The organism is Legionella worsleiensis (assembly GCF_001467535.1).
GTDB lineage: Bacteria > Pseudomonadota > Gammaproteobacteria > Legionellales > Legionellaceae > Legionella > Legionella worsleiensis.
Map to the genome: position 1 here is coordinate 157,422 of NZ_LNZC01000027.1, position 52,900 is coordinate 210,321.

Below are 52,900 nucleotides of genomic sequence, written 5' to 3' on the forward strand. Positions count from 1 at the left end.
ATTTTGGACGCCGCAACGGACACGATTAATCCACGCGCCCAATTAATACAAACGATTACAGATGCTTTTCAATCAATCAATGGTCTTTCTCCCGCAGAAAAAGCAAAAAAAATCATCATACCTGTTGCTGAAGAGCAAAAAATATTGGGCTTATTTCCCCGCAATCATTGGATTACCTTGTATTATGATCCGCAAACAAATAAAGCAACCGTATTGGATTCAAGACCCTGGATGGTTTCTTTTTTATATCCAACCTCATCCATGCGCACTCAATTGCTTGATGGCATAAAACAGGTTTATGGTGAAACTAAGGCTCAGGGAACTCAATTTGAAATCAGATATCAAGGCGTGCAACACAATGATATTCATTGCGGTGCATGGACTGCTCGAAATATTATGGATCTGGCTGGAGCAAGAGCAAACGAAACATGTAATTCAATTGAGCAACAAGTAGTCGCCTACACTAAAGAAAATGAAGCTAGTGTTGTCCAAGGCAATACCGATCTTGCGGCACCAAGAACATCTTGCAGGAATGTTCATGAACGGGCAGTAACACCCGGTTTATGGGCACGTTTTTTAAGTTTTATAGGTATTCATATATCCCAAGACCGCCCTATTCCTCCAAATTCTGCTGATCCTGAGTTAACCAGCCCAGCCAGAGCAATCAAGGGATTAAATGCTCACCCGGTTGACGGGCTTAAATCTCGAAACAAAGCAGAGGATGGGCAATTGCAGGATGCTGCTGCCCAAATACCTCAAAATCCTCCAGTGCCGGGTAGATCGACACAACCTGGTGACTATCCAATACCAACTTCAGTACCTTCTAGTCGACTAACCCCTTTTTAAAACAAGTACTTATTTTAAAAAGAGCATAGAAAAAAATCGGTTACAAGGATGTTCGGAGTAATGAGGGTCTTGCAAGAGCAATTGGCAACAGATGATGCAAATATTTGGCATATTTCATTAACTGGTCATATACTGATATTATGAGAATAAGAGCTGATTGAAATTTAAATGAACTATCTGCGTCACCCAGAATCGTGAGGGAGGCTTAATCAGCACTGTATCATTTCGGCAAGCCCCACACGAAGTTAGGATTAATGGTGATTTAAATATCAATCGACTGCATTAAGCGAGGTAAAGTACTCGAATTACTTTTTTAGATTCTTAAGTCAACTCAGATCAAGAAACGATACTCTCTAAAGAGATTTATATGACTAATAAGAGGACTAAATCAGACGATAAAATAAGGCAAAAAATCCAAGCCGATAAATTGGTGTTACTTAGTGATAATTTACTGATTAGCATTCCGCCAAATTTTGTTTGTTCCCTCATCGTTTTTATAGAACTTTATACCCAGCTCAATCCAGCCTATTCTTTGATCTGGTTTTTCTGTGCATTAGTAGCATTTGCTGTTCAGGTTTGTGCCTATATTATTAATCGCTTTAATAAGTTACCTTCAAAAGGCTATTTGATATTACTGATTGCGTTAGCTGTCGTTTACGGTGCCCTTTGGGGAATAGCCGGTTCCATTCTCATGCCTGACAACAATATGCAGGCGCAAATGTTAATCATGATTATTACCCTTGGTGTTACTGCAGGTGGCTTACTTACTTTTCAGCCTAATTTAACTGCTGGTCTGTTATTTTTATCTTTGATTATTCTTCCTATAAATTACTGGCTGTTCATCCAAAGCTCATCAACCTATTTTTTGCTTGGAATAGCGTTAGCGATTTATTTATGTTTTATCATCATGGTAACGTGGCGGGGGAATAAGCTCCTGAATGTGAATCTTAAATTACGCTTCGAAAATCTCGATTTAATCGATAGACTCGTCAGCAACAATACCATTTTAGAAGAAAGTGAATCTCGATTTCGTTCCGCATTTGATTTTGCAGCAATTGGTATGGCCATAGTCTCCTTAGAAGGGAAATGGTTAAAAGTAAATCAATCAATGTGCCAGATTGTGGGTTATAGCGAAGACGAATTATTAAAAATTGACTTTCAGACCATCACCCATCCTGACGATTTAAAACTGGATTTAAGCTATGTTAATCAATTACTGGCAGGGGAGATTAATTCCTACCACCTGGAAAAACGCTACATCAAAAAAGATGGTTCCATTATCTGGATACTACTCAGTGGCTCCTTAATACGAAATAAGGAGAACAAACCGCTTTATTTTATCGCTCAAGTTCAAAATATTGATGCCCAAAAAAATGCAGAACAAGAACTAAAATACATTGCATTTCATGATGTATTAACAGGATTAGGCAATAGAAAACAATTGGAACTGTCTTTTAAACACGCATTATCCTATGCCAAAAGACATCAAAATCAAATAGCGATTTTATTCATGGATTTGGATAGTTTTAAACCAATTAATGATACCCTGGGGCATGATATAGGAGATCTCCTGCTTATAGAAATAGGCTCTAGGTTAAAAAAAACCATACGTGCAACAGATATTCTTATCCGCCAAGGGGGGGATGAATTCATCATTGCGCTGACTGAAGTGTCTGATAATGCGCAAATTGACACCGCTGCTAAAAAAATTCTAACAACGATCAGAAAACCCATAAAAATAAAAGGGAATCAATTTTCAATTACCATGAGCATAGGCATCAGCGTTTATCCCAAAGATGGCCAAGACTTGAATACGCTTATTAAACAGGCTGATAAAGCACTGTATTTAGTAAAATCAGGAGGAAGAAATAACTACAGCTACTTTGAGTAAAAAAACTCGTTCTACAGGGTAACCAAGAGCCTATTCACAGAGATATCCACAGAAACTGTGGATAAGTAAATCCCCAGAAAAAAAGTAACAATGCGGCATAATCCTTATACAACAAGACGTTATCAAAGAAAAAGATTTTTTGTTTTGAATTAAATTTACGGTGAGCTAAAAAAATATCCACAGGAAAGTGCAGAGTAAAAGATTTCTGCGAAAACATAGTAACAATAAAAAAATTAAAAAAACAGTCTTGACTGAAATTATTTTTCATTTTTTCTAACTCCCCTGGCAAGTCATTCTGAGTGCGTCTTTTTGATAGACATGTAAATCAAAAAAAATGTAACGTGGGGAGTTACAAAAAAATTATACCAGCTCTATCACCTGATCTTTCGTGCTTTTATTATTTAAAAAGGAAAAAAGTATTTTATAGGCATCATAGGTGGAACGTAATTGCGTCTCTGAACTAAAACAGGTTCGCCATTGGCTTAAAGAGTCTTCATGCGTAACAGTTCCCAAATGTCGCCATAAATGAAATACGTTAAATTGCGTTATTTTATTTACAGGGCAATGCTCTTTTATCGCAATAGCTCCTTGATAAGGCCAAACTGCCGCTTGATATTCCTTTAATGACTCCAACAGACGCTTGTTATAATCCTCAGCGGGTTCAGCCTCTATACACGCCCCATAACAGCGCTTAAGCTGATATGAAAAACAAGGGCTGCCCTGCTCCAGGCCACATAATTTAGGACACAAATCATACCTTTTGATTAATTGCAGCAAAATACCCTTGGCAGCAGCTGCACTACGAAATGCCCCGTAAATACCATGCTGTTGTAACTCATCCTCTTCTATCTGCTCACGTACTATAGAAAGAGTATAATAGCCCCTGTATTCACTTAATTTAAAACCAACAAGAGTTTTTTTTCTTCTCAACATGCGATTATAAACCGGCATATGCTTTTTTATCAGCTCGGACTCCAACAATAAGGCGCTCAGCTCACCAGCGGTAGGAATAACGTCTATGCGTACTGTCTGTTGGCACAGAGCGAATTCTTTTGCATGAGTATAATCTCCCGAAAAATGAGATAATATGCGCTGTTTCAGGTTTACGCTTTTGCCTATGTATAAAGGAAGTGCATTTTTTTCCCCATAAAACACATAAACACCTGGACTCTCTGGTAACTGCGAGATATCTGTTGTTAATTTGGATGGGGTACTGGATTTTTGCTGGATTTTTTTAGCAACAGCAAGCACTGTTGACCAGGAGTGCTGCTCGGCTATCTGGTGAATCACCTCGTGCAAAAGAGCAACATCCGCTTCGGCTCTATGCTGCTGCTCCAGCGAGATATGCAGCGACTGGGCGATACAGGCCAGATTATAAGACTGCTGATGCGGATAAAGCTGTTTTAACAGCTTTATTGAACACAATACAGGTGCCTGATAAGCAATTCCTGCTCGCTTGAATGCATTTTTAATAAAACCATAGTCAAAACGGGCGTTATGCGCCACAAAAACACTTCCCTCTAATACTTCGAACAGCTCAGTCGCAATATCTTGAAATGAAGGGGCATCACAGACCATCTGATTAGTGATACCGGTTAAGCGAGTAATAGCTTCTGAAATAGTACGTGAAGGTTTAATACAACGATGCCAAGTCCTGACAACACCTTGTTCTGTTACGATTCGCACCGCTATTTCTATGATCTCATCACGAGTGACGTGCAATCCCGTAGTTTCTATGTCGACAAGTGCCCATTGATAAGAATACTTCATAAAATCTCATCTTGATTAATAAAGAGTAACGCATGGCAGTTCAGCCCAGCGGGTAGTGTAACAAGGCGAGCGCATTTGCGCACGCATTGCCCAGGGTTTAGCATACCCTTCCGCCGCCAGCTTAATGGTATGGCTCCCAAAGCGGGTATTAATGGTATCAAAAACAGACATTAACATGTCTTTTTTTATCAGCGCCTCATCGCTGGGTTGATGAAATAAATCCAGTTGGATGGTTGATTTATCGACCAAATCCCCAAGCATGACGCCTACTTTCTTATAATGAATCCCCGGTTTAAACAACTTTTTCAAACACAGTTTGGCCATTTTGGTAATTATTCGGGTATCGTCCGTGGGGTTCACCAGACGACATTCAATACTGTTCGCATATTGCGCCAAATCCTGACGAAAAGGATTACCACGAATAAATACATACAACCGCTGCGCTACCAGGTTTTGACGACGTGCTTTTTCACAGGCTCGGGCACAGTGACTGCTGATGGCCTGCGCCAAGGAAGAATATTGAGTTTGCATCTCGCCAAAACTTTTGGACGACATAATGCTTTGCTTGGGTTCGCAGACCTCCAGCCCCCCACATGGTATTCCTTGTAATTCCATAACGGTACGCATCAGCACGACATTATAATGTTTCTTAATCATGTGGGCATTAAGTTGCGCTAAATCCAGAGCAGTATGAATTCCCTTGTTCATTAATTTCTTTTGCCACTGCCTACCTACCCCCCAAACATCGCCCACACTGATTTTTCCGAGCCAGTGTCGTTGCTCAGTCACATTAAAAACCGGTATTTTCAATTCTTTTTTGCACACATGATTGGCTATTTTTGCCAGAGTTTTTGTAGGGCCTATGCCTATAGATGTAGGAATTCCGGTCGATTTTAAAATATTTTTTTGCAATTGAGCACAAAAAGAATCCTGCATGGAACGTGGCATGGTACTTAAATCAAGAAATGCTTCATCAATGGAATAAGTCTCAACTTCCGGCCATGCGGCTTCAATCACCGACATCACTCGCTGGGATAAATCGCCATACAAGGTGTAATTAGATGAAAAAACCTGAATGCCGTGCTGTTTGGTCAATGCTTTAATTTTAAAAAAAGGGGCTCCCATCGCAATACCAAGGGCTTTGGCTTCATTGGAACGAGCAATAACACAGCCGTCATTATTAGATAAAACAACAATAGGTTTGTTGCGCAAATCAGGACGAAACAATCGCTCACAGGAAGCATAAAAATTATTGCAATCAATCAAAGCAAACATCATCAACTCGCTGGATGGATTACGTGAGTCACAACACCCCAAATGACCAAATCTTCATCTCCGGTAATTTCTATGGGTTGATATTGATTGTTTTCCGGTAAAAGCTGAACCTTTCCGGCTGTACGTGATAAACGCTTGACGGTCAATTCCCCATTGACAGCAGCGATCACTATTTTTCCATGCGTTGCTTCAAGGCTTCGGTCAACCACCAGCATGTCTCCCGAGGCAATGCCTGCATCTTTCATCGAATCACCTGAGGCCGTAACAAAAAAAGTAGCCGCTGGATGCTTGATTACGTATTCGTTTAAATCCAGATGCGTCTCTATGTAATCATCAGCTGGAGACGGGAATCCCGCACGGACGGTACTGGCATACAGGGGAATTTTATAAGAGAAACTGCCTTCCAAAAACGCTTTAATCTCCCCTATTCGCGATACAGGAACACGCAATGCCTTGGTTGACTCCCCATATTTCCCCTGCCCTTTGGGGCGCCCAGCATTGTCTCTTTTGCCGCCATGACTCATGGTCACACCTCAACTTGAATTAGGTAACACTATTCAAATATAGGCTTAAAAGGAAGTAATGTAAACTACAACATAATCCAATAATTGTAACTCCAAAATAACTCGCTGATTTTATTTAGGTTAAGCTACAATTAAATATGAACAAGAAACATTGAAACATATAGCTTTTGCTTGGCAGCACGCAACGAGACCAAAACACGAATGAAAACATTCAAGCATGATAGGGGAAGATTAATGAACGAAATGGACGTATTAGATTTATTCTATGACGAACTAAGGGCAGAGGGAAAAACCCGACTAACTCTGTTTATTAGCCTCGATGAATTAGCTGCTGCAAAACTATCTGAGAAACTGGGGGTTGAAGTGACTTTAAAAACGCTTCATAAACTGGCAGACATTTGCATCGCTAATGAATGGTTAGAGAGGACTACAGCAGATCTGGAGTACCGATATCTCTCCCTCACTGAAGCCGGTTTGAATATGGCGGTTAATTACCAGTATATAGCTCGTAAAAAGACCAGCGAATGAATACTGAACCGCACTCATCTTTCTTGTCTTTAACGCAACATGACCATGCACAATGTGAGCAGAACAACACTTAAGGTGTTCAAATGAGGCGAAGTCTTATATAATTCGGGCAATCTCATTATTGCAAGGAATTCAATGTCGCTTTGTCCTTGTGGTTCACAAACACTCTACTGCGCATGTTGTGGGATCTATATAGATGGCAATCACGTTCCACAAACTCCGGAACAGCTCATGCGCTCACGATACACCGCTTACAGTTTAGCGAACATTGACTACATTAAACACACTATGAAAGGTAAGCCCCTAACCCATTTTGATGCTGATGCAGCTAAAACATGGGCGCAACAGGTTACCTTTGTAAGATTAAACGTCTTGCACTCCAGTCTCGAAACACCGCACAAAGGTTTCGTTGAGTTTCAAGCGGTATTGATTGAGCGCAATAAATTAAAAACCATACATGAATTAAGTGAATTTAACCAAGAAGACAAGATTTGGTTTTATGTTGATGGAATCAGCAAAAACTCAGACAATTTCAGGAGCAATAAAACCATTCCCATGAACAGCCCCTGCCCTTGCGGCAGTGGTAAAAAATTTAAAAATTGTCACGGAAAATAACCTTACCCTTAGGCATACAGAATGAACCAAAACCCGATTTTAAACATTTTTATATTTCTTGCAGCAGCCAGCGTCATGGTACCCATTGCCAATCGCTTTAAACTGGGTTCTGTAATCGGTTATCTCATGGTAGGGATACTGATAGGTCCTTTTGGATTAAAGCTCATCGGTAATTCCGAACAAATCATGAGTTTTGGCGAGTTCGGCGTGATCATGATGTTGTTCCTGATTGGATTGGAACTAGAGCCCATCATGCTGTGGAAACTCAGGAAACTGATTGTCGGATTAGGAGGACTACAAGTTCTCATTACCACAGCAGCCATAACAGGCATTGGTATATTCATGCAATACAGCTGGCAAGCCAGCCTGGCGGTAGGCATGTCGCTGGCTCTGTCCTCAACCGCCCTTGTTCTACAAATGCTTCAGGAAAAAAATCTTCTCAAAACAACAGAAGGAGAAGCCTCTTTTGCTGTGTTGTTATTTCAGGATATTGCCGTCATCCCCATTTTGATCATTATGCCCTTATTGGCACAAAATGGCGGTGCAGCCCCCATTAATCTCCATGAAAACGCCTTCATTGCCCATCTGCCCAAGTGGCAGCATGCACTTTTGGTATCAGGAATAATAGGTGCTGTTATTTTAACAGGACATTATTTATCACGGCATTTATTTCTCATCATTGCCCGCACCAACATACGTGAAGTCTTTACCACCTTTTCTCTTGCTTTAGTTGTCGGCATCACGGTATTAATGGAAACCATAGGTGTTTCACCCGCCTTAGGCGCATTTATCGCAGGCGTTGTATTAGCAAACTCTCAATACAAACACACCGTAGAAGCAGACATACAGCCGTTTAAAGGACTGCTATTGGGATTGTTTTTTATCTCTGTAGGAATGGGGATTAATTTCACTTTGTTTTCGGATGAAATGCTGTTGATCAGTTCAGCTGTTTTGGGTTTGGTTGCACTTAAACTATCCATCCTGCTCCTGCTTGGCCGATTATTTAAACTGACCAAAATTCAGACTATAGGCTTTGCAATTGCCCTGGCACAAGGTGGGGAATTTGCTTTTGTACTTTTTCAATATGCCGGTTCTTTAAAGGTAATCAGTGCCGATAACAGAGCCATATGTACACTGACTGTGGCTTTATCCATGCTGACCACGCCTATTCTGATGTTACTGTACCATCGTTATATTGTTCCTAAATTTATGAGCGTATTACCGGAGCGAGAATACGATACCATCAACGAAAAAAATGACATCATTCTTGCGGGATATGGACGCTTCGGGCAAATCATTGGCCGCTTTCTAAACGGTGAAAACATCAAGATAACAGTCTTGGAAAAAAATGCGGAACAAATTGAATTACTGAGAAAATTTGGTTACAAAGGGTATTTTGGAGATGCAAATCGCCTGGATTTACTCAAAAGCGCCGGGGCAGAACATGCGAAATTACTCATAGTAACTGTTGGTAATGCTGATGCAAATCTAAAAATAGTGCACATGGCGAAACAGCATTTCCCCAATCTCAAGATTTATGCCCGAGCTCGTAATCGTCGTCACGCATATGAATTACACAAAGCAGGCGTGGAATACTTTAAACGCGAACTGTTTGATTCCTCATTAACCATGACCAAGGAAGTCTTGAAATTTGTTGGTTACAAACAGGAAGACATTGAGAAAAAAGCCAACGCTTTTCAAAAACACGATGAAGCAGCACTACTGAAGTCCTTCGAATTCTTTGAGGAAGAAGCCGATCTGATTAATTTTTCCCGACAAGCCTCAGGAGAACTGGAGCAAATTCTGCAAAACAGTTAATAATTATTGATGAATGCAAGTCTCTGGCTCAGCTGCTATCCGAACAACACTTCGTCATCCCAAATGCAATGCGGGATGACCAACTTAACTTGCTTTTATTGATACGGAGCCTTTCACTTCCGATTAGACAATCATACTTTTTGCGGTATTTAAGTAAGCCTCATGGCCTGCAAGTTGTTTTGCCAAAATTGCTTTTTGCGCTGTGTCGCTTAATCGTGCCGATTTCGCCTGCGCCGTTGGCGTTCGGAAAAACAAAGCGCTTAATGCCCGGATAATAATAATGTCTTTGGGTTGATGCAAAGAAGCCAGAGGCTGTTGATTGATAATTGTGACTCTTTCTTCTGGACTGAGTTTTTTACTCTGACATTTATTTTTATAGTAAGCAGCGTAATTAAAATGATTAGGGAGATTTTTTTTCTTTTTCCTAAAGAGACCTTCCAATACAAGATGCAGCGATTTGAACTCTGCCTCAATCTGTTTTTTTGTTGTGGAATATTCATTTCTCTTTTGCAGAATTGTGTCTTTGGCTGCTTTTTTCAAAACCTTAACGCTGGCTTCATGATCTGAATCAGGGGGTGTATAACGATCCAGATTCTTATTGGCTCTCAGAGTAATAAAAGTCGAGAACAAAACAAAAACCGATTGCGGAACCTGTGTTTTAAACCACTCAAGTATACACGAATGAGCACAAGTCCCATTAGTCTGCGGTCTCAGAAATTGCTCATCATCATGCAATTTACCCACATTGTATAAATCCAAAAGTGGCGCATTCATTAGTTCATTATCAGCACAATTAGCAATTACTCCAGGCATTAACAGTCGCTCGATAAAATCATCATAAACCAAAGACGCAACGGAGATAGGACTGCTTACCTTCATTGGGAAAGTACCGCCATCACACCAAAAGAATATTTTTAACAGTGTCTTATAACTACTGGTTTCAATAAGCCCATCTCCTGTGTTAATAAATCTGAAAACTACCTCGTCCTGATTGATCCTCCTGCACTCAATCAGAGTACTATGTCCACCTGCTTCACCAGCGTAGCCGTGAGGAATAAGCATAAAATCGTAGACTTTAAGTTGATTGATACCTGCTTTAATAGCAGAAGTCAGCTGAGACAAGCCGTTCCAGCGAGAAAGCTCGTCCATAGTATGAAAAAAGCTGATAAGTTGAGCTATTTTAGCGGCATCTTTAATCTTGTTGCGTAACATCAAAAGGCTTGAAGTTGTTTTTGCATCAAGACAATTATGTTTGTTGGTTATAAATAAATCCAAATCGCAAAAAAAATCAACATAAGACGTTGTAAGGTTTTTACCTTGCAATAACTCATGCCCAGTAAGATCATGCTCACCCATCAAGTGATGAGAAAGATAATTAAGTTGATTACATTTTATTTCCTGAAGAGGAGGATCTTTCTTGAACAGCAGACTGCAATATATCCCCAAAGAGCGCAGAACTGCAAAGAAAAAACCCGGGTAAATCAAAATATCTCGCTCTTTTTGAGCATGTTTCAAGGAGTCATAAACAGTGTCAACGGTTTGCTGCAAAGAGCGCTCTTGCGGTGAAAGAAAACCCAGCACTTCGAGCAATCGTCCCCACCAGGATTTGGCATTACGATGCTGTTTTTGATACAATTCAAGAACAAGGTAGAACTGACTCAAAAAATCATACCAATCCACGATTTTTTTTTCAGGAGTAGAGAGATACTGATCATGCAAACTTGATGCTTGCTGCACAATCCGTTCAATCTCATCATTTGTTTTATCACCAGCTATTCTTCCAAGCCACTCTGCGAAATCAGCCAAACTTTTAGTAAGCGCTATTTTACGACTCATTATCACCTCATTTTTTCTCTAGCAGGGGAAGTACCCTCATGATATCCATTGTTCTAATCGATATTAAAATCGGGAATAGCATCAGAAGTTCAGGTCATTCATACTACCCCCTGATTCTAACATTCAAAAGTTAATAAATAATTAAGTAAGTCTATAAAAAAATGAACAAGGCGACTTCTTAAGAAGCTTAAAACACAATCACCTTCAAAAAACATTGAGCATAATGAGTAAACCTTAATCTTTTTATAGTAATCCCATAGGTGTTTATTTTTTTCATCAGTGAAGAGTTTGAGCCTTTATTAAGAATTCGTTCTGAATACAGGCTTGTCCTACCGCACGCCGGCAGAGTCATAATCATAAAAAACAATTTCCACTCAAGCTACTCCCTTCTCCACTTGGGGAGAAGGGTTGGGGATGAGGGGGAAGCGTGCGGTACAATCTCAAGTTCATGCAACACACTGTCCATCACGCCCTGAATATTTTTAAACACATCGTGGTTCCATATGCGCACCACTCTATAACCTCGGCGTTCCAAATAGTGAGAACGTCGTAAATCGTAATCAACAGCATCCATGTGCTGACTGCCATCAATTTCAACGATCAATTTTTTTCACGACACACAAAATCAACAATGTAATTGCCAATAACGTGCTGTCGAATAAATTTATACCCACTTAATCACCTGTTGCGTAAATAGTACCACATGCGGTTTTCCGCATCCGTCATGGTTTGCCTTAATGCTTTTGCTCGCTTGTTCATGCCCTAGCTTAAAATAGTGGATACAATTTTGATAGCGCTACACACAGAGTACTAAGGCTCCAATAAATAAGTGACATCCGGTGTTCCATTCTTCTGCATCCATTCAATTCAATTCAAAACATGCAGGTAATCTTATTGTTTATCTTTTGTCAATTTCGTGGGGCACGTGCATACCACACCCTCATCCCCAACCCTTCTCCCTCAAGGGAGAAGGGAGTATTTGGTAGGAAAACTGATGGTTGGATGAGAGTGTTCTTAAAACAAAGCCATTAAGCAGTACAGAAAAGATCATGCATTACAACTTCATCAATACAGGCCATCTATAGTTTCTATATCTTATAAAAAATTTGCCTCCATCCAATTGTAGGTGTATAAATCAGCACCACGAAGTCAAAAAAAAGATGTGTGCTATATGGTTAATTTCCAAGAACTCAGTCTAAATACTTTTCTCAAAGAATACTGGCAAAAAAAGCCCCTGGTCATTCGTTCCGCTTTACCGGGTTTTATCAATCCGCTCTCTCCTGATGAGCTAGCAGGCCTCGCTCTGGAAGAGGATATGGAAAGCAGGATAGTCTTTGAAACGACCGATAAAGCCAATCAATGGCACTTAAAAAGAGGGCCATTTGCAGAATCGGCATTTTCCTCGCTTCCCAAAGATCACTGGACTTTATTAGTTCAAGGTGTTGATAAGGTAGTTCCAGAGGTGTATGCCTTACTGAATCATTTTGATTTTATACCGCAATGGCGGCTTGATGACGTGATGATAAGCTATGCAACACAGCATGGTAGCGTAGGCCCTCACTACGATAATTATGATGTTTTTTTGTATCAGGCTCAGGGGCGGCGCAAATGGTCGCTTACCGCAAAAAACTGTACTCCTGAAAATTACATCCCGAATCTGGAGTTACGGATTATGAGGGAGTTTGATACTGAAGAGGAAGTCATCCTTGAAGAGGGCGATATGCTTTATCTGCCTCCCCATATTGGCCATTATGGCATTTCCTTGTCAGATGACTGCATGACCTACTCTTTCGGATACAGAAGCTATCAAGGCCAAGAGCTTCTGGATAGCCTTGGCGAATTTCTATCCGAAAACGGGCAGTTTAAAACCTTGTATCACGATCCGGACTGGTCTTGTCAAAAGGATACTTCCGAGCTTACACCACCGGCATGGCAACAGGCTCAAAAATTATTACACCAGTTGATTGATGATGAAAACGTCATAAAATCGTGGTTTGGATGTTTTGCAACCCAGCTTGATCATCAAGCAGAACAGCAATTAGCCACTCCCCTCGAAGAGGATGAATGGGGTAATTTAGATGAGTTTATCAGCGAATTAAAACAAAACGATTTGATGAGAGACCCATCATGCCGTTTTGCCTACCTCAGCAACGATGATACCAATCAACCTCGTTTGTACATTAATGGCTGCATCTGGGAGACTCAAGGCGTATCAGCGGAACTACTGCGTTTAATCGCCAATAACCGCTTCATAACCCAAGACGCACTAGTGCCTTTTTTAAATTATGAACCCAACCAGTTATTCTTGCATGATTTATGGAAGCTGCAATGGTTAGATTTTGCCGAGCCTGGGTAAGGTGTACCGCCCGCATCGTTAGACTTTAAGCATTTAAAAAGTCCAAGATGATTTTGTGTTTATTCGCTATGGACAAAACCCGATTTTCTCTATAGCTTTTAAGAGTACCCATAAAAAAAATCAAGGACGATTATGATAAAACACACTTCCAAATTTTGGGGCTGTCTGGGGATGAGTTTGTTTGCGGCTCAAGTATTTGCAGCCGATACCATCAAAGTAACAGTTAAAACCACGGAAAAAAATGCAATTGCGATTGGTTTTACTGTAGATCATAAAGAGTACGGCACGTTAGGAAAATCCTATACTGGACGAGGACCTAAGGATAAAGTATATTACTTCGGGTTCAGAAAGGACTCTATTCTTGGTGAAAACGTCAGTTGCGGTTCTTTAACTCTGACACAACCCAGTACTGTTGTTTTAATGATGCAAGAAAATAAATGCTACTGTGCCTTAGGCTGATGTTGTTTCTTTTTGCATAATAGAGCGCACTGATTGCCCCGATTTTACTTTACACGGAGAGTTTATAATGTATCGTTTATTTTGTTCTCTTACCGCAGCCAGTGTATTGGCAAGTAACGCTTTTGCCGGAGCTATGGGTTCTATTATGCCTTCCAGAGACTGGACCTGGGTTGGTTCTGTAAGTGCAGGTGCCGCTTGGGCTGGAGCTGGCGAAACACAAACTTTTTACTTGACCCCGGACATTGAAAAGACTTATGTAGCCACAAAAACCACTAATGCCCTTGCTTCAGGCGAGGTTTTTTGGGGAGTGCAAAAAGCATTATCATCCTCATGGTTAGGTCAATTAGGGCTTGCTGCTGCAGCCTACGATAATACTCAACTTCAGGGAGTTATATGGGACGATGCTGATCCTGAATTTGATAATTACAGTTACCAATACAAAATCAGTTCTGCTCGCATCGCCATTAAAAGTAAATTATTGCTCAACAAAGGGTACTGGGTTATGCCCTGGGTCAGTGCAAGTATTGGAGCGGGATTTAATCATGCCAATGATTACACCAACACCCCTCTAATTTTTGAAGCCATAACCAATCCCAATTTTACTAACCAGATTAAAACAACCTTTACCTATACGCTTGGTGCAGGAATACAAAAAACACTGAATAACCACTGGCAAATAGGAGTGGGCTATGAATTTGCTGACTGGGGTAAAAGTGAACTGGGACGCGCTTTTGATCAAAGCTTAAATACAGGATTAACCTTGAACCACCTCTATACTAACGGCGTTTTATTGAATCTTACCTATGTAGTGTAACCACTTAAAAGTACAAAAAAAACACTCAAATACCGTTTATAAGCCAGTATAATTGTGCACATCGCCTGCTTTATTGGAAAAATTTAAATTCATGTCGTATATTTAAAATACACAATAAAGCAAGGATAGGCAATGAAAAAAATTATATTGGCTCTGATCATCATTTCTGTATCCGTATTATGTGCCAGCTGTTCCAGCACCTGCTGTGGAACAAATTATAACGGATGTTGTGGTTCTAACAGCTATTACGGCAATTGGTACTAAAAGTATACCTAACGAACCGTGGAAACCATCCTATGAAAAAAAAATTCTGTTCTGGAATATCCAACGAAGGGTTTCATAATATCGCTTACTCCGAATGGGGAGACTATGATTCTGAACTTCCAGCCGTTATTTGTGTGCACGGATATACCCGCAACTCCCATGATTTTGATGCACTGGCCTATTATCTGAGTTTGCACGGACGTCATATTTTTTGTCCTGATATAGTGGGTCGTGGGGACAGCTCATGGCTTAAAAACTCACAGAATTACAACTTTACTCAGTACCTCTCTGATATGAACGCTCTTGTTGCCCGAACAAAAGCACATCATTTTGACTGGATAGGTACTTCCATGGGTGGACTCATAGGAATGATGATGGCGGCTCTACCCAACTCGCCCATTCAACGTCTGATTCTAAACGATGTAGGTCCACAGATTCCAGTTTTTGGATTACGCAGACTGGCTAAATATGCTGGTAAAGAACCTGAGTACAAAAGCGTTGAAGAAGCCAAGCAATTCTATAAAACTCATTTCTCTGGATTTGGAGCATTAACGGAGCAACAATGGGATGAGTTTACCCGACACAGCATAGAACAAGTCGCCCCTGGACGCTTTATAGCCAAGGTCGATCCTGGAATAAAAAATCCAAAATCAACATTTCAGATTATATCCGAGTTTTTTCACCACCCTCACAAGGCAATGGAAGGAATATTATTTGACATCGATCTCTGGTCAATTTGGCAAAAAATACAATGCCCTGTTCTTGTCATCCACGGTGTTCATTCCGATTTACTGACCCCGGAAATCATCAAAAGAATGCAGCGTACTCATCACAAAACGGATGTTTTTGAAATAGAAGACGCAGGCCATGCTCCTGCTCTGTTAAATCCCGCAGAACATGAAATCATAATTAACTGGTTGGATTCAGCCTCCTAAGGCATGAAATGAGCGCAATCAAATTCAAATGACCACCTCTCATTCAAGCACGAGTTATCCTAAGTAACCACTGCTTGAATTGCCCTAAATTAATCCTGTGACTGTATAAAGTAATTAAAGCCCCGGATAAAACCAAAATTATCCCCAGCGCATGCCATGGTCTTATCTCCTCTCCCAAAAAAAGCACCCCAAAAATGACCACAAATACCGGCTCAAGTACAGACAACAAAGAAGCCTTCTCAGAACTGATGTATTGCAAGCTCAACAACATCAATAAAACAGGAATAACGGTAGCAATAACCCCAATCCCCAATAAATTACCCCAAACTGTCGCCGATGCAGGAAAAGCAAAAGTATGATTCCATAAAGCCATCAGAAGACAAGTCATCATACAACCCAAACAGACCATTAAAGTGGAAAAAACAGGCGGAAGTATATTGCGTTTACTGCTAATCAGATAACACGCATAGAAAAAAGCAGAAACAACCCCAAGACCTATACCAGCTATATCAAAAGCAACGTCTCCCAAATCAATCATTAACAACATCCCCATCAGAATAATAAAGGCAGCCAAATAATAGATTCGGGGCATGGTATGTCCATAAAGAATAAAGTTTAAGAACATGATCATCACAGGGTAGGTAAAGAAAATAACCATTGCCAAACCAGAGCCAATATATAAAGAAGAATAAAAATACAAAAGAGTGGAAAAACCATAATACAAAGCACCACCTATAAAAGCAGTGAACAAAGACAGAAATGAATTCTTAACCTGTTTTATTTGCGGGATAATAATAATCAGTATTAACCCACTTGCAATAAAGAAGCGCCAGAACAACATGGTTTCAGCAGATAGTTTCCCGTTCATCGCACTAAGACCAAAATAACCGATAAAGCCATATAAAAAACCTGATAATATAGCGTACAGGGATCCCTTTTTTTCTTGCGATTTCATAATAACTGCCTAAGCGTTAGGTGGTTTAATAAATTTGCTGAATTAATGTACTATTTTTAGACTAAAAAGTAAATAAGTAACTCCCCACCTACTTAATTGAACATACCAAGTATTCCCCTCTCCGCTATGCGTAGCGTAGGCGAGAGAGCAAGGGTGAGGAGGATTAAACAGTGTTGCGAAGCGACCTCATTGCGCTGCATCAAGGCTCTGGCTAGAGCGAGGTTTCTGTTGGCTGAATACACGCTTGTTATTGACACTAAAATAGACATAATGTATCATGAACCATCTTTGAACAGTGGTTTAAATCATGTTCCGATTAATAGTCATTTTGGCTTGTCTGGTCATTGTCCCCTTTCATGTTGATGCTGCCGATAATGCGTGTTCCAGCCATCAATGTATAGCCGTTATTGATGCTGGCAGCACAGGCTCCCGACTTCATATATACTCTTACGACCTGGATCATACACGCTCACCTATTCATATTAATGAAATCTGGAATAAAAAAATCAGACCGGGTTTTGCGACCATAGAACCCAATCAATACACCATAGACGCCTACCTGACCACCTTGCTATCAGGTGCACCCTATGATCACATTCCAGTTTACTTTTATGCTACTGCCGGCATGAGGCTGTTGCCGACTACAAAACAAAAAAAATACTACGATGAATTGCAATCCTGGTTTGCCCAACAAACACAATGGTCGCTTGTTAATGCCAAAACCATTACCGGAACTGATGAAGCCTTGTACGATTGGCTCTCAGTCAATTATCATCTGGATACCCTCAATAATTCCCAAAACCAACCTGTAGGCGTAATGGATATGGGTGGTGCTTCAGTTCAGATTGTTTTCCCAATCCAAAAAAATCCAGAGACAAGTTCCAGATCGCCAGCAGAAATAGATATTTATGGCCAACATTATACCCTTTATGTCCAAAGTTTTCTGGGATTAGGACAGACTGAGGTAGCTCATCAGTTTCTCAATTCAGCGTCCTGTTTTGCCAATAATTATCCTTTACCAGATGGCGAAACTGGACAAGGTGATGCTTCCACATGCGAACAGCAAGTCGCTCAGTTAATGACCAAAGTACATCAAGTAAACAATGTTATTCAGCCCTTACTGGCCACAAACCCGGTAACCAACTGGTATTCTATTGGTGGAATCGCCAATCTGGCAGACAGCAGTTTATTTCATTTCGAAAACAATACCCTGACCAGCCAAAATCTCTTGCAACAGGCCGACAGCGAGATATGTCACCAGCAATGGGAAACGCTCAACGCTCAGTTTCCTGATGATGAATACGTGTATCAATATTGCCTTTTTTCCGCTTATTATTATGCCCTTATGGTTGATGGTTATGGCTTGGTCGCCAATCAAGCCATCAATTACATTCCACCAGACCAAAATCTGGACTGGACTTTAGGTGTGGTGTTACATCATTAATTGCCTTGCGCTAACAGGTAAGGTACCTCGCCCAACTTTGAGCCAGATATTAAAGCGCACTGAGCACAAAATCATCCGCTTTTAACTCTAGTGGGCGTTGATAAAAGTCGCATAACGCCTGGCGAAAAATCAAGGCACGTTGCGGCAGTCCTATGGCACAATAATCGAGTACCTGATCATAAACAGCCTTTTTGAATGAATCCGTATCCGATTGTGCACCATTGAGATTATCAACACTAACACGAAAGGGATGACCGGCAGCTACTGAAAGGATCCACTCTAAAGCTTGAGGTTTGACTTCTACCTTTTGAAACAACGCTTGTTGTTCTGCATTACGCCCATCAGGCATATACCAATAGCCAAAATCAATCAATTTACGCCGCGCTTCGCCTGCGATGAACCAATGAGAACATTCATGCAGTGCACTGCTGTAAAATCCATGAGCAAAATGAATCTCGTTAGAAGAACGCCCCTCATCAGCTGGAAGATAAATAGGTTCGTCGTCCCCTTTGACCAAACGAGTATTATACGTTAGAGCAAAACACTTATTAAAAATTTCAATCAAATCCTGGTAACAGTGCACGATTTAACTCGAATTAACTTGAAAATAAATTGACCTTATTTTATTAAAAAAATAATCAAATTGCGAATTAATAGAGAACAAAAAAATGAATGCCCCTGCATTAGCGAGCATTAAAGCATTCAAAGAGAGCATTACCTTGATCAATAAGCGTGTTTTGTACTATTTAAAGAAATGGTCTCCACAATAACTGTATCACCAGACAGTATTAAAATCCTTCCTGTTTTAAGGAAAGTGTCACAGCTGCTCTGTTTTGAATTAACTCCATGTATTTGAGTAAATTAGGATATAAAGTAAAATCGAGGGTAAAACTCCTTGCCCAACGTAGGACAACATACAAATAGGCATCTGGAAGACTGTAATAATCACCCATAAGATAGGTATTATGCGATAAATGCTTTTCTACATAACCCAGTTTATACATAGCCAAGGGGATAAGTAATTTTTCCTTAATCTCTTCTGTAACCATAGGCACAAAAAACATACCCAAAGTTTTATGAAGTTCAGTAGAGACATAGTTCAACCACTCAAGAGTATGGTAGCGTTTCAAATTGCCAACAGGAGCTAACAACTCGTGTCCTGACGTAATATCAGTCAAATACTGTAAAATAACCTGACTTTCCGTCATTACATCACCATTATCAAGAACCAAAGCAGGTACAGCTCCCTTGGGATTTATGTCCAGAAAATTCGTTCCGCTGGCTGTTTTTTTTGCCCACAGATCCACTTCCTCGTCCTGAAACTTAATGCCCAATTCATTCATAATGATGCGAACTACCAAAGAACAAGCACCTTTGTAATAATACAATTTCATAATCGCTCCTTTGGTGGCAGAGCATACGGTACACTTCGTGCCGCCAGTTAAATATCCATGTGCACTTTATAACATGCAGTAAAAGAGGAATGAAGGCAAGATCTATAACAAAAATCCAGGCTATTATCGCAACGCCTTCGTGGCCTGATTTATTCATGATATCATGACAATCGGCGAATTTATGGGAACAAAATATGATTTTGCCCTGTTTTAGTTAAAATATAAGTTCACCTCCAGTCCTAACTTACTGTATGATTTATTTCTTTTTAACAACTCCATGAATCAATGAAAAACTGGTCCTCTGAAAAAATATCGGTGCTTGCTTTGGTATTACTTATTACCGGAGCAATAGACAGTATAAGAAATCTACCCGGCACTGCTTTATTTGGCTCGACCTTGATTTTCTTTTTTATTTTTTCTGCCCTAATCTTTTTAATACCCGTTGCATTGGTTTCAGCCGAGCTGTCCTCAACCTGGTCAGAAGAGGAAGGCGGGATCTACAGCTGGGTAAAACACGCTTTTGGTGAAAATATTGCTTTTTTCACCATCTGGCTGCAATGGATCAATACTTTGGTCTGGTATCCCACAATACTGTCTTTTATTGCAGGAACGATCGCTTATTTGATCAATCCCGAACTCTCACAAAACAAGTATTATCTCATTTCGGTTATCTTAATCATTTTTTGGTCTTTGACCTTGATAGGATTGTCCGGTTTGCGGACTTCTGCTGCATTTGCCGGGATTTGCGCTATTGTCGGAATGATCATTCCCATGGGATTTATTATTCTGCTGGCACTAATCTGGTTAATTAATGGGCATCCAATAGCTATTGATCTGAGTCTTCCTCATTTATTACCCCAATGGAAAGACAGTCAGTCCTGGGTTTCCTTAACGGCGATTATGACCTCATTTTTAGGTATGGAACTTGCGGCTGTACATGTCAGAAATGTCAAAGATCCGCAAAAGAACTTTCCACGGGCTATGTTTTTTTCGGTTTTGCTCATTTTATTCACTATGATACTCGGCTCTTTAGCCATTGCTTTTGTCTTGCCTAAAGAAAAAATCAGCCTGGTTGATGGCGTAATGCGTGCCTTTGATAATTTCTTTCAGGCTTATCATTTAAGTGGGCTAATGCCTTTATTGGTATTTCTTCTGCTTTTAGGAAGTCTTGGCAGTATGATTAACTGGATTATTTCGCCTGCCAAGGGCTTACTGATGGCAGCACAACAGGACTTTTTACCGCAATTTATGTGCAAACTGAATCGCCACGGAATTGCGTCACGAATACTTTTGTTGCAAGCGGTGCTGGTTACTTTTTTATGCAGCGGTTTTTTGTTGTTTCCCAGTGTGAATGCCATCTATTGGCTTTTTACTGATTTAAGCACAGAACTCTATATTATGATGTACGTATTAATGTTTCTGGCAGCCTGGAACTTAAAAAGTAAATTTGCCCACATGAAAAGACCCTTTGCCATACCGGGAGGCAAGATTGGTTATTATCTAATCTGTATTTTAGGATTATTTGGATGCACCATCACGCTGATTGTTGGTTTTATTCCGCCAGAGGAAAGCATGGATGTGGGCGGTGCTGCTCATTTTCGCCAAATTTTTTCCATGGGCATTATCATGATGCTCTTCCCCGCCCTGATTTTGTATTTACGAAAGAGAATAGTCGCCAGAAAGAAATAAGTTATTGCCAATGATGTTTTTTCAGAAGATAACCCGAATACGGCTCTTTGAGCCTGATTCCAGGCGTGTATTTGTTGTAAAGTAGTAAGGTAGTAAGCCTTGATGCAGCGACAGCGTAATCAAGGAGTCACGCTCCAATTCCACGGGCAGGCTCAAACAACGAGTCAGCCGAATTCCTGGTTATTTTTCCTGTTCATAAACAATGATGATAATACAATACCGGGCTAGAGAATATTAATTGACGGTGCGACATCAATAAACCTTGATTACGCTATCGCTGCATCAAGGCTACCCGGAATGAATACCATTACCTCTCATGCTTTTCACCATCCACCTAAGGTATTCGTCTGTTTACCATAATAAAGAGCTGTTTCAACACTTCCAGTTAAAATCCTAAAGGCTCCAATCAACAGGGTTTGTTTCGTTCACTTGTAGCCTGTATTAGACAAAGTCGTAATACAGGTTCTAATCTTGCGATAGCCCCTTGAAATACTCTGAAAAATCCCTGTATTACGACTTTGTCTAATACAGGCTACAGTTATTGTAAGGATCTAACAGGATAAGGGACAACTAAACAACTTGAAAACTTCATTCCAAGTAGATATTGTCTTTAAAGGCAAGCAACCGTTTAATGAAAATTTTGCTTGCCTTTAAAGACAGTATCTACAAGAAATAGAAAAAAACGGAATTTTATGTTCACGCCCTCTCCCGCAAAAGACTTCTTCAATACTTCTTGTGCGGGAGAGTTCCAGATCGATTTAAAATGATAATCTGTTTGCTCAATACGAGATATTATCTATTTCTTTGGATTATTTTGTACCGATTCAATCTCATCCAAGCTATTCTGAATTTTATCCACAATGACTGCCGAATCCGTTTTAAAGAACAGAAAGTTGCCGGTAATGGCCTTATTTACAGCCGCAGCGGCCAGATAAATAACACCAAGACCAAGCACCGCAAGAGCTATATTACCCAGAAGCTGTTTAAACCCCCTATGCTGCTCAAGTACTGGACGTCGAAGATTAATCGCACTTTTGCAAGTATTTTTGAATTGCAAATACTGTTCCTTTGTGGGGTTACTCTCATATTTTGATAATTCAGAAGTTAGTTCTTCATGTAAAGTATTAGCAGATAAAGATGCTAGAACCAGCGAAGAGTATGTAGAGGATTGCACAGACAATGCTTCTTCTTGTCTTTTCTCTAAATCTTTAATTTTTCTTCCAAGATCAGATAGTAATTTTTCAAACTTCTTAATTGCGTCTTCAACCTCAGAATCCATCTGAACTTTTTGTCCAGTTCTTGTACGATCAGGTTGATTTGATGAAATCATTGTGTTGTGCTGTTGTTCCTCGGCCAATCGTCTCTCCAAAGCAACCGACTCTTCCGCAGCCAGTATTCGAGCCAATTTTTCGTCATTTAAAGTATCTTGATGTTCTTCGTCTAACGACAGGATTATCCCATCAAATGGATTGGTTTGTGGTTCAGAAATTGGTTGATCCAAGGCGGCAGCAGACTCTGCCTCAACCGCAACACCTTGTTCCTGAGTCAGTTGTTGAGCCAAAGCAATGGACTCTCGTTCATTAGTCAATCGTTGAGCAACAGCAGCTTCCTCCTCAGCAGCCATTTGTCGAGCCATTTCTTCGTCTAATGACAGAATTATCCCATCAAATGGATTGTGTTGTGATTCTGAAATTTGTTGAGCCAAGGCAGCAGCAGGCTCTTCCTCAGCAACACCTTGTTCCTCAGCCAATCTTTGAGCCACAGCAACAGACTCTTGTTCCTCAGCCAATCTTTGAGCCACAGCAGCAGACTCTTGTTCCTCAGCCAATCGTTGAGCCACTGCAGCGGACTCTTCCTCAGCTAATGATAAAGCTAAAGCAGCAGAGTGTTGCTCTTGTATCATTCGTTGAGCAGAGGCAGTCTCTTCCTCAGCAGCCATTTGTTGAGCCAATGCCTCGTCGTCAGCAATTTCCTGAGCTTCTGTATGCGCTATGTTTATTGCCTCAGATGGGCCATGTGGCGCATGGGTTTGAGCTTCATCTACAGCTTGCTGCGCTCCAGGCTCTGAATTTTGCACAGCTGCATCGTCTGATGTGTTCAAATACACTTCTTTAGCGAGGATTAATTCCGCATACTCAGGGTTTTCTCTTAATATATTTTTAATCAATTCCTCGGCAGCTTTCTGATCTTCTGTAAGCTGCAACTGAAGTTGTGCATCAAACTTGCGTTGTATTTCAAGCTCTCGTCTTTGCAGCTCTTCTGCCAGAGCTTGATCTTGACGAATCTGTTGTTCTTCAGTATCAAAAAATCTCTGAAGCTCAAGCGCTTTTTCTTCATCGGACAAAGTGCGCTGATCTTCAAGCTGAGCTAAATAAGCCTGTTGCGGATTGAACACATTTTCGGGTATGTAAGAGTTCCAGTGTATATTACCGGAGTTATTCAAAATTATTTCAGGATTTTTATCTTCTTGTACAGCTATGCCATTTCTAAGTATTTGCAAATTTATTGCGGTTTGATGTCGTATTTCTACATCACCTTTTTCATCTCGAACTGAATACTCGCCCTGAACTGCTCGGTGGATAGTGAATAAAGTCTCCTCTGAACCCCATACTTTATCTGTGCTCAAGTATTCAATATAGGCATCCAGATTGGCATAATTGTTAAGCGAAAAAAACTCTACTGTTTTATTTTTTAATATGTCATCCATAATTTGAGTCTGTCTGAAGTGAATATCCGCTTCTTTGACAGTATTTTTTACTTTATTCCATTCGGTCCGAAACTGGTTATAAACCTCCTGGGTTTTATCATGAGCGAAATATGCCATTTTTTGGGTTATGTCTTTTACCCTGTAAATTTCTGCTTGCCGCAAATCGGAGTTATTTAGAGGGACTGATATTAACTGACTTCCCAAAGAGCGGAGAGTCTGGCGAAAATAATGTTCAATACCGTATTTTGCTGATGAGAACACTCCAGTTGCTACTGGGTTTTTAATAAACTCAATTTTGGTTTGGCGTGCACCCAGCGCCCTGATTTTAGCCGCAAGCATGGGCTCAATAATAGTGCGTATCTGCTCTTGAGGAATTTTTTGATGCCTGTTCGTAGTGATTATGGGCATTAAGATGCGTTTTTCTTCTTCATTAAGGCCAATGTTATTAAAAACCGTTTCCGTAATTTCAGGGTCATTTTTTGAACGCAAGTAGTACATTAGTGAAATACTGTACGAATGATACATGCAATTACCATTGCCAGTGTTATCAACTAAAAATACGGAAGGATTTGGCATAACATTCACCTTTAAATAAATTAAGTCATTCAAAAAAAATCATTATTTTTAGTAGTAGAAACTTATATAGCTAAACCAGCAAGCAGATTATCAACAAACCTTATTGATTAATATTTTAACACAAATCGAGTGTGATAATCACTTTTATTTAAAAAATAATAATTTTTTTATTCTATGTATCAATATTACAACCAAACTGATTAAGGAATTATTAAGTGCTTATCAATAGCCGATTGAAATATCCACAAGGTGAACCCGGGATACGGCCTTCTTCCATGCTACCAGGATGGACTGATTTGTTTTTGCGAGCGGATTGTAGATTGTAGCCTGGTTGCTTGCAACCAGGGATTTTCTTATTCCTAAATGAAATACAACAACTAGATAATATGAAAATGACGCAAGCAGCTGATTTAAGATTATTCAAATTAAGCCACAGATAAAAAACCTTTAGGGGCGGGGAATGTTTGCTCCGATTCAACCAAGATAATTTGGACAAATCCTGGTTGCAAGCAACCAGGCTACGCAGCTACTGATTTGTTTTTATGAGCCTTGATGCAGCGCAGCGCAATCAAGGTTTTATTCACCAAATCAACTGAAGGGTTTTCAATCTCTGAGTTAGATAAACCTTGATTACGCTGCGCTGCATCAAGGATACGCCAGATCGCATCAAATGTGTGGTGCGGTTAACGCTATGGCATATAAAGGGTTCGAGCTGTTAGCAGGTCTTCTTCTGTGTTGATATCTTGTAAGGGTTCAACACAAGCCTCTTCAACCTTTATGGAATATCCAGCCCACAAAACACGCAGCTGCTCTAAAGCTTCTAATCGCTCCAAAGCACAGACCGGCCATGTTACAAAATCCAATAAAAAGGATGCTCTGTAGGCATAAAGCCCAATATGCCTGAAGGTATGTTCAAAAGAATTGCTATCATCTCTGTGCGCTGGAATGCTGCTTCTGGAAAAATACAACGCATAATTTTCTTTGTTACGAACCACCTTTACAACATGAGGATTATCAAGCAGATCAACTGAGTTGATAGGCCAACACAAAGTCGCCACGGGCGCTTTGGTATGCGTTAATCCATGAGCGACTTGATCAATGAGTAAAGGAGAAATGAAGGGCTCATCCCCTTGAACATTGACAATAATATCATCAGCCGCATAATCACCTTTTGCCACAACCTCAGCAATTCGGTCTGTACCTGACTGATGAGTAGGTAAGGTCATAACTACAGGGGCACCAAAATCTTCTGCATGTTGAGCAATAACTTCGTGGTCTGTAGCAATAGTGACGGTTTTGGCTTGAGTCAGTAGCGCTTGTCGGTATACTCTTTCAAGAACCGTGATACCATTCAAGTCCTGCACTAATTTTCCCGGAAAACGGGTGGAGTGGTATCGTGCAGGAATGATTACATGGAAAGAAATACTCATAGTTTGTCTTTTTCTTCTAAAGAAATGGTTCGTGCTTCTTGCTCCAACATGACCGGGACGTCATCTCGCACTGGAAAAGCAAGACGATCAAATTTGCAAATAAGCTCCTGTTTTTTGATTATTAATTTGCCTTTACATAAGGGACAAACCAACAACTCTAATAATTTTTTATCCACGAGAATCTCCTTGAGTGACCTTATTGCGCACGTATACTGGTTGCGCTTGTGCTACTGGAACCGGACTAATCTGGGTATTTTGAACGAGTTTTATCATGGCTGCGGCATGAGGAAATACATCCAGACGGGCACAAACCTGAGATTTAATTAAATCTGAAAATTCGTTCCAGTACAACTCTATACCAGCACCAGCAAGTATCAACGGTTGCTCTTGCGGCAGAGTAATGTCCTGCACTGCGTTCACCTGCTCATTAGCCACCCATACACCAGGGGCATAAAATCCCCAATACATCTCCTGCATGCGTGCATCCAAAACTGCCAGTAAGGGAGAATCGCTACTATTAAGCTGCTCTCGGGCAGCCCAGGCAATGGCGGCCAAACTACTAACGGGTATTAAATCCACATCATGCGCATAAGCCAACCCCTTGGCAATACTGCACGCAATCCGTAATCCAGTAAAACTGCCAGGGCCACAACCAAAAATGATTCCATCCAACTGATGAATTTGTAAACCTGCCTGAGTCATTTGCCGGTCAATCATAGGCAATATCAGTTCCGCATGCGTTCTTTGGCTGCCCTGCTCTTCGCAGGTGAGTTCTTTACCTGATAAAACCGCCACACTGGCCAATTCAGTGGAGGTATCAATCGCTAACAGTTTCATATTCAAGCGCCAAATCATTAATAAAATTCAATACCCTGCCTTCATCTCGTGTTCGCGGTATTGGGGGCAAACTGGCAAGTATATCCCGCCCATACTCTCTGGAAGTAAGTCTCGGATCGGCTATCATCAATACCCCTTTATCAGTGATATCACGAATTAAACGACCTACACCCTGCTTTAAAGCAATGACCGCATTAGGTAAAGACAGCTCATCAAACCCCGATAACCCTCTTTCTTTGAGATAGGCCATGCGGCCACGCATGACTGGATCGACAGGACTTGCAAAGGGCAATTTATCGATAATCACACAAGAGAGCGCTTCGCCTTTAACATCAACTCCTTCCCAAAATGTTGCTGTTCCCAGCAATACCGCATTCCCTAATTGCCGAAACCGCTCCAGCAAAATGGGTTTTGCTTCTGAGCCCTGGATCAACAATGGATAGTCTAAAGTATTGCTCAGCATTTGGGCAACTAATTTTAATGCTTTATGACTGGTGAACAAGAAAAAACAGCGCCCACCACATGCATTGATTACAGGCAACGCCCTATCCAATAACGATTGATAGTATGCCGAATCTTTGGGATCGGGTAACCCCCGGGGCATGTAAAGCAGTGCCTGCTCGTGAAAATTAAATGGGCTAGGCAGTAATAAGGTTTGCGCAGTTTTTAAGCCCAAAGGCTTGCAGAAACAGTCAAAAGAAGAAGCCATGGTTAATGTGGCAGAAGTAAACACATAAGTGCATTGATGATGTTTCAGTAGGCTGTTAAAGGATTGGGCAACATCAAAGGGAGTTGCATGAAACACCAGAGTCTGTTTGAATCGCTCCAGCCAACGAATTTTATCTGGCGCAGACTGGGTAAATGAACGCAAAATGTTATCCAGTTCTACCAAACGCTCCTTGCATCTGACCAGACCCGGGATTTCCGCAATATGCTCATCCTTTAAGCAGTCCATCAATTCGTCTTTAACGGTCAGCCAATTCTCCCAGGCTTTTGCGAAAGGCTTATTCTTCCAAAGCTCATCCCAACTTACTTTGTCCTCCTTGAGTGGTAATGCATGCAACAGCTCATCCATTACTTTATCCGACCGGTTGCGCAGCGCTTTCAAAGGCTGGTTTGCCAAATCAAGAACAGGCCACTCACCAATAATGTCGTCAACCAAATCAGCAAATTGACGGGTACCTATACGCTCACCGTTAAAATGCGTTGCTATTTCAGCCAGTTGATGGGCTTCATCAAAAACAATCACGTCAACACCGGGTAATAATTCGCCAAAACCCTCTTGTTTTAAACGTGAATCGGCAAAAAACAAATGGTGATTGATGACGACCACATCGGCATCCATCGCTCGTTTGCGGGCTTTAACCAAAAAACAGGTTTCGTGTTTAGGGCATTCCGCCCCCAAACAATTGTCTGTAGTTGAGGTCACATAATTCCAGACCTGTGAATCCTCACTAATCTCAGGTAATTCCGAACGCTCACCGTCTTTCATCTGCGCCAGCTTGTCCCGAATATGCAACACTTCATGAGCACATTGCTGGCTATGAAACTGCCCTTCTTCTGCATGCATCTGCACCCTGTGCTGACAGATGTAATTAGCTCGTCCTTTTAAATTCTGGACACGGGACGATAAACCCAGAGCTCGCACCAAAGTGGGCAAATCTTTTTGAAAAAGTTGGTCTTGCAGTGTTTTGGTTGCAGTGGAAATGAGCGCTTTTTTGCCACTTAACAGACAGGGCAACAGATAAGCAAAGGTTTTGCCTGTTCCGGTTCCTGCCTCTGCAACCAATATTGATTTTTTGGATATTGCCTCAGCAATAGCTTGTGCCAAATCAGACTGGGGAGCTCGGGCAACAAAACCGGGTATCGCAGTGGAAAGCCTCCCTTTATCGCTGAGGATACGCCGACAGGATTCGGGGAGCGAGGTTATTTCTTCCACTCTTTTTGCAAGTATTGAAGTTTATCTTTAACGTCTTCCCAATCTTTGGCGTCAGCAGGTCCGTCTTTCTTGGCGGTAATATTAGGCCAGGATTGAGACAACTCGGCATTTAATGCTTTAAATTGCTGTTGCTCATCAGTCAAATCGTCTTCAGAGACTATAGCGTTAACCGGGCATTCTGGTTCACAAAGGGCACAGTCTATACACTCATCAGGATGAATCACCAAAAAGTTAGGCCCTTCATAGAAACAATCAACCGGACACACTTCGACACAATCAGTATATTTGCACTTTATACAACTTTCTGTAACTACAAAAGTCATAACGAAACCCTTTAATTGATGTTAGTAAATGTAGGGTATTAAAGCATAAAACGCCCTGTTATAGCCACAGTTCTTTGCTACCCTTATAACAAAAACAAGACACACTTACAAAAAACTACAATCATGCTTCCTGAACCGGTTTAATCAACTACCAAGGACTGACCTATAAGCGTAGAGTAAATCAGTACGGCTCCATGAGGCCTATATTAGAAAAAATAAAAAAAAGGCTTGGGTCTGTTGCCAATTTCCCTGGATTAGCTCTGAACATGACACAGCAAGGCGATAAAATAAAATCATTAAGTCAAAAATAATTTCTTGTTGCTCACAATAAACGCTTGATAGAGCGGTTATCATGTGTTAATTTTGTTCAATTTTTGACTGCATAGTGTCAATGAATGTAAATTTAGCTCTCTTTGTACGGGGTCTTTTATGCCGATGTTAGCACCACCAAAACCTTTTTCGTCTTTAATCGAACTGGTTAATACGTTTAATCAACTCCCTGAAAAAGAGGATATTCAAAAACTCTTTTACCTGCAAAAAATAAATTACCACTTGAATACTCTTATTCCCGATAAACGATTATACACCTGGATGACCGATTCCAGTGCCAACGGTTTTGAAGAGCATCTTAAACGATATTCCATTACGCCACATGCTTCATTCTTCCTCAAAGGAATACAATTTGCGCAGGCCGTTGCCAGATACTCCTCGCAAAAAGCTGAAAAAAAAACCTACTCTCCTTACATCATCTATCCGTTAATGCAAAAACGTGATGACTATCTGATTAATAACAGTTTTGCCGAAGCAGGAAATGACTATATAAGCCTTTCGCTTGATCTGACTCGCTTGGCAGCCACCGAACCAGTAATTAAAAGCAAAGTAGAAAAACAAATCATCTTGTCAGAGATGGTATCATCGAAAATTCAGGCAATTAGAAATAAAACTGACTCGATTAATCACTTGTCCCATAAACTGAGATACAAAACAGAACCTCTTGGAGCAGGAGGAAATAATGCAAACTTCAAATTTACCATCAGCGGTTTGGAAGGTGAGAAAGGAGAAGAAGAGCTGGCCTTACGGGTTGAAGATCGTTCAGATTTGAGTCTGGAACAACGCCTGCACTCGCATGATGTATCCATGTACTTCATTGAAGACTATGCGCTGTTTATAAACGGATTTCAAAATGAAAATTCTCCCATCGAATACAATCCTGTAGCTATAAGTGACCTTGCCAAGCAAGGCAACCTGGTAGAGGTCGCACTGAAATTACGCAATAAATCTGCACAGGACATTGCTGCTTATGCACAATTTTATTTTGATCAAATCATCAATTTTTTATCCTTGTTGCTGGATGCCAAAGCGTACCACCCCGACATGAAACTTTCTAATTTTCTTGCTGATAAAAACCGCTTGTTAATCAGTGATCGCAAGACATTTATTGACAATCGGTATCCTTTAGTCAGCACCGTGCGCAGTAGCCCTAATTACGCTCCTGATGAATACAATAACTGTCTGGACTTTCTCACTAACAGAATAAAATTTAACAAAAAAGCAAACACAACGACATTAGACATGCCTCAATTTATGGCATATCAGTTGGGTATGATATTAAAGGAATTTCTATTGTTAACTCAAATGGACGAGCTACCTGAGGATTTCAGAGATAAAGACATCAGTGCTGCATCTTATTTTTGCTCGCCAACAAATGCAATAATCAACATGTCACTGTTAATTCAGGAACTGACCCGCACGAATCCCGAAAATCGTATGACCATCGACCAATTCAAAGATCTTTTTGTTTTGAAAAATATGAGTCCTGATAATTTTTATGCCCAAGTGGAACAAAAATTCCCATCGGAACAGCTGGGCATTCAAGAAGATATTGCTCCCATTACAGCGCTCATAAACGAAAAAAATATCAGTGTGTTACAGCGTTTCGCATCAATATTTAAAAATCTCTTCAGCCTCAATCCCAAGCCAGATGATTATTTGCTGCGCACCAATGAACAGTTTAAAAAAATATCATCTCTTGAACCCAGGGATACCCGTATAACCTACATGGCTGAAAAACTGGCAACAACCTGTTACAAAGAGTACAGCCATGCTTATTTTAAAAAATGCTCCCTCTCTCTTGAGTCGGTCTTATTTGAGCAGGATTGGCATAAAGCCTCATGGTACAGAAAAGCGTTGCACTGGTTAACTTTTGGTTTGTATGGCATTGACCGTACAACTGATGTCGATATGGCGTCTGTAACTATTCATCAGGATCTTAAAAGCGATGAATTTCAAACGCACTTTGCTGTTTTGCAATTTTTGCCTCCAAGAGAGTTAAATAATCTGGGACTATTAGAATCGGCTCGGTTTAAAGATTTTCTCTTTGCTCATATCCAAGAGATAGTGCCGGAAGCATTGGATGACAGCGAATACAGCGACTCATCCAGTAGTGATTCTGATTTAAACAGCAAACCTGTGCCTTTGTTAAACGAACAATCAATTCACCAAGACAAGGCCAGTTTAGAGCAAGTTGACTCTTTGCCATCAGGAACTATGGTAATTAAATCAAGTCAATCGCTCGAGAAAGATGCAGCTGCTGATGCCCTGCCGTCTGCTACCATGGTCATTAAAGACGATACCCCCGAAGAACTCTCAACAGATACTGTGGTGTTCAGACCATCGGCACAAGCTAAAAAAATGTCTTTTTCTTTTATTGCAGCACCCGGATTTTTTTCTAACCCAGGTTCTAAAGAAGCCAAAAAAGAAAAGGTAGCCAGTATCAAATCAGCCCTGCTCAGAGGTGACTTTCACTGTAACTCTCGTATGGGTAAAAAAACTCGCCCAAGCATTCAGAATTTCATATGGGAACCGGTTACACCCGAGACCAATGATACTCCGTTGACGTCTAATTGCCCTCAAGAAAACCAATCACGCATGAGATGACGTGACTGATGCTCTTACCGAATTTCTGAAGTCATGAAATCAGAAATTCGGTTCAAGAGGCAAATGACATTGCCAAAAGATGATTCACCTCTGAATAATTCAATTATTACTTTTTATCAATTGTCTAAAGACCTAATACGGATCTCGTTGATTCATCGGGCTTTTGTACCGCTGGCAAATGTTCATACATGAATAATCCAGCCTTCTCAGCCCCTATGCAATCATCAGATGATAAATAACCACCGGCAACCTGGGCACAATACGTTTTCATCTCGGATATTGAGGATAATTCAAATGGTGTGCTAAGAATAATTCCTTTACCAAAATAGGCATTGTTTATGGACGCTTCGGATTGTGTCTCGGTTAAAGCGGCTAAATGAAGAAACTTCCAACAGAGTGTATAGGCTGCTCGACATGGGTCGCTCAATCCCAATTGTTGATACTTCAAAGCCAACCGCATGTAACCATAGGCAACTAACAAATACCCTGGACATTGATGTTTTTTTGCAAAATATTCAAGATTGTATAAAAACTCAGCCAATTTATTCAAATCAGCCTCTGTTGCCTTATTTAAACTGGTATACGCTCTATGCAAGCACGAGCGAATGCTATGAAAGGACAAATAATCCGAGGAGGTTACTCGCAAAAAAAATGGATCTTCAGCAGACTGAGTTTTTTTGGACTTGAGTTGCAGTAAGTACAGTAAATACCCTATCACAAAGTCTGCGTCGCTTATTCCCGGTTGCGCCTGAAAACGAAAATCAGGATATCCAGGAATACGTAAATTCATACGACGATTGGTCCAAAACGAATCGTACTGGGTTTCTTTTAATTGCTCATGCAAGGAAAGATGATTTAAAAGAAATTCAGCCAGTTGCTCGTTATTCCAACGCTCAAGATATTCCAGGGCCTTTGAGCGTTGATCTGTACTTAAATAAAAAACAGCCTTCTCTGTAGTTGATTTTTTTTTATTCATGTCGCCCTCTCAATAAAAAAATTGTATTTTTTATTAACAAAAAACAAATCAATGTCTATAGTTATCAATAAGTCTAGTTGATACCATGAGGATCTAGCCAGTGGACGCTGCACAAAAAAAACGGATTATTAAGCGCTACATTAAGGAAAGAAGCGAAAGTCCAGATAGGGTAAACCTTGAAGATGACGCATTAGCACCTTATGCGGCACTGGACGGATTGCTTGATCATATTACCCTCAACAACAATGGGTTATTTGACTTTGCAACGCTGGAACTTGATGAATTGCAATGGAAAAATTTCACCGATGTTCTGAATTATTCCACCGTTTTTACCGCCGGCTCGCCGCCCACACTAACCGGAATAAAGGAACGTAGCGCTGAATTTGGATTAAACTATCTGAGAAATGCTCGGGATATTAGCGCATTACCAAAGAGCAACTATTATGCCAGACCAACCAGTATACCCGCAGAAGCCGATTTGGAATTAAATGAAGAAATACAAAATGCCAGGGCAAAACTGTATGCTCTGCTGCAAACTGTACCTGGTGAGACCGCATTCAATCCTGCAGACATCGCCCAGGTTAATTTGCGCATCAAAACTGTCACTGATTTGATTAAGCCTTTAGCTGATGCAAATCCACAAAAAGCACTATTACTTAACAGACTGAATATCCTGATGGACTTGAATAAAGTCAATCAGTTAGAACGCATTGCCATTCCCCTGGATAACGGAGCAACTTCAGTTTACTGTACTCTCGCAGAGGCTGCAGGTGGAGTTACCGAAAAAATTTCCCTTGTTTCAGTTGACAGTGTCAAAACCCAACTGGGTCGTCTAAATGAACAAGAGGACTTGACTGTTGAACGTTATAATCAAAACAGAGCACAATTCAAATTAAGTACTGAAGCCATAATCAAACTCCCAAAACACGGCGATATCAAAGAAGTTCAGCGTGAAGCTATGGCACTTAATATCTCTCGAATCATGGGACTAGACACAGGCTCATCAACGACCATTTCACATAAAGGCCATCCGGCTATGTTTGTTCCTTTCGATAACATACAGTTACTCAGTGAGTTTTCCTCAGGAAAAACTTTTACAGCCGGTTTAGGCATTGGCGGCCAGACTTACACCCATTACTCGACAATAAAACCTGTTGGGGAAGGCATGCAAGGAGACCGTTTTGTTGATGATTTTGGTAATTCATTAGCACTCTTTTATTTATGTTCAGACACGGATGCAGTAGGAGGATATTGCCAGAATAAAGCACTAAGAAACGGCAGAAGCCTTTTCGTTTTTGACCAGGTTATAATGGACAGTGATAAATTCATTCTTGATTCCCGTTTGAGTCTGCAACCCAACCAGTTTATTGTAAAACACACTCGCCACGGACAAGGACGTAACCGAACGCTTATTGAAGATTCGTCTATGGTCAGTAAATACGCAAGTATCTTACACCTTAAAGAATCAGGCGCCAAAATAATCCAGTACGCCAACCACGTTGCCTGGCAACACCATAACCGGGCTGAAACCTTAAGAGATCAACTGGGCGGTGTTTTGGACAGGGCAACTCGAGATAGGTTACTTGATGAATTAAAAGACGTTGAAATCCTGGAACGTGATGCCATTACCATCAAAACAAAAATTGAAGGCAGAATAAAAAAAATTGATGAGGTATTACCCAAAACAACGGGAGTTGTCAGTTCCGATGAGGTAAGACAAGCGCTCATATTGGAAAAATTGATTCATAACCCCGTGCTGTTTAGTGATGATGGTAGGCCCTATAAAAATCCATGGACAAACAGACAAACCAATACCGTTCAATCGATCAGGGATATGGGCAATGGCAGCGTACAAATCAATTTTAAATCCAAGGTGCCTCCAGACATGATGCAATTCATCAAGCGACATGGTGGAGGCGATTCCATGGCTCTGGTTTCCGCCAAGGTACTCACCATAAGCAAAGCAGATCTCAATACCCTTAGTGAGGGAATGTTGCATCCCGAACATCAGACCATTTTGTCACCGGACAGAGACTATCTGGCCAGAGAAGATTTAGCGGCAATCAAAAGCGCTTATGGTGTAGGACACAGAACCCGAATTATTAATACCATTACAACGTACAAAAGCATAATGAACGATGCAGAACGCAGACCCGCAGATAAAATCGCCGCTCTGACTAAAACAGAGGCTGATTTGAAAGAATTTATCAGAACAGCCAAAGACAAAGGATTGGGCATGCATGTCCTGAAAAAATTCTATTTTGACGCACAACAACAACTGCAAAAGCTGATGAATCCCGATTTAATGCCCGCAAACCTGAATGAAGCTTTTTCTGCTGCTTTAAAGTTGGATAGAGTATCTGAATTCAATGCAGTAGTTCGCGAAGCCATAGCACAGAACAAACTGGCAGATGCACAATTTACCGGATTTCTTACCGCCTGCATCCAGAAAGCAGCCTTGGCGACCAATCATCCAGAGGGTGTTAGAGAAAGCCAAAACCTGTCGCTGGATGCGCAAAGGGTCATCAATCATTTTCAGTTACCAGCTGTACCCATATTGATGCAATTAGCCGTGCATGAGGTGGCTGATGATGGGGTGGCACACCTGGATCCTCTGGCGGCTCTTGAAGATGACTTAAGAATGGAGCATGGGCTTTTGACTGCTGAACCTGTGACCCACGATGCGGAGAGACCAACCGATCCCATCCCTGATGAGAGCTTTACAGAAGATCATTCTATGCGAGTTAAGTGATGATTGTAAACGATAAACAGAATTGATGGAGCAATTATGCCAGTAAATGAAAGACGCCAACATTTTCGTATCGATGATCAGATTTACTTTGATTATCGAGTGATTTCTCCCGGTGAATTATGCACTGATTCGTCTATTTCAAATCAACTATTGGGAGAAAACGGGCAAAAATACATGGAGGCTATGAACTATTTTCAACATATTGACCATCAGCTTAGTGAATTAACTCAAGCGTTATCCTCTAAAGAATCCGCTATAGCTGATTGTCTTAATCTGTTAAACGCCAAAATAGATTACTTATCTCGTCACGTTTTGATGTCTGGAAAGCTGCAAATGAAAAAAGTAAACATCAGCCTGGGAGGCATGTCTTTTAAAACATCAAAACTTCTTGAAGAAAACACACATTTAAAAATTGTTCTTTACACCAAGCCCAGAATGATTCCTGTAATCCTTGATGCTTTTGTGGTTTACAGTCAGTTTCAAAATGAGACCAATTATCGTACTGCTGTTGCATTCACTCAATTGACCATTGAACAAGAGCAACTGCTGTCGCAACATATTCTCCAGGCACAGGTAAAAAATCAATTTGATTGAGCGCAATGTTCCTGCGTTATGGATAATGCTTGGAGTAGATTAAGGATTCACGCATAATATGCTTTTTTTGGTGAATTAAAGAGGTGTACGATGAACAGACTCGTTTTTTGCTGTAAATTACAACAAGATGCCGAAGCATTACAAAATCAACCCTTCCCGGGTGAATTGGGTGAACGCATTTACAATCAAGTATCAAGGCAAGCGTGGAATATGTGGCTTTCTCATCAGACCATGCTGATTAACGAATATCGCTTAAACCTGGTGGAAGCCAGAGCACGTGATTTTCTCAAAGAAGAAATGCAAAAATACTTTTTTGGTGAAGGCTCGGAAAAGCCATCGGGATATGTTGCCAGAAATTAAAGGACTCCATTATGTTTCATGATTTGTTAGCAATTAATGAAGAGGTTTTAGACGCTTTAGAACACAAAAAACCCGTAGTAGCACTTGAATCAACCATCATCTCTCATGGCATGCCGTATCCAGAAAATTTAAATACGGCATGTGAGGTTGAACACATCATACGTAATCAAGGAGCTACACCTGCGACTATTGCTCTGTACCGGGGAAAAATTCATATAGGATTGACGCAACAGATCATGGAACACCTTGCTGAATCTACAGAAGTTCTAAAGGCATCTCGCCGAGATATATCCTATGTACTGAGTAAGAAAATATCAGCCAGCACTACCGTTGCAGCAACTATGTTCTGCGCACACCTGGCTCAGCTTCCTTTGTTTGTCACTGGAGGAATCGGCGGAGTGCACCAGGAAGCAGGAAACAGCTTTGATATCTCGGCCGATTTAATTGAATTAGCCTCTACCCCCGTAACCGTTGTCTGTTCTGGGGCAAAATCCATTCTTGATTTGCCTAAAACACTTGAAGTACTTGAAACGCATGGCGTTGCAGTCATTGGTTACGGTACCGATGAATTTCCTGCTTTTTACAGTCGTTCCAGTGGCATACCCATTATTCATCGGTTAAACACCGCTGATGAAGTTGCCCAGCTCATGATAGTCCAACGCCATTTGAATATGAGTAATGGTATTGTGATTGCGAACCCTATTCCTGTAGAAGCTGAATTATCAGACGAAGAAATGACCCCTTTTATTCAACAAGCTCACCAGGAAGCCAAGCACGTCAAAGGTCAAGCCCTCACTCCATTCTTGTTAAAACGTATTGCTGAATTAACAGCCGGAAAGAGTTTACGAGCCAATATTGAGCTTATTAAAAGCAACGCCTTACTAGGGGCACAGATTGCAGTATCCTACCACGAAAAATTATTTTCAAAAAAAATGTAAACAATACTTGACTCAAAACGCTTATCGGAGTTTAATAGCACCCCATTGGGGCCAGATAGCTCAGTCGGTAGAGCAGAGGATTGAAAATCCTCGTGTCGGCGGTTCGATTCCGTCTCTGGCCACCATGTAAATCAAATAGTTACGTGGTGCCCCCAAATCCCTAAAATCTCATGTATGCTCGTTTTAAATAAATCCTTACGATCTTCACTATTACTAAAGTTTATATTTAAACAATCGCTATAATAAAAAATAACTAATATAAACTCTATTATGACCTCATTAGCTCCAGAGAAAGATTTAGATCAAAAATAACGAGACAGAAATTTCTATATTAATATTCCAATTTTTAAGTCATCAACAAAAAATACAGCCCTATCCTCTTAACTTTTGTTTATAAAATTTCTTTCAGCAAATCAGACCGGCCAAACTGTTAGCAACCACTGATTTAAGTCATTAATAACTGTATTTATCTCTTCTGGCAAACTAAGCATTTGAGTTCGTGAAGTCCCTAAAGAGCGCAAATGCCCTCCCCAAAGAAGCTGCATTCGCTCCAACTCATCGGATTGAAATTGAATTGGAATTGAGAATGCTGTCTCCCTGTTTTGAAATGTCTGGTCAATATTATCTTTTAAGCGAGTTTTATCAAGAAGCCCATCCTCCCGGCAGAGTAAGAATAGATCATGATAATCTTTCATACGACTATTGGCTGCACCACGAGAAATGATAGTTTCCAATTTTTCTGCAAAAATAGTTTCCACCGGATATACTTCCAGTGAAATAGAATCGTTAAACAATGGTCTTTCTTTGTAACTAAAAGATGGCCAATCCAACAATACTGGCTCAACCACATCCCCGACACCAATGTCTACAAAAAATTTATCGCTCATCACCCCATATTGAACGGCAATTCCTATTTGAAACCCAGGGTAATTCATATGTTGGTGATCTAAATTATCAAGATTGATGAATTGCATCTGAAACCCATCATCCAGATTGAGTAAACAGATTTCTTGCATGATTAATTCTAAATTGGATTTTTCTGCATTAAGCCGTCTAGCTAATAGATCAATATCAACGGTTTCTCTGCCAATGGTCAAGTAATAGGCTAATAGCAACCCACCTTTGAATATGAATTTATCAGAATATTCAGAACGAGAAAGTCTGGCTAAAAATCGCTCTAAAACTAATAGCTTCCAGACTTCATTAAAGCTCTTACCTTTTTCTTTGCCAATATGTTTTAAGCGTGATTTTAAGGCTTGTTCATTCATGTTGTCACCGTCAAAATATAAGGCTCAAGATTAAGTCCAAATTGTCTCGCATATTGTTGAAGTTTTTTAATATCCAATTTTTGGGTCGCTCTACCACTCACTGCGGCTTTAAGCGCTTTAATGGCAATTTCTTTACTGAGATAACGAAAAGCGTCTATTATCGTTCTTTCTCTATCAAAAATGACGACTGTTTCTCGCCCTATTGTATACAGTGTTTTACCTGTTTCCATATCACGCATTCTAACAATACGAGTATGCTCTCGTTTTGGTGCCGTAGTAGAATGAGAAACGGCTATCCAATGCTCTCGTGGCATTTCATCCGTCAGTTCATACAGAGCCAAAGCTGAGACGAGACATATCACACCTTGCGGGATACTTTTGGCGATGACAATCAGATCTTCCCATTGAAAATCCGCATCAACAGAAGATTCTACCCCCCGATAAACACCGTGACCAATGCGTTCAACACGATTCGTTTTTACATAATAACTGAGTCGGCTAGGATGGATACCTGCTTCACGTGCCTCTGCGGCGTAAAAGACTGGTCTTGTAAACAGATCTTTCAATGTCATTTCATTATTTAGTTTCATACTTATAATTTTAATATTGAAACCCAATAACGTCAAATGGGTTTCAATATTAAAATAACCCTGTAAAAAACCATTGTGGGGAATTTGCGTATTTGAGTACGACACTGTTATACATGGTAGTACATTTGCAGTAGTTTCCTGCGACATAAAGTTATATTAAATCAATCACTTACAATAAGACTGAGTGATTGAAAATCCTCGTATAGGTGGTTCGATCCCGTCTCTGGCCACCATGTAAATCAAGTAGTTACGTGGTTTACCCCAAAAATTTAAAATCCCATGAAGACATAATATTGTAATAACTTTGATATAATATCAGGCTACATAGCTTAGCTCATGAGAATGAAATGATTGTGCTTCGTGAACCATCGCTCCAAGATGAAACAGCGTTTATTTCTGCAATGAAAAAGAGCAGCGATTTTCATTTTCCTTTTATAACAGCACCCACAACTACTGAAGAATTTCGACTTTACTTGAATAAAGGCAATCAAGAAAGTGAACAATACTATTTTGCATGGAACGATGACCAGCAGATAATTGGTGTTTTTAATATTAGCGGTATCGTGCGAGGCGTATTTAAAAGCGCTTACTTAGGTTATTACGCCACTGCGGAGTTCGCTGGAAAAGGATTAATGGGGCAGGCGCTTAAATTAGTCCTTAAAGAAATATTCACAACGTTGGATCTTCATCGAATTGAAGCCAATATTCAACCTACAAATAATGCATCTATACAACTTGCAAAGAGGAACGGGTTCATCAAAGAAGGGTTTTCACCCCGTTATTTGAAAATCAATGGCATTTGGCAAGACCATTTTCGTTTTGCCCTAACCTATGAAGATTGGTTAGCAAACCAGTAGCGGGAGTTCAATAACATGACCATCATCAAAACTACTCGATTAATATTAAGACCCAGGAAGGTTAGCCAATTCTCGTCTTACTTCTAAAGCATCCCCCTGAAGCAAGGCCAAAGGCATTGCCCATTGATGTATAATTCCGTCATCATCTAGCCGTTCAAGCAATCGACCCCACTCACCACTTTTAGCATCACGGGTTTTGGCCACCACCTATAAAAGTGAGCAGATCTAACGTGGTGCCATCGAATTACCGTCTTTGTCATTTCCAATAACTGACACGCCCTGTTCATTTAATTTAAAAAAACCACCAGCGTATTCACACACAACAGGATCGGTTTTATTTTTTAACACAATGCCTACGGTTTACGTCTTGGGCACTGAAAAAAAATATATGGCAGGATTTGTCCCATGTGTCCCAATAGAATTTTTCTCTCTCGGGACATCTAAACCTGGCGTTTATGTGATTGTCCCACTTGTCCCTGATGTCCCAACTAATTCTAATAAAATTTACTCTGATATAAAGTTAAACCCTAAGACTATCATACGGGCTTTTCGGAATATCATTTTGGATTTCTCGGGTTAGTGTTGGCTATTTTTCAAAGGTTTTACAAGATCTTAAAGTTATAAGAATCACTAGAGTTCCATTGAATGAATGAGTTCACTTTGCTCTAATAAATGCTTACATCGCTTAATGACCATTTCCTGATATTTTTTTAAATATTTTGCTTCTTTATCATTAATCAAAATAAGGCTGATTTCTTCTTGCAAAGCAACAGTTAATTTTCCAATCAAATATTTTAAACGTTTAGCTACTAATAATCGTGGCAACTGGCATGTATCTGCAAAATCAGCGAACTGATAAGCATTAATATTATTCCCTTCAAATTCATCCCCTAGTGCCATCGCCAAGCCATGCTCAAATTCAGGATACATTTTTATATTAACTAAATCATAAAATGGTGCGAGAGAAATGCCGTTAGCCCCAACAAAAAAACTGAGATTTTTACCGTGAGCATCGCAATTAAATATCAAGATATTAAATAAAACCCAATCAAGTATTTGTTGCTTGGTTTTTGCAGGATGGATACATTGATTTGCAAAATCAAATAGCTTAGGCAAACTTACCCCATCTCTTATATCAGCCACATCTCGGCTATTTCCAAAGTTCTGCTCATACTTATATTCCGGGGGTAAATTCAATGCCTGACAGCCGTCTATTAAGTGGCGTCTTTGCACTGTATTAGTGGTAATCATTTTCCTATCAAAACGCTCCACCAATAAACCTGGGTGCTGACCAAAGCGTTTCAACTGAACATTAGCAACCTTCAATGAACAGCGTTTAGCGAGCTGCATACTCAGATATTCATTTAAAACTAAATGAGATAATTTTTGTTTTTCAAATTTAAGAATATGGGTAGAACACAAGCTGCCTTCTCCAAAACCAAGTTGGTCTTCTTTATTTAATACCACGTTAATTTTATCTTGTACTCCAGCAACTGAAAGACGTGGTTTTCCATCCCAAACCATTAAACTGTAGAGATCTCGATTATTTAAACGCTCTTCCAGCTCCTCATTAGTTATCAGTCGAAAATTTGCATGTTTAGGAAGTTCTTGATGTGATGGCAAGATCACTAATGATCCGGGTGTATCTAATCCTAAAGCCTGAATTAGTCCAAATGTATTGTATTTACTTAAATGAAAAATATTAACTAATACTTCTAAAGGATTTCCTTCGGGTAATAAATTTCGCAGAAATCGTTGCACATTTAATGGTGGAACATCTTCATGTAAAGGTAAGTGTGGAGAAACAGCATAACCTGTCTTTTGCCAATTGGCATTATAACGCCAATACAATTGATCCTCGATAAGTGTGATATGGGCTATTTGATATTCTCCCTGATAGACATCCAAGTCCTGCTTATCTCCAATCATTCTCATCCTCACCATGTTCCATCCATGGCTTTATGTACAGATTTATTCCTAAACCGGAACAAATCTGTAATACACTTGCCAATTGACAGTTCGATTGCCCATGTTCGATTTTCATAAAGGTTTCTTTGGCTACACCACACAAAGCAGCCGCATCCTCTAGCCGTAAATCACTTTGAGTTCGGCGTGCTTTAATGACTGCTCCTAACAATTCTGCGGTTAAAGGCTGTTGAAGGTCGGGAGTTTTTAATTTTTTAATTTGCTTGGCCATATAATCCTACTGGAGTAGACTTAATATAAGAATTTCGATTTAATTATTCATTAATCCCATTATAGTAGGATTAAATTTAAAAATACAATAACAACAGATAATAATCCTAACTTAATAGGATTATTATAAAGATAATAGGTACTTATAATCAGCATCCTCAACGACCTCTATAGTGCCAACCATCTGTTGATTTAAATAATCCAAAATCCGCTGCATAGGTTTTCGAAGTCGCTCCACATCACGCAAGATGTATCTTGAGGTTACATCTTGCGTCATTTTATGATTGAGTAAACGCTTTAAGGCATAAGCGGGTAAATCAAGATTCTCTACGCTAATAGCAAAAGTTCGAATTAGAGAGGATGGAGATTTACAAACTCATGTAGATTACATCCATTATAACCCTGTCACACATGGATAGGTAAAAAATCCGATTGATTGGCCTTATTTGACTATCCATCAATTTATTAAAAAAGGAATAATTAATGATACTTGGGGGGCATAAAACTGGAGAAAACTTCCTGTACTAGGACTTCGTCTAATACAGGCTGATTAAAATAGCTTATTGATTGATAGACTGGTATCTAAAATCCTATAGGTATCCGACCAATTAAAACAAGCACTAAATAGATCACCAGTATAAGCCCGATAAGACCGCTTGGCCCATAACCCCACTCTCGACTATAACCCCAGCGAGGTAAACCACCAAGGAGAAAAAGGATTAATAAAACTAAAATGATTGTTCCTAGCATGATTTCTTCCTTGACGAGTTAGACTACATATAAAGTATAGCTCATTTTGTAGGCAATACTTTTCTTGAGGGCATTTTTGAAAGAATTTACCCTATAACACGTTACTAAATTTGGGTTGCAACTTAATATGGAACGTTAATTATGGTGACACAAAGCGTCTGTGCTGAACTCGCAAAAAATGACCACTTGAGCTGTGCTAAATTTCAGGATTGAAGTACCTAGGACCGTAAATAGCATAAAACCACTCAAGAGTGGTTTTATGTTGTTGGACCATTTCAGCATGAATGCTTCAACAGTACCTACATTTTAAATATAGTTCAAATAAGTCTTTTTGTCAAATATTTGCACATATTGACATGAAATATTAATGACTTACATTTTACAACTAGTCTAAATTTTGCTTTACTGATTGATAAGCTGTTTTGCCAGGTTATCGAGTAATGCCAAAAATTATTATAATGGGATGTGGTATCGGTGGATTGACAGTAGCTCACGAACTTGTTAACTCCATAGATTCAAATTATGAAATTCATCTTTATGATCGACATGACATAATCGGTGGCATGGCCAGAAGTGGTCTGAAAAAAAGAGATGGTACGATGTTACCAACAGAATATTGCTGGCGTATCTATGGACCTAATTATACTAATTTACGGCATATTCTAAAGCAAATACCCTTAAAACATGATGCAAGCAAAACGGTTCATGATAATCTAATTGATATTTCTGATTATTTGATAGCCGATCAACAAACAATAGTACATATGAACAATCGGCCAAGCACTTTATTCGATTTGCGGCGTGTTTTTAAAAAAGTTCCGTTAAAACAAAAAATCCAGGTTTTAAATAAAATAATATATTGTTTTTTAATTTCGACTGAGCGATTAAATGCTCTGGATAAATTGTCCTGGGCTAATTACATTAATCCGGATAATTCGCTTTGTCATGACATGAAAAAATACATCATCAATATTATGGGGCCATATCTAGGGGCTGATGCTGAAAAAGTTAATGTACCCTCTGTTGCAAAAACCCTGGAGTCCTTTAAAATATTAAATCGCCCAATTAGTGTAATGAATGGACCAACAAATGAGGCGTGGTTTGATCATTGGAAAATCTACCTTGAGAGTAAAGGCGCAACTTTTCATCTAAACTCTGAAATAACAGCAATTGATGTTGAGCAGGATGCGATAAAACATATTATTTTGGCTGATAATACCCAAATATCTGGTGATGTCTATTTCTGCTCCCTACCAGTAGAAAGTGTAACTCGTCTCGAATCATTGAAAATTCCTGGAATAAGTACGTTAGCCAAGCGTTCCTATCAACTGATGACGAGTATCCAATTTTATTTTGATAAAAAAATTAATCTTCCTTGTAAAAACACAGCAATGTACATACCTGATAGTCCCTGGCAATTAGTCATTGAGCCGCAAGGATCGATTTGGAATAAAAACTACAACGGAGTTGCTGATTTATGGTCAATTGGCTTATGTGATTCAGTTCATCCGGGACTTCTAATCAAAAAACCTTTTGTAGAATGTTCTCATGAGGAAATTAAAGAAGAAGTTTGGTATCAAATATTACAATCAGAGTTTAATCAATATTTGCATTTGGATGCGGTGCAAATAACTGATTACAACGTCTGGGATACTTATGTTTATAATGGAAAAAAATTAGATACTTATGAGCCTAAATTTAGTACGAATCAAGGTACATTTTATTTACGACCCGAGAATAAGACACATTTAAAAAATATGTATTTTGCCACCGCTTATACTAAAACAGACACTGATATGTTTGAAATGGAAAGTGCTGCCGAGTCAGGACGACGAGCTGCACAAAATCTTGAGCCATCAATAAAGGTAATCGGCATTCAAAGACCTTTGTTTTTTAGTGTATACCGTTTAATTGATAGAATAGTTCCTTCCTTAAATATTTATCAATACGTTCCTATTCTTTGGTTTCTGCTTGGGGTTATTCCGGCTTTAATAGTATTTCCCTTCTTGTTGCTGTACAGGAAAATTAGATAAGACTCTATATGATTTTACGCCAATACCCATAATAACGCAGGAGCATGCGCCACTGACAGCCAGTGCGCAATACGTACCAAACCCTATTAGTGAGTCTTCTTGTTTGATTGCACTTTTAATTTGCGATCTTTACACCTCACAGAAATAATAAAAAACATCGGCAACTTTAAATACGCACGATTTTAGCAAACGTTAATCCTTCAAAATTTCAATACGGTGTCATGTTCTATTCTGGTAAAGAAAGCTTACCGTTCTCTCAGAGTGACATTAAATTATTAGCCTTACTGATAATTTTTTTGGTCTTTTCGAGAGTTGATGACACAGAAAATGCACCCTATTTCTTGAACTGCTCTATTCACCTTGGTTGATGAATAGAGCTGTCTATGTAATTTTCAAGATTATCTAATTTGTCAGCAGAGTCAGTTTTATTGAAGAACAGATTTTTGTTCATTGCCAATGCGGCTAGATATAAAATTCCAAAACCTAAAATAGCAAGTAGAATATTCCCTAAAACCCGTTTCCAACCTCTGTGCTTATCCAGTTCTTTATGAGCCTCATTAATATCATTTTTAGCCTGATTTTTGAAATTAATGTATGCTTGTTCAGTTGGATTGGCCAAGTATGTTTTTGAGCTTTCAGTGAGCTTCTCATAAAGTGCTGTTGCCGCTTTCGCTGCGACTAGGTGACCATCTTTCCGCAATTGTTCAGATTTAACTCGAATGATGTTTAATTGGTTATTGAACTCAGTTTGTTTCTTTTCCAGGCAAAATAAACGCTCTTGATCTTTGATGCGATCACGCAACTCAATCTCGACAATGTAGTTTAGCAATTGGCTGTTTGTTTTGGTATGCACTACCTCTTTTATGTTAGATACTTGTGTTGTAATCTCTTCACCTAATGGGAACTGTTCATGGCCTATTGCGATTAAAACAGGTAAACTACCATTACTGGATTTGGGCAGTTTTTCAAGACAAGATGTGATATGCTCCTTCTTATTAGTGCAGGAGACGTCATAAACAACGATAAATTCGGCATTATCTGGCAAATGATTGGCTAAAAATGAGACGACATGTCTATAACCATGAATCAATTTGGAGCCAAATACCCCTTTATTATTGCCACTCGAAATGGTGCTATCCATGTGACACAGTTGATAATCATTGGGGTTTGCACTAATCATGATACCAACTACATTAATTTCTTTTTCAGACATGACTTTTCTCTATTACAGCAGCAATTTTGTTCAATTATAAAGCAATAACGATCGTTTTTAAAGAGTCTGATATCTTTAAAGCAGATAAAACAATACGGTCTGAGGCTTTAAGGATTTATTTTTATCTCACTTAAGGATAACCATCCTTAAAAATTCGTTACACTAAAAAACCGGTCATGTACTGATTTTTTAAAAAAGGGAGCTTGGCTGTACGCAACCGGGATTTGTATATCCCTGTAAAAGACGAGTTAATAGGGTTTCGTGCCTAGGGTGAGTGAATAATATATCCCCAAAGACCTTTAGATAATCCCTGACCGCAAGCGATCAGGGATTAATGGAAGAGATAAAATAATTACACTCCGCCACCTAACTGTGGGACCGAAGAGCTGGCAATTTGTAAGCTACTGTTGCAATAACCGTTAGATCGCCCCCCACCAAAGAAAACCTGGCTGTTTGTTTGCCAATAATCAGGTTGCTTGGGAGGAAAATAGTTAGGGCAAGTAGGAGCAACGTCCGTGATGTAGCCCCTGGCAGCTTCAATCAAGCGATCGGCACAATCTAAAAAGAATTTAGGAAGAAAACTGGAATCATCAGCTGTTTCCTGCGCCGTAGCCTGAGTGATAAAAGTTTGGGAGTCCTGTAACAAAAGCGTTCCACTGCTATCACTCACCACAATATCCAACTGCTCGCCAGGCTCACAGATTATTGAATCAAGACGAGTCAATTGACCCGACATGTCCAGGCTCAGGCCATAGCTTTTTGTAGTTTGTTCGCCTATTTTATCGGTCACAACAGCACGAATAGAAAACAATTCACGAGCAGCAGCCCATCTCATCAATAGCTCAGGATCAGATTGAGCTGCAACAAAATCAGCACTTGCGGTTTCGATAACCTCACTGGAAAATAATTGCGCCACATCATGCATCAAGTTATCCTGACCTATGCGGTAGCTGATCACGTTAAATTTATTTCGTGCTACAAGAGTTGATGACCCCTCCAAGCGACGCATTAACATCTGAATTCTGAGATCTGAATCTGGCTTTGAACCATAATCCTGACCATCGGTAAACAGTAACACATTGTTTTGATTATCAGCATTACTAATCCGTTCCACAAAGTCCGCAGTTACCTCGTATAAAGGCGTGTGCGTTTCGGCTACCAGGTCATCAACATTGCGATACAACCGTTCTAAATCCCCCACTTTATAAACACCTATTTGCTTCACGCCTCTTGAAAAAGTGGTTATAGTCAATTCTGCATCAGGTTGAAAAACAAAAAGTTGATCCGCCAGGGATTTAACACTTTTCTTTAGATCGGGCAGTGCCGATTCCATAGAAACACTCACATCAAGAACAAAATGATAGTTTGGAGGCGTTATAGCGTGAGGAACAAAAAAATAAGGGGTGACTTCAACTCGGCCATCATCCAGTTTTTGGGTCGCATAGTACATTTGCCTGGCCTGCAAAATATTCGTATTTAAAAACAATAAAGGAGATTCCTTGGGGTCATCTTGTATTATTTTGATCATATGAGCCGTAGTATTGTGCAGATATTTTTTAAGATCAAAAACTAGTGTACCTTCAGGACTAACAGATAATTGCTTATAATTCAGAAGATTGAGCATAGAAGCATAAGCCGGATCGGGTAATGCCATCTCAAGCAAACCTGATTCTTGCGAAAAAACAAAATGCGCACCTTGCATTTTGATAATATCCAATATCGCCCTGCATGATTTTCTGTGCGTTTCAAGCATAGAGTCATTGGTGCATGTTGCCTGAGCAATTTCAGCATCAATAAGGTCTATCAGTTTTAACGATTGAAATCCATTCTCGTCATGCGTCTTAATGATGGCGTTAAGTTTATTAGCAAACTCGTCAACCAGTTCCATATCGTTAAGATCAAAAAGGAAAAAATCGTCTACACTGGATACTCGAAACTGGGTCAAATCAAAGCCCATAATCCCCAGAAATTCCTTAATAGACCGCTCTCTCAGCAAATAATTACTCAAATCAGACATAATAAAGTCACACATTATTAAACGAAGCCAGACTATAGATGAAAACAGAATGTCCTTCAAGATCGGTTTTTAATCAAATTTACTTGGTAATTCTTAAAATTATAATCTTTTAGGTTAAATAAAAGTCAACTTTATACTCAATTGACAATTTAATGTGCATTAAATACAATAAGCCAACATTTCTCAACAAGGATTCCCTAATGCATGCAAATCTGGCAAAAGCCTTAAACTATCTGGACATAACCGCTGTTGCTCTGCGAGATTCAGATGGGAACACCCAAAGCATCATAAAGCCCAAAGCACATGCCGCTGCACTGTTTCATTATCTGGAGATTGCGGGCTATTTAACCCCTGAACTTTTTGGAAAAGCGATTAGTTATCTCGCAGCTGCCAAACCATTTAGCTGCTCTAACAGTGAGCTTGTCAGCCAGTTGCATCAAGCGTGTTTAAGAGCACGAGCTGATGGAGGTTTTTCTACTGACGTTTTTTTTGAGTATTTTTGTAATGATCCACTGTTTAAGGTGGAAGACATTATTGACCTGATAGTCTTTCTTCAACAAACCGCTTTTGACCGAAGTTTCGGGGTTGAAAGAGACCGATTACAAACCAAGACCTGGATGGAGCAACATAAAGAACGGTTCGGTGATTTAGCGACCCAAATGGGAGTGATTACTCCTCAGCCGCCTATGAAAAGTTCTTATTGTGGTACGGCAATTATGGGTGCGTCTTCTCCACGAGTTGAGTCACGAATTGAGTATTTTAATCAACTTGCAGTAGACAGCGGATTGGTATGGGCACTTAGTGGCAATCGCGAACTATCCAAAGGTCTGGATAGCGAGGAGCTAATGGAAAAGGTAGCAGAAGCTACAGGTAGAAAGGCTGTATATGTTGAAAAAGGCAGTGGCGCAGCACGACGAGAGTTTCTCGATGGCGTCACCGAAACCATGATGGTTAATTACCTGCTGGAAAAAATGTGTCAAGGTAAAGCCATAGCCGTAGTTGACAGTGCAGTGCAAGAAGGTCATTGGCGAGCGACAACGGATCAGTCCGCCAGGGACATAGTCGAAATTATGATACAAAAAATAAAGAATGCTGAACTACTACCCGATACCCAAGGTGTTTATCGTTTCATGATTATTGCCGAGCAACCTCATTCCGGGCGAATGGCAAGACAAGTGCAACGTGCCTTTAATACCGAATTACAACGGCAAGGACTGAGTTCGACCATATCCTTTATTGTAGAGGGTGTGGGTCCAGGAATTCAGCCAAGCAAGCTGAATGATCTTGCTGTACTGAGCCAAGTGAGTTCGGAATTAGGTGCCCTGATGGCGGAACGATATCGTGACGCACGCTTGAGTCTGATGGAAAATAACCCGGGCATTAGTTTAAGAAATCCTGATATTTTAATGTTTTCAACACGTGATAAAGCATTTGCTGCGTTACAAGAAGAGGCATCACATCACCATGCAGCAAGTTCATCATCCAGCTATTCTCCAGGTAATTAGCTTATCCACTCACGCTGTTAACTAAGGTCTGTTGATAATTCACCAACGCCAACGTGCCGTGGCTTGTCCACGGCATCCAGTAGATGGTCAAGTCAAAATATAAACTTTCTATTAGATTGATTAAGAGGAGCAAACTCATAATACAACGGTTCTGACTAACAGCATTCTTTATGTAAGAGCTACGACAGACCTTATTAAGCGTACTTGTGAACACAAAAATAAATTCATACCCGGCTTCATAGCTAAATATAACGTACACATGCTGGTTTATTATGAAATGGATGAGTTGTATATTGAAGCAGCTCGCCGTGAAAAACGTTTCAAAAATTGGCCAAGATAGTGGAAATTGAATCTAATTAAAAAACTTAATACCTAATGGTGCGATCTACATGAAGAAATTTGACTATGATTGAGGGCTACTGGATGCCGTGGACAAGCCACGGCACGTAGGCAGCGGTGAAATGTCAACAAACCCTAACAGTTAATTTAATTTTTTGTAACACCCTGCCATACCGACCACGAGCGCAGCAAGGGTTGGGGATGGTGAGGTGTTACTTTTTTTTATTTAAATCAAGCGAGTTAAAGTCGCTTGATTTATTCAATGAACTACCTCACAAAATCACGTAATACCGGATGAATACTGTCAATACTAGCAACTGTTTCACCAGGCTTAAGAAAGGTAAAAAAACGTGGAGACGGCTTTTGCAGCTGACGTAAACACTGTGCTGCACTTTCAGGAACTACTATATTGGACAATTTCAGTAAACAGCCAACTTCCGACACTAAAGCGCCAGATAACAGCTCATCAACTTGAGTGGTTGTAAGCTCTAAAGTTTTACTCTCTTCAAGGGTTTGCCATACCAAAGTTACATTATTCGGCTCCGTGCTTTTACGCAAAAACCATTGCGCAGGAGCAATCACTGGTCGTGCAGCGTATTCAAATAAAAGAAAGCTGAGATACTGCGAATCAATAATTTTTGATAATTCTTCGGGTGTAAGTGTGTACGTTTTATCACGAGGATGCGTGGCTGCGACAGATTTTAGCTCATCACTCGAGCAAATCAACTGTTGCGCTCTTTCAGGAAGTACAAGATGTGATAGCTTTAGCGTTCCACCATCAACCCCCAACCACGATGAGTTGCCGTTTAAAACCTGATATAACTCATCAAGAGTTATTCTTATCCAGCGATGCTCTCCTTTGATTTGTACTTTTAAAGTAACATGATCAGGCTTACTGCTTTTTCTTATAAACCATTGTTCACCACCAATAGAAAAATCTACGGATGATTCAAAAATCAAACAATTTATATGACCTAAACCAATGAGTTCAAAAATTCGCTTTGCCGTATAAGGATTGTTGATCACAGAATAAGAGGCACTTGTTACAAAAGACTTCTCACTGGCATAAGAGCGAAGCAACTCTTGCACTTTTTCAGGAAGAAGAAGTTGTGATAACTCAAGCCTTAAATTAAATTCTTCTAAACACTTGAAATTGCCATTTAAAATTTCATCCAGCTGAATATCAGTTCTCCTAATCCAGCCCGCCTTCCCATTGTTTTGTACTCCTAAAGTAACGTAGCCAGGCATGCTGCTTTTGCGTATAAACCATTGTTCAATTTGGACTGGGGGATTTGCGGTTGATTCAAAAATTAAATCATCTCTACGGCCTGATTTGATTAAATTCGAAATGAAATCTTCTATAAGTTTGTCTTTAATCTCGGAATAAGAAGCACTCATTATGAAACACCTGGTGATAAAAAGAAAATAATTGTATCAATGGAAATCACACTGGTCAATATTGGACAAACTGAAATCACCGGAGACAACCTGTAATTTTCATAATACTCCAGGTAGAACAGCCTGAATGCTTCTTTATATGCATCTAATTCACAAGGTTATCCCCAAAAAATGTGAATAACTTAGTAATGAATCAATGCATGTTGGGTTTATTCTAAAAATACTGGTCTAAAGTGATAAGAACACGCATGCTAATAATTATTGACAAACCGCCCCTGATGTGTTCAAATAAAGTACAAAAACATCGAAGATAAAAGAGACAGTCACCATGAGTATGTTTGATTCTATAAATAAACGCTTCAACCAATTTAGGCAGAAAGTTGATTTAAAAACAACAAATATTATTGCATACATGGTTCTTGAAAAAGCAGGAGCACTTTATAGCTTAAAGGATACCAGGATACACTCTGATTTTTTGGTCAGTGCATTAAACGAAAATCCTGAGCAAGAAAATACAGCTCAATCCACCCTATCAATAGAAGTTGAAGCGAGAAAAACTAAATTAGCTCAGCGATTAGTGAAACAAGCTCTGCTGAAAATCGGTGCCCATTTCAAGACTTTTGCCACTGCAATGCCACTTAAAGATGTCAACACAGTCAACCCGCAATGCACTTTTTCCCTAAGCAATCAGGAAATATATGCCGCGGTCGAATCTTCTGCTTTGGTTATAGCTGCGGGGTATTTACATAAATTATCTTTAGATGAGCTTATTGAGCTTAAAGGCAAAATTAAACTTTATCCTAAAAATGATGAACAACTCAATGCGCTTATTCAAAATATTCAGCAGCGAGTGGAAAATCATATACTGAATAACTTATGTTACGCACATGAGCTTGTAGTTTGAATAAAAAGCATTAGAATTCCGCCCTTAATTTTAGGGAGGGAATTAAAT

At 39.9% G+C, this 52,900-nt stretch carries 43 protein-coding genes, 1 tRNA gene and 5 pseudogenes (1 of these 49 running past the window's edge); 23 read left to right on the forward strand and 26 right to left on the reverse strand.

All coding sequences use genetic code 11. The annotated features are described in order from the left end of the window. A protein-coding gene (locus tag Lwor_RS10280) for a hypothetical protein (RefSeq protein ID WP_058493787.1) crosses the window boundary here: on the forward strand, nt 1-846 show its 3' portion. 138 nt of this gene lie to the left of the window's left edge; the window shows 846 of its 984 coding nt (coding positions 139-984); its start codon lies off the left edge, out of view; it ends in the stop codon at nt 844-846. Between the two features lie 367 nt (nt 847-1,213). Beyond that, nucleotides 1,214-2,737 (forward strand): GGDEF domain-containing protein, encoded by a 1,524-nt coding sequence (locus tag Lwor_RS10285; RefSeq protein WP_058493788.1) that lies wholly within the window; start codon nt 1,214-1,216, stop codon nt 2,735-2,737. Nucleotides 2,738-3,097: 360 nt separating this feature from the next. Here Lwor_RS10285 and Lwor_RS10295 read toward each other — a convergent pair whose 3' ends face one another. From Lwor_RS10295 to Lwor_RS10305, 3 genes are read right to left on the reverse strand one after another with little or no spacing between them, the layout of a single operon-like run. Next, on the reverse strand, nt 3,098-4,507 hold the full coding sequence (locus Lwor_RS10295; RefSeq protein WP_058493790.1) for a 3'-5' exonuclease family protein: 1,410 nt from the start codon (nt 4,505-4,507) through the stop codon (nt 3,098-3,100). Between the two features lie 15 nt (nt 4,508-4,522). After that, a complete protein-coding gene (locus tag Lwor_RS10300) occupies nt 4,523-5,782 on the reverse strand; it encodes a Y-family DNA polymerase (protein ID WP_058493989.1) in 1,260 nt (419 codons plus the stop codon). A gap of 2 nt (nt 5,783-5,784) precedes the next feature. Then, on the reverse strand, nt 5,785-6,306 hold the full coding sequence (locus Lwor_RS10305; RefSeq protein ID WP_058493791.1) for a LexA family protein: 522 nt from the start codon (nt 6,304-6,306) through the stop codon (nt 5,785-5,787). Nucleotides 6,307-6,540: 234 nt separating this feature from the next. On the opposite strand from Lwor_RS10305, the gene Lwor_RS10310 reads away from it, so the two are divergent. The 3 genes from Lwor_RS10310 to Lwor_RS10320 all read left to right on the forward strand — a co-directional run bounded on the left by Lwor_RS10310 (nt 6,541) and on the right by Lwor_RS10320 (nt 9,267). Further along, nucleotides 6,541-6,834, forward strand: coding sequence for a hypothetical protein (locus Lwor_RS10310; protein ID WP_058493792.1), 294 nt, complete (start codon nt 6,541-6,543; stop codon nt 6,832-6,834). Nucleotides 6,835-6,969: 135 nt separating this feature from the next. Then, nucleotides 6,970-7,449 carry a YchJ family protein gene (locus tag Lwor_RS10315; RefSeq protein WP_058493793.1) on the forward strand — a complete coding sequence of 160 codons (480 nt, stop codon included), beginning with the start codon at nt 6,970-6,972 and terminating at the stop codon, nt 7,447-7,449. 21 nt (nt 7,450-7,470) lie between these two features. Further along, nucleotides 7,471-9,267 (forward strand): monovalent cation:proton antiporter-2 (CPA2) family protein, encoded by a 1,797-nt coding sequence (locus Lwor_RS10320; RefSeq protein ID WP_058493794.1) that lies wholly within the window; start codon nt 7,471-7,473, stop codon nt 9,265-9,267. A 123-nt stretch (nt 9,268-9,390) separates the two neighbouring features. On the opposite strand, the gene Lwor_RS10325 is transcribed toward Lwor_RS10320, so the two are convergent. Together Lwor_RS10325 and Lwor_RS13545 are read right to left on the reverse strand one after the other, a co-directional pair. Next, nucleotides 9,391-11,103 carry a hypothetical protein gene (locus Lwor_RS10325; protein WP_058493795.1) on the reverse strand — a complete coding sequence of 571 codons (1,713 nt, stop codon included), beginning with the start codon at nt 11,101-11,103 and terminating at the stop codon, nt 9,391-9,393. Between the two features lie 379 nt (nt 11,104-11,482). Further along, nucleotides 11,483-11,862 (reverse strand): annotated as a pseudogene (locus Lwor_RS13545) (endonuclease domain-containing protein). A gap of 412 nt (nt 11,863-12,274) precedes the next feature. Here Lwor_RS13545 and Lwor_RS10330 point away from each other — a divergent pair. The 5 genes from Lwor_RS10330 to Lwor_RS10345 all read left to right on the forward strand — a co-directional run bounded on the left by Lwor_RS10330 (nt 12,275) and on the right by Lwor_RS10345 (nt 15,931). Further along, nucleotides 12,275-13,459 carry a cupin domain-containing protein gene (locus tag Lwor_RS10330; protein WP_058493796.1) on the forward strand — a complete coding sequence of 395 codons (1,185 nt, stop codon included), beginning with the start codon at nt 12,275-12,277 and terminating at the stop codon, nt 13,457-13,459. 132 nt (nt 13,460-13,591) lie between these two features. After that, a complete protein-coding gene (locus Lwor_RS10335; RefSeq protein ID WP_058493797.1) occupies nt 13,592-13,918 on the forward strand; it encodes a hypothetical protein in 327 nt (108 codons plus the stop codon). 67 nt (nt 13,919-13,985) lie between these two features. Continuing rightward, a complete protein-coding gene (locus Lwor_RS10340) occupies nt 13,986-14,732 on the forward strand; it encodes an outer membrane protein (protein ID WP_058493798.1) in 747 nt (248 codons plus the stop codon). A gap of 132 nt (nt 14,733-14,864) precedes the next feature. Then, nucleotides 14,865-14,996: a hypothetical protein gene (locus Lwor_RS14225; RefSeq protein ID WP_274519232.1), complete on the forward strand. Its 132-nt coding sequence runs from the start codon at nt 14,865-14,867 to the stop codon at nt 14,994-14,996. 32 nt (nt 14,997-15,028) lie between these two features. Continuing rightward, a complete protein-coding gene (locus Lwor_RS10345) occupies nt 15,029-15,931 on the forward strand; it encodes an alpha/beta fold hydrolase (RefSeq protein WP_058493799.1) in 903 nt (300 codons plus the stop codon). Nucleotides 15,932-15,974: 43 nt separating this feature from the next. On the opposite strand, the gene Lwor_RS10350 is transcribed toward Lwor_RS10345, so the two are convergent. Next, nucleotides 15,975-16,886: a DMT family transporter gene (locus tag Lwor_RS10350; RefSeq protein ID WP_083501614.1), complete on the reverse strand. Its 912-nt coding sequence runs from the start codon at nt 16,884-16,886 to the stop codon at nt 15,975-15,977. A 307-nt stretch (nt 16,887-17,193) separates the two neighbouring features. Here Lwor_RS10350 and Lwor_RS10355 point away from each other — a divergent pair, with 307 nt between their 5' ends. Next, nucleotides 17,194-18,330 (forward strand): acetate and sugar kinases/Hsc70/actin family protein, encoded by a 1,137-nt coding sequence (locus Lwor_RS10355; RefSeq protein WP_058493801.1) that lies wholly within the window; start codon nt 17,194-17,196, stop codon nt 18,328-18,330. A gap of 49 nt (nt 18,331-18,379) precedes the next feature. On the opposite strand, the gene Lwor_RS10360 is transcribed toward Lwor_RS10355, so the two are convergent. Continuing rightward, a complete protein-coding gene (locus Lwor_RS10360; protein WP_058493802.1) occupies nt 18,380-18,913 on the reverse strand; it encodes an elongation factor P hydroxylase in 534 nt (177 codons plus the stop codon). Between the two features lie 205 nt (nt 18,914-19,118). Beyond that, a complete protein-coding gene (gene gstA, locus Lwor_RS10365) occupies nt 19,119-19,724 on the reverse strand; it encodes a glutathione transferase GstA (RefSeq protein WP_058493803.1) in 606 nt (201 codons plus the stop codon). Nucleotides 19,725-20,009: 285 nt separating this feature from the next. On the opposite strand from gstA, the gene Lwor_RS10370 reads away from it, so the two are divergent. After that, nucleotides 20,010-21,413, forward strand: coding sequence for an APC family permease (locus Lwor_RS10370; RefSeq protein WP_058493804.1), 1,404 nt, complete (start codon nt 20,010-20,012; stop codon nt 21,411-21,413). 796 nt (nt 21,414-22,209) lie between these two features. Here Lwor_RS10370 and Lwor_RS10375 read toward each other — a convergent pair. From Lwor_RS10375 to fdxA, 6 genes are all read right to left on the reverse strand, one after another. Then, complete coding sequence (locus Lwor_RS10375; RefSeq protein WP_058493805.1) at nt 22,210-24,696, reverse strand: coiled-coil domain-containing protein; 2,487 nt, start codon at nt 24,694-24,696, stop codon at nt 22,210-22,212. A 689-nt stretch (nt 24,697-25,385) separates the two neighbouring features. Then, nucleotides 25,386-26,126: a 3-deoxy-manno-octulosonate cytidylyltransferase gene (gene kdsB / locus Lwor_RS10380; protein WP_058493806.1), complete on the reverse strand. Its 741-nt coding sequence runs from the start codon at nt 26,124-26,126 to the stop codon at nt 25,386-25,388. Beyond that, nucleotides 26,123-26,302 (reverse strand): Trm112 family protein, encoded by a 180-nt coding sequence (locus tag Lwor_RS10385; protein ID WP_058493807.1) that lies wholly within the window; start codon nt 26,300-26,302, stop codon nt 26,123-26,125. Before Lwor_RS10385 ends, kdsB begins: the two co-directional genes overlap by 4 nt. Then, nucleotides 26,295-26,963, reverse strand: coding sequence for a tRNA (adenosine(37)-N6)-threonylcarbamoyltransferase complex dimerization subunit type 1 TsaB (gene tsaB / locus Lwor_RS10390; RefSeq protein ID WP_058493808.1), 669 nt, complete (start codon nt 26,961-26,963; stop codon nt 26,295-26,297). The genes Lwor_RS10385 and tsaB overlap by 8 nt, the downstream gene beginning before the upstream one ends. Beyond that, the gene (locus tag Lwor_RS10395; protein ID WP_058493809.1) at nt 26,944-28,902 is read right to left on the reverse strand and encodes a DNA repair helicase YoaA; all 1,959 of its coding nucleotides are present in this window, start codon (nt 28,900-28,902) and stop codon (nt 26,944-26,946) included. Before Lwor_RS10395 ends, tsaB begins: the two co-directional genes overlap by 20 nt. Next, nucleotides 28,890-29,225, reverse strand: a complete 336-nt coding sequence (fdxA, locus tag Lwor_RS10400; RefSeq protein WP_058493810.1) for a ferredoxin FdxA — start codon at nt 29,223-29,225, stop codon at nt 28,890-28,892. Before fdxA ends, Lwor_RS10395 begins: the two co-directional genes overlap by 13 nt. A gap of 429 nt (nt 29,226-29,654) precedes the next feature. Between fdxA and legK7 the strand changes: the two genes are divergently transcribed. Continuing rightward, nucleotides 29,655-32,162: a LegK7 family Dot/Icm T4SS effector kinase gene (legK7, locus tag Lwor_RS10405; protein ID WP_058493811.1), complete on the forward strand. Its 2,508-nt coding sequence runs from the start codon at nt 29,655-29,657 to the stop codon at nt 32,160-32,162. Nucleotides 32,163-32,286: 124 nt separating this feature from the next. Here the strand turns inward: legK7 and Lwor_RS10410 are convergent, their stop codons facing one another. Continuing rightward, nucleotides 32,287-33,138: a DUF5630 domain-containing protein gene (locus Lwor_RS10410; RefSeq protein ID WP_058493812.1), complete on the reverse strand. Its 852-nt coding sequence runs from the start codon at nt 33,136-33,138 to the stop codon at nt 32,287-32,289. Between the two features lie 100 nt (nt 33,139-33,238). Between Lwor_RS10410 and Lwor_RS10415 the strand changes: the two genes are divergently transcribed. From Lwor_RS10415 to Lwor_RS10435, 5 genes are all read left to right on the forward strand, one after another. Continuing rightward, nucleotides 33,239-35,890 (forward strand): hypothetical protein, encoded by a 2,652-nt coding sequence (locus tag Lwor_RS10415; RefSeq protein ID WP_058493813.1) that lies wholly within the window; start codon nt 33,239-33,241, stop codon nt 35,888-35,890. Nucleotides 35,891-35,926: 36 nt separating this feature from the next. After that, complete coding sequence (locus tag Lwor_RS10420; protein ID WP_058493814.1) at nt 35,927-36,484, forward strand: PilZ domain-containing protein; 558 nt, start codon at nt 35,927-35,929, stop codon at nt 36,482-36,484. Between the two features lie 90 nt (nt 36,485-36,574). Beyond that, nucleotides 36,575-36,844: an oxidative damage protection protein gene (locus Lwor_RS10425; protein ID WP_058493815.1), complete on the forward strand. Its 270-nt coding sequence runs from the start codon at nt 36,575-36,577 to the stop codon at nt 36,842-36,844. A gap of 11 nt (nt 36,845-36,855) precedes the next feature. Then, nucleotides 36,856-37,782, forward strand: coding sequence for a pseudouridine-5'-phosphate glycosidase (locus Lwor_RS10430; RefSeq protein ID WP_058493816.1), 927 nt, complete (start codon nt 36,856-36,858; stop codon nt 37,780-37,782). Nucleotides 37,783-37,831: 49 nt separating this feature from the next. Continuing rightward, a tRNA-Phe gene (locus tag Lwor_RS10435) sits at nt 37,832-37,907 on the forward strand. Between the two features lie 288 nt (nt 37,908-38,195). Here the strand turns inward: Lwor_RS10435 and Lwor_RS10440 are convergent. Together Lwor_RS10440 and Lwor_RS10445 are read right to left on the reverse strand one after the other, a co-directional pair. Beyond that, complete coding sequence (locus tag Lwor_RS10440; protein WP_058493817.1) at nt 38,196-39,050, reverse strand: nucleotidyl transferase AbiEii/AbiGii toxin family protein; 855 nt, start codon at nt 39,048-39,050, stop codon at nt 38,196-38,198. Continuing rightward, nucleotides 39,047-39,622, reverse strand: coding sequence for a type IV toxin-antitoxin system AbiEi family antitoxin domain-containing protein (locus tag Lwor_RS10445; RefSeq protein WP_238584655.1), 576 nt, complete (start codon nt 39,620-39,622; stop codon nt 39,047-39,049). Before Lwor_RS10445 ends, Lwor_RS10440 begins: the two co-directional genes overlap by 4 nt. A 365-nt stretch (nt 39,623-39,987) precedes the next feature. Here Lwor_RS10445 and Lwor_RS10450 point away from each other — a divergent pair, with 365 nt between their 5' ends. After that, on the forward strand, nt 39,988-40,497 hold the full coding sequence (locus Lwor_RS10450; RefSeq protein ID WP_058493818.1) for a GNAT family N-acetyltransferase: 510 nt from the start codon (nt 39,988-39,990) through the stop codon (nt 40,495-40,497). Nucleotides 40,498-40,554: 57 nt separating this feature from the next. On the opposite strand, the pseudogene Lwor_RS13550 reads toward Lwor_RS10450, so the two are convergent. The 5 genes and pseudogenes from Lwor_RS13550 to Lwor_RS13345 form a co-directional block, all read right to left on the reverse strand. Next, nucleotides 40,555-40,848, reverse strand: a pseudogene (locus Lwor_RS13550) (DUF927 domain-containing protein); the annotation flags it as partial. A 279-nt stretch (nt 40,849-41,127) separates the two neighbouring features. Next, nucleotides 41,128-42,432 (reverse strand): HipA domain-containing protein, encoded by a 1,305-nt coding sequence (locus Lwor_RS10460; RefSeq protein WP_058493820.1) that lies wholly within the window; start codon nt 42,430-42,432, stop codon nt 41,128-41,130. Continuing rightward, nucleotides 42,413-42,694, reverse strand: coding sequence for a helix-turn-helix domain-containing protein (locus tag Lwor_RS10465; protein WP_058493821.1), 282 nt, complete (start codon nt 42,692-42,694; stop codon nt 42,413-42,415). The genes Lwor_RS10460 and Lwor_RS10465 overlap by 20 nt, the downstream gene beginning before the upstream one ends. 123 nt (nt 42,695-42,817) lie before the next feature. Then, a pseudogene (locus Lwor_RS14135) lies at nt 42,818-43,048 on the reverse strand (hypothetical protein); the annotation flags it as partial. Between the two features lie 227 nt (nt 43,049-43,275). Next, entirely contained in the window at nt 43,276-43,443 is a 168-nt protein-coding gene (locus Lwor_RS13345) for a DUF3309 family protein (RefSeq protein WP_065235854.1), read from the reverse strand. Nucleotides 43,444-43,883: 440 nt separating this feature from the next. On the opposite strand from Lwor_RS13345, the gene Lwor_RS10470 reads away from it, so the two are divergent. Further along, nucleotides 43,884-45,476, forward strand: coding sequence for an FAD-dependent oxidoreductase (locus Lwor_RS10470; protein ID WP_058493822.1), 1,593 nt, complete (start codon nt 43,884-43,886; stop codon nt 45,474-45,476). Nucleotides 45,477-45,486: 10 nt separating this feature from the next. On the opposite strand, the pseudogene Lwor_RS14345 reads toward Lwor_RS10470, so the two are convergent. The 3 genes and pseudogenes from Lwor_RS14345 to Lwor_RS10480 all read right to left on the reverse strand — a co-directional run. Continuing rightward, nucleotides 45,487-45,576 (reverse strand): annotated as a pseudogene (locus Lwor_RS14345) (IS5/IS1182 family transposase); the annotation flags it as partial. A gap of 255 nt (nt 45,577-45,831) precedes the next feature. Then, entirely contained in the window at nt 45,832-46,689 is an 858-nt protein-coding gene (locus Lwor_RS10475) for a hypothetical protein (RefSeq protein ID WP_058493823.1), read from the reverse strand. 352 nt (nt 46,690-47,041) lie between these two features. Next, nucleotides 47,042-48,706, reverse strand: coding sequence for a vWA domain-containing protein (locus tag Lwor_RS10480; RefSeq protein ID WP_058493824.1), 1,665 nt, complete (start codon nt 48,704-48,706; stop codon nt 47,042-47,044). 200 nt (nt 48,707-48,906) lie between these two features. Here Lwor_RS10480 and Lwor_RS10485 point away from each other — a divergent pair, with 200 nt between their 5' ends. Both Lwor_RS10485 and Lwor_RS14140 read left to right on the forward strand, forming a co-directional pair. Beyond that, nucleotides 48,907-50,211, forward strand: a complete 1,305-nt coding sequence (locus tag Lwor_RS10485; protein ID WP_058493825.1) for a hypothetical protein — start codon at nt 48,907-48,909, stop codon at nt 50,209-50,211. 151 nt (nt 50,212-50,362) lie between these two features. Beyond that, nucleotides 50,363-50,587: pseudogene (locus Lwor_RS14140) on the forward strand (GIY-YIG nuclease family protein). A gap of 230 nt (nt 50,588-50,817) precedes the next feature. Here the strand turns inward: Lwor_RS14140 and Lwor_RS10490 are convergent. Next, nucleotides 50,818-51,948: a hypothetical protein gene (locus Lwor_RS10490; RefSeq protein ID WP_058493826.1), complete on the reverse strand. Its 1,131-nt coding sequence runs from the start codon at nt 51,946-51,948 to the stop codon at nt 50,818-50,820. 328 nt (nt 51,949-52,276) lie between these two features. Here Lwor_RS10490 and Lwor_RS10495 point away from each other — a divergent pair, with 328 nt between their 5' ends. Beyond that, nucleotides 52,277-52,852, forward strand: coding sequence for a hypothetical protein (locus Lwor_RS10495; RefSeq protein ID WP_058493827.1), 576 nt, complete (start codon nt 52,277-52,279; stop codon nt 52,850-52,852). The last annotated feature ends 48 nt before the right edge of the window (nt 52,853-52,900 follow it).

Bases quoted from the DNA above. Each gene is read 5' to 3' on its own strand.
- Lwor_RS10285 (WP_058493788.1), top strand. From the start codon at position 1,214: ATGACTAATAAGAGGACTAAATCAGACGATAAAATAAGGCAAAAAATC.
- Lwor_RS10295 (WP_058493790.1), bottom strand. From the start codon at position 4,507: ATGAAGTATTCTTATCAATGGGCACTTGTCGACATAGAAACTACGGGA.
- Lwor_RS10300 (WP_058493989.1), bottom strand. From the start codon at position 5,782: ATGTTTGCTTTGATTGATTGCAATAATTTTTATGCTTCCTGTGAGCGA.
- Lwor_RS10305 (WP_058493791.1), bottom strand. From the start codon at position 6,306: ATGAGTCATGGCGGCAAAAGAGACAATGCTGGGCGCCCCAAAGGGCAG.
- Lwor_RS10310 (WP_058493792.1), top strand. From the start codon at position 6,541: ATGAACGAAATGGACGTATTAGATTTATTCTATGACGAACTAAGGGCA.
- Lwor_RS10315 (WP_058493793.1), top strand. From the start codon at position 6,970: ATGTCGCTTTGTCCTTGTGGTTCACAAACACTCTACTGCGCATGTTGT.
- Lwor_RS10320 (WP_058493794.1), top strand. From the start codon at position 7,471: ATGAACCAAAACCCGATTTTAAACATTTTTATATTTCTTGCAGCAGCC.
- Lwor_RS10325 (WP_058493795.1), bottom strand. From the start codon at position 11,103: ATGAGTCGTAAAATAGCGCTTACTAAAAGTTTGGCTGATTTCGCAGAG.
- Lwor_RS10330 (WP_058493796.1), top strand. From the start codon at position 12,275: ATGGTTAATTTCCAAGAACTCAGTCTAAATACTTTTCTCAAAGAATAC.
- Lwor_RS10335 (WP_058493797.1), top strand. From the start codon at position 13,592: ATGATAAAACACACTTCCAAATTTTGGGGCTGTCTGGGGATGAGTTTG.
- Lwor_RS10340 (WP_058493798.1), top strand. From the start codon at position 13,986: ATGTATCGTTTATTTTGTTCTCTTACCGCAGCCAGTGTATTGGCAAGT.
- Lwor_RS14225 (WP_274519232.1), top strand. From the start codon at position 14,865: ATGAAAAAAATTATATTGGCTCTGATCATCATTTCTGTATCCGTATTA.
- Lwor_RS10345 (WP_058493799.1), top strand. From the start codon at position 15,029: ATGAAAAAAAAATTCTGTTCTGGAATATCCAACGAAGGGTTTCATAAT.
- Lwor_RS10350 (WP_083501614.1), bottom strand. From the start codon at position 16,886: ATGAAATCGCAAGAAAAAAAGGGATCCCTGTACGCTATATTATCAGGT.
- Lwor_RS10355 (WP_058493801.1), top strand. From the start codon at position 17,194: ATGTTCCGATTAATAGTCATTTTGGCTTGTCTGGTCATTGTCCCCTTT.
- gstA (WP_058493803.1), bottom strand. From the start codon at position 19,724: ATGAAATTGTATTATTACAAAGGTGCTTGTTCTTTGGTAGTTCGCATC.
- Lwor_RS10370 (WP_058493804.1), top strand. From the start codon at position 20,010: ATGAAAAACTGGTCCTCTGAAAAAATATCGGTGCTTGCTTTGGTATTA.
- Lwor_RS10375 (WP_058493805.1), bottom strand. From the start codon at position 24,696: ATGCCAAATCCTTCCGTATTTTTAGTTGATAACACTGGCAATGGTAAT.
- kdsB (WP_058493806.1), bottom strand. From the start codon at position 26,126: ATGAGTATTTCTTTCCATGTAATCATTCCTGCACGATACCACTCCACC.
- tsaB (WP_058493808.1), bottom strand. From the start codon at position 26,963: ATGAAACTGTTAGCGATTGATACCTCCACTGAATTGGCCAGTGTGGCG.
- fdxA (WP_058493810.1), bottom strand. From the start codon at position 29,225: ATGACTTTTGTAGTTACAGAAAGTTGTATAAAGTGCAAATATACTGAT.
- legK7 (WP_058493811.1), top strand. From the start codon at position 29,655: ATGCCGATGTTAGCACCACCAAAACCTTTTTCGTCTTTAATCGAACTG.
- Lwor_RS10410 (WP_058493812.1), bottom strand. From the start codon at position 33,138: ATGAATAAAAAAAAATCAACTACAGAGAAGGCTGTTTTTTATTTAAGT.
- Lwor_RS10420 (WP_058493814.1), top strand. From the start codon at position 35,927: ATGCCAGTAAATGAAAGACGCCAACATTTTCGTATCGATGATCAGATT.
- Lwor_RS10425 (WP_058493815.1), top strand. From the start codon at position 36,575: ATGAACAGACTCGTTTTTTGCTGTAAATTACAACAAGATGCCGAAGCA.
- Lwor_RS10430 (WP_058493816.1), top strand. From the start codon at position 36,856: ATGTTTCATGATTTGTTAGCAATTAATGAAGAGGTTTTAGACGCTTTA.
- Lwor_RS10440 (WP_058493817.1), bottom strand. From the start codon at position 39,050: ATGAATGAACAAGCCTTAAAATCACGCTTAAAACATATTGGCAAAGAA.
- Lwor_RS10445 (WP_238584655.1), bottom strand. From the start codon at position 39,622: ATGACATTGAAAGATCTGTTTACAAGACCAGTCTTTTACGCCGCAGAG.
- Lwor_RS10450 (WP_058493818.1), top strand. From the start codon at position 39,988: ATGATTGTGCTTCGTGAACCATCGCTCCAAGATGAAACAGCGTTTATT.
- Lwor_RS10460 (WP_058493820.1), bottom strand. From the start codon at position 42,432: ATGAGAATGATTGGAGATAAGCAGGACTTGGATGTCTATCAGGGAGAA.
- Lwor_RS10465 (WP_058493821.1), bottom strand. From the start codon at position 42,694: ATGGCCAAGCAAATTAAAAAATTAAAAACTCCCGACCTTCAACAGCCT.
- Lwor_RS13345 (WP_065235854.1), bottom strand. From the start codon at position 43,443: ATGCTAGGAACAATCATTTTAGTTTTATTAATCCTTTTTCTCCTTGGT.
- Lwor_RS10470 (WP_058493822.1), top strand. From the start codon at position 43,884: ATGCCAAAAATTATTATAATGGGATGTGGTATCGGTGGATTGACAGTA.
- Lwor_RS10475 (WP_058493823.1), bottom strand. From the start codon at position 46,689: ATGTCTGAAAAAGAAATTAATGTAGTTGGTATCATGATTAGTGCAAAC.
- Lwor_RS10480 (WP_058493824.1), bottom strand. From the start codon at position 48,706: ATGTCTGATTTGAGTAATTATTTGCTGAGAGAGCGGTCTATTAAGGAA.
- Lwor_RS10485 (WP_058493825.1), top strand. From the start codon at position 48,907: ATGCATGCAAATCTGGCAAAAGCCTTAAACTATCTGGACATAACCGCT.
- Lwor_RS10490 (WP_058493826.1), bottom strand. From the start codon at position 51,948: ATGAGTGCTTCTTATTCCGAGATTAAAGACAAACTTATAGAAGATTTC.
- Lwor_RS10495 (WP_058493827.1), top strand. From the start codon at position 52,277: ATGAGTATGTTTGATTCTATAAATAAACGCTTCAACCAATTTAGGCAG.